The sequence below is a fragment of the Bartonella sp. TT29SHDZB genome (assembly GCF_042193395.1).
Classification (GTDB): Bacteria; Pseudomonadota; Alphaproteobacteria; order Rhizobiales; family Rhizobiaceae; genus Bartonella.
The window spans coordinates 50,793-108,463 of record NZ_JBHILQ010000006.1 but is presented as its reverse complement, the minus strand read 5'-3'; the positions used below and the strand labels follow the sequence as shown (position 1 = coordinate 108,463).

Here is a 57,671-nt window from a genome sequence, read left to right as displayed (position 1 = left end):
AAATGGTATGGGATCGGAGGGTGATTTTTATCAGCGTAAAATAGCAGCGGTTAAGACAGCAGTTTCTTTGCATAAGGAGCATTTTAATGATCCTTTTGAAATTATGCGTCGCTTAGGAGGCCGTGAAATTGCAGCTATGGTTGGTGCTATTTTAGCAGCAAGAATGGAAAAAATACCAGTCATTTTAGATGGTTTTGTGGCAACTGCAGCAGCAGCGATCCTTTATAAAATGCATCCAAAAGCTCTTGATCATACCCTTGTTGGACATGTTTCTTCTGAGAAAGCCCATCGTAAACTCTTAAAAAAAATCGGTAAAGAACCACTTCTAGATTTTGGAATGCGTCTTGGTGAAGGGACAGGAGCAGCTATGGCTGCTGGTATCGTCAAAGCCGCTGTTTTAACACATGCACAAATGGCAGTTCTGGAACAAGAAAGTTTGAACGCCTAAAAGATAATGAGATAGATATAAAAAAACCTTAAGAGTTTTGCTCATTTATCTTTTCATGTAATTTGATATAATTCAGCGGAAGTTCCGTTGTATATTTAATCTGTTCCATTGCGAAAGAAGATGAGACATCACGGATATCAATTTTAGAAATTAATTTTTTATAAAAAAGATCATAAGCTTCAATATTGGGAACAACAACACGCAATAAATAGTCAATATCTCCACTCATTCGGTAAAATTCAATGACTTCACGGAATTCTTGTACAATTTTTGAAAAACGCTTAAACCATTCATGACTATGGGTATTTGTGCGAATAGAAACAAAAACAGTGACATGCGCATTTACTTTTTCTGGAGAAAGAACGGCAACGCGACGCTGAATAACACCATCTTCTTCAAGTTTTTGAATTCTACGCCAGCAAGGCGTGGTCGAAAGTCCAACTTTTTTAGCAATATCAGCGACAGAAAGTGTTGCGTTTTCTTGCAAAAGATGTAAAATTTTTCGGTCAAGACGGTCCATAATTTATTCTCAATATTTTTAATTTATAAAAATTTACGCACTAAACAACGCAAATATACAATAAGCTCATCATTAAACCATGGATTTTTCTGTAACCAAGAAGTATTTCGCCATGATGGATGAGGCAAAGGCATAACATTATAGCCTCGAGGTTGAGGAATGGAAAGGATATTTCTCCAATCACCAACAGTTGCAGAAACGGTTTTATGTTTTAATTCTGTAATGTGCCACTTTTGCGCATAACGGCCAATAGCAAGAACAAGCTTTATTTGAGGCATAGCTTGAAATATCTTTTCATGCCATATTTCTCGACATTCACGTCTTGGTGGTAAATCAGCTTTATTTTTGTCATAACCTGGAAAACAAAATCCCATAGGAACAATAGCAAAGAGAGATTTATTATAAAATTCTTCTTCCGTAACACCCAGCCAATTACGCAATCTTTCACCAGAACGATCATTAAAAGGGATAGAAGTTTCATGAACACGCAATCCTGGTGCTTGTCCTGCAATTGCAATCAAAGCCGTATTGGATAAATAAACGACGGGATTTGGTTCATGAGGAAGAGGAGGAAAATAATGGGGTTGTTGGATACAAACACGACAGGAATAGATCTTTTGTTCAAGTTTGATAATTGGGCTACATTGTTTCATTGGTAAATAAAATTAAAGAGTATTTTTCTTATTCTGTGCGCGGATTCGCTTTGCGCCATTCTTTTGGTCGTTGAAAACTTGATGCCCATATTCCTTTCTTTTTCCTTCTAGCTTCTTGCTCTTCTTTGGGGTATTCATAATAACTTACAGCCCAACCATTATGTACAAGCGTTGCGTTAATATTGCCAACTTGTTTTGTTTTACATGTTGCAAGGATACGGCGATATTTATCTGTTTTATGCCAGAGACATGTAACTGTTTGATTTTTTAGTAGTTGTTCTAAATATTTTTTTGCTTCAATTCCACAAGGGTAGCGTGCCTCCTTTTTTCCACAAAATTGGTGAAGTTCAGGAGCATCAATTCCAGCCAGTCGAATCTTAATTGAAGAAATCATGATGGTATCGCCATCAATGATTAATGCATTTCCTTCCACAGAGCTTTGAGAAGAAATTTTTTCTTTTTGAGATAACGATTGAGTCTGCTTAAAATAAGTTGACATAATCATAAGAATACTAGCAGAAACAAAAATACTGAAACCGATAACTTTTAGATTAAAGCCTCTTAGATTAAAATGAGAAAAAAAATTTTTCATGAAATAAAAAACTGCTATTTTTTATTATAACGCATTTTATTCAGTATTGCTTATAATCTTTTCAAGAAATTTTTATTCATATCACGAAACACCATCTCGTTTTAACGACAAAATTTTTGTTAAATACCACGACAATCAAATACTCATGCAGGATATATGTAAGCAACTTAAACAATAAATCAACTTATCCAAATCGGGACAAAACATACAAATTTAAGGTCATATAAATTTCAAAATAAACTTTTAAAGAAATAGAAAAACGACCCTCAGACAATAACCCCGAAGGCAATACTTCCACATTTCTCTTGGACTATAAAACTTATCAATTCAATGATAAATTCATTTATTTAATTTTTGTTTCTTTAAATTCAACGTGCTTTTTTACAACTGGATCATATTTACGCTTGCTCATTTTATCTGTCATGGTACGGCTGTTTTTCTTTGTAACATAGAAAAAACCAGTATCTGCAGTTGATAAAAGCTTGATCTTAATGGTTGCTGCTTTAGCCATAATGTAAGAACCTTATTTATACTGAAAAAATATTATCTTGCTATCAAAACCTATTTCTGAAGTCATCAGATTTTCCAGCAACAGTACGGATGTTCTCGAAAAAGTCAAGAGCTGATTAATTTTCTCATAAGTTGGACAAACACCAAAATGACATATAAACCGAAAAAAACAGCCATGGCTATTGAAAAACCGAAGGGTTTAAAGATATCCATGGATTTTCCGATAAAGGTCGGTCCGATGAGCATACCAATTCCATAACAAAAAATAAAAGCAGAATTAGCAGCTGCAAGTTCTTGCCCCTTGAGACGGGCTCCTAAATGTGCAAGAACAATTGTATAAAGGCTCGCTGATACACCACCTAGAAAAAACAAATCAAGCATCAAAACCCATGGATATTGAAGAATCCATGGTACTATAAAAGTTCCTATAAACCTAGAATAGCGCAACTCATCAGTGGGTAGCGTCGATCTTTGGCGTAGTCGCTTATAATGCTGATAGGAATTAAGAGGAAAATATTCCCAAGTGCAAGGGTTGCCATAAAATGTGCTGCTTCATTCTCATTATAACCAATGGATAAACTAAAGGGTATTATAAGAGTTAATACGCCCATTTGAATGGCCCCGTAAACAAGGACCGCCATCATTGCACTTGGAACGTGAAAAAGATAACGAAAAAATGGCATATATTGATTTTTTTGAAATTCTGGACTTAGTTTCCAAGCGGCAAGAATTGGGATAGTAGCAAGTATAATAAGGCTATATCCAACAGCAAAAGGAATAAATCCTTGTGTTCCCACTTTTGCTAGCAGCGTTAGACCTATTATAACCCCTAATCCTAAGACAATAGCATAAATAGAAAGGATCAAACCGCGTTTTTTGGGGGGAGCATAACTGTTGATCCAAAACTCTGACAGGATAAACATAACTGTCATGCTGAAATGTAATATAAACTTTAAAATAAACCAAACCCATATGGAATCAAAAAAATAGAATCCTAAAAAACTTAAAGATCCTATCGCCATCATAAGTAATATTGTTTGAGCGATGCCTAAGCATAAGGCAATTCGAGACGTAAAAATAGCTGCAATAATTATGCCTATTCCACCAACTGTTCCACTATAGCCGATCGTACTGTTGGAAAGTCCTTTTTCTGCCATAAGAAAAGAGACAAGTTGTGTTCCCATTCCCAATGCTGTTCCAACAGTGCCAATGGTTGCAATAGCTGCAATAATGGCACGCAAAGAATTATTTTGAGAGTCAAAAGCTTTTTTTCATGAGAATGACTTAAGATACTTTTGTTTATTCGAATAATAAAAAGGTGTGCTGAAATGAAAAAAGCCCAAGCTTCCTTTTGCAGATTTTCTCACCTCTTGAGTATAAAAACTCTGCAATATTTTTATACAATTACTATAGATATAAAATAAAATATATGTATTATTATATAATAAAGAAAGAAAATTATATACATAAAATAATATAAACACTACCTATTATAGGTATTTTATTATCTTAAAGGTATTATTATATTATTGTTTATATTCTGTTTAATAGTAAAACAAGAATTTTATTTTTTATTAATATTTTCTTCTTCCATAAAAAGGATGCTTTTGTTTTTTTAATTTGTTTTTATGGTAGGATGTCGGTGAAAATTTTATTGGACGAGGTTTTGTTAAGAGCTCAAAGCATAAAGCACCAGCAAAAGGTTGTACCGTTATAAGTTTTACTTCTACAACATCACTGAGCTGATAGCCTTTATGGCTACGCTGTCCTACAAGAACATGTTGTGCTTCATCAAAATGATAATAATCATTTTTAAGCGTAGAAATATGGACAAAACCATCTGTATTGAGTTTATCAAGTGAGATAAAAAGGCCTGCTTTTGTAACTCCGGAGATGCGACCTGTAAAAATACGTCCAATTTTATTTGTTAAATAGTGAGCAACAAGTCGATCAATCGTTTCTCTTTCAGCCATCATTGCACGGCGCTCGTATAAAGAAATTTGCGTAGCAATTTCTGCAAGATTTTGTTCTTGTGTATCTGTTAATTGATCATTTCCTAATTTGAGAGCTTTAATGAGTGCTCGATGAATAATAAGATCAGCATAACGACGGATTGGTGATGTAAAATGTGTATAATTCTGCAGATTTAAACCAAAATGGCCGCTATTTTTAGGATTGTATTCTGCTTGAGATTGTGAACGCAAAATAACTTGATTGACGAGTTCTTGTTGTTGAGTATGAGCAACCTTTTCTAAAATTCTATTCAGACGTGCTGATGTCAGTTCTGCACTTCGGGCGAGTGATATCCCTAAACTTTGAAGAAAATTCCGTAATATTTCTTGTTTGGCAAGAGAGGGTTTATCATGAATACGATAGATGAAAGGTTGATGATGTTCTTTTAATGTTTCAGAAGCTGCAATATTGGCTTGTATCATAAACTCTTCAATTAAACGATGTGCTTCTAGATGTTCTTCACTCACAACATCTTTTATGCATCCATTTTGATCAAGAATAATCTTTTTTTCTGTTATTTCTAATTCTAGTGGTTGGCGACGATTTCGCGCAGCTTTAAGGCATGCATAGGCTTCCCATAAGGGGTGTAAGATATTCTCAAGCAGGAGCGCACTTTTTTCATTGAGATGTTCTTTTTTTGCTAATTGCATTTCTTGATAAGAGAGTTTGGCTCTCACCCGCATCATAATACGATGAAAACTATGTTTTCGTTTATTACCGTTTGCATCAAAAACCATACGAACGGCTAAAGCCGGTCGTTCTTTTCCTTCACGCAGAGAGCACAAATCATGAGAAAGGCGTTCAGGCAACATTGGCACAACGGTATCGGGAAAATAAACAGAATTTCCACGTTTCAATGCTTCTTTATCTAAAGCGCTTCCTGTTTTGATATAGTAAGAAACATCTGCAATGGCCACAATAATAATCCAACCATCATTATTTTCTGGGTCTTTATCCTTGGTTGCATAAACTGCATCATCATGGTCTTTTGCATCTGGTGGATCAATTGTAATAAATGGTAATTGTCGCCAATCTTCACGATTATCCATATTGGCAGCTTTGATATGTTTAACTTGCTCAAGAACATTTTCAGGAAAAATATAAGGAATTCCTTTCGAAAGAAGCGCTATCATTGAGAGTGTTTTCTCACTCTTAATATGCCCTAAAACATTCTTTATTTTTGCGCTCTTTAATCCGTAACCAGTATTTTTTTTAATTTCGACTTCAACGAGATCACCAATTTGAATCTTCATTTCTGGAGACATTTCAACAATGAGCTCATTGGTTTTGCGGTCTATAGGATCAAGGCGCCATTGATTATTTTCAAATTTTTGTACAACAGCAAATGCGCTTTTGGGAGATACATCAATTTTACGAATAATTCGTCCCGTATAAGGGGGGCTTGAGCTTTCAGAATTTTTATTTCGAAAAACTTTTACAAGAATATGATCTCCAACACCAATGCTACTTCCTTTTATGTGATGAAAAGAGTGTATTTCAATATTGGGCTTTGGAGAATCTTCCCATTCAAGAGGTTGTGCAATAAAACTTCCATCTTTATCACGTCCGCTAATTTTGACTAAAGCAACAGGGGGTAATTTTCCTTTGTTTATTTTCTTTTTGTGCTGTTTAGATATAAGATTTTGATCTTTTAACTCACGTAATATATCTCTCAGCCAAACCCGAGAATCGCCTTTTAAGTTAAAGGCTTTGGCGATTTCTCGTTTACTTGAGTGGTTAGGATTCTCATTTATAAAGGAAAGGATTTCTTCCTTATTGGGAAAATTTTTTCCCTTGAATGAAGAGAGAGATTTTATGTTTTTTTCACCTTTAGCCAAAATTTATGTCTCTTTTATTTTTGCTTTTGTTTTAGAAGAAGCTCTTTTTGAAGTTGTTTTTTTACTCGATGCTTTAGCCGATATAAGTTCTAGTGCCTCTGGAAATGTTACACTAATGGGATCTTTATCTTTTGGCAATGTTGCATTAATTTTACCCCAATTGACATAGGGACCATAACGCCCGTTGCGCACGGTAATGGTTCCTCCTTCCGGATGCTCTCCTAATGTTGCCAATGCTTCAGGTGTTGTTCTGCTTTGCTTGGTTTTGTTTTCTTGTTGTTCTGCCAATACTGTAACAGCGCGATTGATACCAATATCAAAAACTTCATCTGCATGAAGAAGGCGCGCAGATTTTCCGTTATGACTAAGATAGGGACCATATCGTCCAATTGTAGCCGTGATTGTTTTTCCAGTTTCAGGATGAATGCCAATTTCACGGGGAAGAGATAGTAAAGCCAAGGCTTTATCAAAAGTTACATTTTCTGCCTGCCATTCTTTTGGTAGTCCTGCACGCTTAACTTCTTTGCTTTCACCAAGTTGAATATAGGGACCAAACCGGCCATTGCGAAGAGAGATGTCTTTTCCTGTTACAGGGTCAATACCAAGTATAACAGGTTCATCATTGCGCACAAATTCATTCTCTTTTCCAGTATCTGTACCAAGTTGGTGTGTGTATTTACATTCGGGATAATTAGAACAGCCAACAAAAGCGCCATAACGGCTGAGTTTTAATGATAATTGACCATTTTTACAAAGAGGACATGAACGCACATCACTTCCATCTTCGCGTTCAGGAAAGGCGAGAGGTGCTAATGTTACATTTAAAACATCAAGGACATTGGTTATACGGAGTTCTTGGATATTGCTAATAGATGCATTAAATCCATCCCAAAAATCTCTTAAGACGTCTTTCCAAGAAAGTTTGCCGTCAGAGATAAGATCCAGCTTTTCTTCAAGATCTGCTGTGAAACCATATTCTACATAGCGATTAAAGAAATTTTCAAGAAAGGCCGTAACAATACGTCCTTTAGCATCAGGAATAAGTTTCCGTTTATCAATGACAATATATCCACGGTCACATAATGTCGCTAATGTGGAGGCATAAGTTGAAGGACGACCAATTCCTAACTCCTCAAGCTTTTTAATTAATGAAGCTTCAGAATAACGAGAAGGGGGCTCTGTGGTATGTTGTACAGATTCAACTTTTTCTTTTGTAAGTGCTTCACCAGTATTTATTTGTGGTAAACGTGTTGTTTCATTTTCTTCATTATTTTCTTCGTCTCGTTGATCCGTGTAGACGGAAATAAAGCCATCAAAACGAACAACAGATCCTGTTGCCCGTAGATTTGCACGCTCTTCTCCTTGCTGTGCTTCAATTTCAACAGTTGTACGTTCAATTTCAGCAGAGCGCATTTGGCTGGCAATGGCACGCTTCCATATCAGCTCATAGAGCTTTGCTTGATCGCTATCGAGAAAATTACGGACTTGACTAGGATTGCGTTGAAAATCTGTTGGGCGGATCGCTTCATGTGCTTCCTGTGCATTTTTTGCCTTTGTTGAATAAAAACGTGGCTTTTCAGGAATATAGTCTTTTCCGAAAGTTTCATGAATAACTTTTCTTGCTGAATCAATAGCCTCAGGTGCTATCTGCACACCATCGGTACGCATATAAGTAATAAGCCCTGCCGTTTCACCATTAATTTCAATGCCTTCATAAAGCTTTTGGGCAATTTGCATAGTGCGAGAAGCTGAAAAACCTAGTTTTGAAGAAGCTGCTTGTTGTAGTGTAGAGGTTGTAAATGGAGGAAAAGGATTTCTTTTTGTAGGTTTTGCTTCAACACTGAGTGTATGATATTGCGCTTTCTCCAACATAAAGCGAATTTGATCTGCTTGTTCTTGAGATTGAATATCAAGCTTGCCAATCTTCCTTTGATTAAACATCGTCAATCTTGCTTGGAAACTATCATTTCGGATGGTTTTTAACTGTGTTGTAATAGACCAATAATCTTCTTTGATAAAATGTTCTATTTCTGATTCCCGGTCACAAATAATACGCAAAGCAACCGATTGAACGCGACCAGCCGAACGTGCACCAGGGAGTTTACGCCATAAAACAGGTGAAAGTGTAAAACCAACGAGATAATCGAGAGCACGACGTGCAAGATAAGCATCGACAAGGGATGTATCAATATCACGTGGATTATTCATAGCATCAAGCACAGACTTTTTGGTGATGGCATTGAAGACAACTCTTTTAATAGGTTTATCTTTTAAAACTTTTTTTTGACGGAGAACATCCAGAATATGCCATGAAATAGCTTCCCCTTCACGATCAGGGTCTGTTGCTAATATAAGGCTATCAGCTTCTTTAACGGCTTTTGCTATTTCATTTAAACGTTTAGCGGCAGCAGAATCTATATCCCATTTCATAGAAAAATCTTGATCCGGTAAAACAGAACCATCTTTTGCAGGCAAATCACGAACATGTCCAAATGATGCGACAACTTTGTATTGAGATCCAAGATATTTATTAATTGTTTTTGCTTTTGCTGGAGATTCAACGATAACGATATTCATAATTTTACCCAAATATTGAAATAAAAATTTTTTTATAAACGCCTTTTACGCGAATAGCTAATGCCAATTGCTTAAGAGCACATAAAAAAATATTAGCCATATAAAAAACATGAATATTGTACAACTTATGATTGTCATTATTAGAGTACACCCTATATAGAATTACACGATTTATTTTCCACTGTTATTACAAAAACATACGGCGAAATACTAAGATAACGTCTATTGAGAGGTAGGAGGGGAAATGCTCAAGGATAGAGGATTATGTTTATAAATCATTTAAAAGTTATCCAATATATTACAGACATGTCAAAGCAAATGAATCAGATGGCGCGTCAGGCGCATAGTCCGCTTTTAGCATTGCTTTTGGATATGGTTGCCAAAGAAGGGCAAAGCATTATTAATAGTGCTGAGGCTCTTGGGGAAGATCAAGATTCGACAATGACACACAACCACCAGAGTGTCGAATAAGCTTTCCAGCAAGCTCGAGTTCTACCAACAAAAGGTAGAGAGTTGGGAGTGAAACACCTGAGTGGATACTGAGTGTGTCTAAGTCGATTGGCGTTGTTGAAAGAGCGGAGAGAACTGCTGCACGTGCTGCATCATCATCTGCTAAAGAGAGGCTGCTGTTTTTTTCATCTGCTAAGTTAAAATTCTCCTTTTCAAGTTGTAAAGAGGATGGTTCCTCAAAAAAATTGAGTTGGGAATTGGGAATCGGTGAAATTAGAGGCGTAAGTGTTTCTATAATGTCAGAAGGATGTGTGGTGAGTAGAGCACCGTCTTTGATAAGATTGTTTGTACCAACAGATCTTGGATCAAGTGGAGAACCGGGAATGGCAAAAATTAACCGTCCCATTTCAGCTGCTTGACGTGCGGTAATTAAGGACCCTGAGCGCAGGGCGGCCTCTACAACCAAGAGACCAAGTGATAGAGCTGCAATAATACGGTTTCTTCTTGGAAAATCGATAGCACGCGGCTTCCAAGAAATGGGCATTTCGCTGATGATGGCTCCACCGTTGGCGATAATATCTTCATGCAACTTTTTATTTTCAGGAGGGTAGATATGATCAATTCCTCCAGCCATGACTGCAACAGTTCCTGTTTTTAAACTTGATTGATGCGCAACGCTATCAATTCCACGAGCGAGCCCAGAAATTGTTACAAAGTCTGCTTCTCCGAGAAAACGTGCAAATTGAGCCGTAAGCTTTTTTCCAGCAGCTGAAGCATTTCGAGAACCTATAATTCCAATAGAAGTTTTTTGAAAAATTGAAACATTACCTTTGATAGCAATAAGCGGCGGAGGGGCTTCTGTAACCTTAAGAAAAGCTGGATAATCTGGTTCTCCCATACCGATAAATCGAGCACCTAATTTTTTAGCTTTTTGTATTTCTTTTTCTGCATCTTCTAAGCTTGCTATTTTAATAGATGCAGAACCACCACCTTTTCTACTAAGCTCTGGCAGTGCTGCCAGAGCATTTTCTGCTGTTTTATAATGATCAATGAGATTGCGAAAACTAACAGCTCCAATATTTTCACTGCGCAATAACCGTAACCAGCTTAGACGTTGATGATCAGTAAGTAGGATTCCTTTATTTATCTCCGCTTTGCGTACCAATCTTACTTTCTTCCCCAATTAATAATCTACCGATATTTGTATAATGTTTTATGAATACAAATATGCTCATCGCAATCAGCATACAACAGAAATAAGAATCGGAAAAATAAAAAACAAATATCGGCGTGATCGTAACAGCAACGAGTGCGGATAATGAAGAATAGCGTGTGAGGAGAAAAATCGCACTCCATACAATAATAAAAATAATTGCTGCGGGCCAGTAGGTCCCTAAGCAAACACCTAGATAGGTAGCAACACCTTTGCCACCTTTAAATTTAAGCCATACGGGAAAAAGATGTCCTAAGAAAGCAAAAAAACCTGCTAGAGAAACAAGGATACTATTGTCTAGCGGATCACTAAAAAACTTTATAACGAAAATAACAACAGCCCCTTTCAATATATCACAAAGAAGTGTCAGAGCAGCAACTTTTTTATTTCCTGTTCGTAAAACATTTGTCGCTCCAATATTGCCGGAACCGATAGTTCTTACATCTCCGAGTTTGGCTAATCTCGTAAAAAGAAGACCAAATGGGATTGAGCCAATGAGATAAGATATGAGGAAAATAAACCATGGAGTGGACTGAAAAAATATTTCTGCTTTATTCATTAAGAATCTCATTAAGTTTGTTGATCAAGTTTAAAAACGTTTTTCCCTTTCACAAAAGTCTGGAGCACGCGTCCTTGAAAACGTGCATTCTCAAAAGGGGTATTTTTTGAACGTGAATAGAGCTTCTCTTTCGAAACAACCCATGGTTCTTCAAGATCAACCACAATAAGGTCTGCATGAGCACCTTTTTTGAGTGTTCCTGCATTGAGTCCAAAGAGCTTTGCAGGTGCCGTTGACAAAAGTTCCGTTATCCGTAGAAGAGATAGGCTCTCATCATGATAAAGGCGTAAAGCTGCGCTCAATAAGGTCTCCATACCAATAGCGCCAACTGCCGCGTCATTAAATGGTAAATGTTTTTTGTCGATACTCTGAGGATCATGAGAAGAGACAATAACATCTATAGTCCCATCCTTTATTGCTTCAATCATTGCTATACGGTCTTCTTCTGTACGCAATGGGGGCATTAAGCGAAAAGAGGTACGATATTGTCCAATGTCATTTTCATTGAAAGATAAATGATTAATAGATACACCCGCTGAAATCTTCTCACTGCGTTTTTTACCTAAACGGAGTGCATCAACAGAGAGTGCTGTTGATATTTGAGCGGCGTGATAACGTGTTTGCGTTAATACTGCTAATCGCAGATCCCTTTCAAGTGGGATAACTTCTGCTTCGCGAGGGATGCCAGAAAGACCAAGCCAACTGGAAAGCAGTCCTTCATTCATCACACCTTGCCCTGTAAGATCTTTATCTTGCGTTTCATGTATCAATGGAACATCAAAATCACGTGCATAAGTCATTGCACGCCGCATAACAGATGAATTTTGAAGTGTTTTTTTTCCTTCACTAAAGGCAACGGCTCCTGCATCTTTGAGCAAACCAAATTCGGTTATTTCTTGTCCGTTAAAACCTTGTGTGATTGAAGCAACGGGATAAATATTGACCGATGATATTTCCTGTGCTGTATGCTTAATAAATTTAACGAGTGCTACATTATCAATAACTGGATGCGTGTTTGGCATCATAAGAAAGGAAGTAATACCACCTGCTGCGGCCGCGTAACTTTCTGATGCAATTGTTTCACAATGTTCATTCCCTAATTCTCCAACAAAAACGCGTGCATCAACAAGACCAGGGAGAATTGCTTTGTTTTGTGCGTTAATAATTTCTGCTTCTTCAGGAGCTCCCTGATTCAGAGCTTCTTTTCCAGCGGCTATAATTCGTCCATTTTTAACAATAACTGTACCAATTTCATCGATTGCGCGCGAAGGATCAATAATACGAGCATTCTGAAAAACAATTGGTTTTATCATTTTTTTTCTCCACTGATCTTTGCGCGTGAATCTAATAAAGCCTCCATGACAGCCATACGCACTGCAATTCCCATTTCTACTTGTGTCTGAATCATACTTTGTGGTCCATCTGCTATATCGGATGCAATCTCTACACCACGGTTTATTGGTCCAGGGTGCAGAATAATAGAATCATTTTTGGCATAGGCTAAATTTTCTTTATGTAAGCCAAAATAATGGAAATATTCACGCGTAGAAGGAATAAAAGAGCCTGTCATCCGTTCATGCTGTAAGCGCAACATCATGATAACGTCAGCATTTTTAAGACCCTCTTTCATCGTGTTAAAAACCTCAACACTCATATGAGCGATTTCTGCGGGCAAGAGTGTTGAGGGAGCAACAGCACGAACACGAGCACCCAAAGCATTGAGACACAGGATATTGGAACGGGCAACACGTGAGTGTAAGATATCTCCGCAAATCGCAACAGTTAATCCTTCAATACGACCTTTTGCCCTTTTAATGGTTAGAGCATCTAATAAAGCTTGGGTTGGATGTTCATGAGCACCATCACCTGCATTAATAACACAACAATCAACTTTTTGTGCTAATAAAGCCGCTGCTCCCGCACTGTTATGGCGAAAAACCAGTATATCTGGCTTCATCGCATTGAGAGTTATAGCTGTATCAAGTAATGTTTCTCCTTTTTTTACAGATGAGTTGCCAATCGCAAGACTCATCACGTGTGCACCTAGCCTTTTACCCGCTAATTCAAAAGAAGATTGTGTTCGCGTAGAGGCTTCAAAAAAGAGATTAATTTGAGTCCGTCCATGCAAAGTAGATTTTATTTTATCAATTTTGTTAGAAAGGATAACATTTGCTTCTGCACGATCAAGCAATGTATTAAGGTCTTGTACACTTAGATCTTTAATAGCTAAAAGATGTTGATGAGGGAAAAGTGGAAAAAAATTATCTTGCATCATAGCATTCTTCTTTATCTCTCTCTAAACAAGTTAAACAAGCATTTGTTTGAATATGATAAATGTTTCTTAACTCTAAAAAGACAAATAGTCTATGATATGAATGATTTGAATGTAGGAATATACCTATGAGTGCTGTATCTGCGCAAAATACTCGTCGAAAAAATACATTTCTTAGCGATACGCTTATGTTTCGTATTGCTTCTACTTTGCCTAAGTTTTTGTTAGCAAGTTTTGAAGAAATAGGGGATTTTGCCGCGAGTCGAGAAGCATGGAAACTTTCTTGCTTAGCGAATCATTATAAGCCTTTACTATGCTATAATGATGAATGGGGGCAACCAACAGAAAGATTAGAGATCCATTCTTCCTATCAAGCTCTTCAACAATATTCTAGACAAGCAGGTTTGGTTACCTCGCTTTGGGAAAATACGAGCTCAGAAAATGGAGTACGCTATCAAGCGCGTGCGATTCGTTTAGCTTTATCTGCTGGTTTAGAAACAGGACATTTGAATGAAGTTATCATAACGAGTGCAGCTATTGCTGTTTTAATTAGTGATATTGAGCTCTTCAAAAAATGGCAAAATGTACTTTTATCACGCCAATATGATTCTTCATCAAAGCCTATTCATCATAAAAAGGCTGCTTCTCTAACTTGTGCATTTGACGATATTGAAAAATACGCTTTCAATTTTCCAAGTGTTAAGAAAATTTCTTTCGATGAAAGTATGGAACGTGATCTATATCGTTTAAATGTTGTAAAAACCAACGTTATTAATCCTACCGCTGACGGATATCTTGTTAGTGCAGATTTAGATGGTCATTTAAGTTGTTTTTTTATTCCACGCATACAAGAAAATGGCGCATTAAATGGATCTATATCGATTCGTCATTTAATTCAGCGTTCTGGAGAACTGTTAACGCCAGAAGGGGTTGTTGATTTTCAAGGCAGTTATGGCTGGCTTTTGGGAAATGCTGGAGAAGGGCTTAAAGTTATTAAAGATATCGAGACAATGATGCGTTTTGATCAATCTGTCATATCGGCAGGTGTTTTGCGAGCGGCTCTTCAATTTGGTATGGATTTTTTCCGGAAAAAAATGCCCAATCAGCCTTTACCACCACTGACAGAACGTATTTTTGCAGATATTGCATTAGATATAGCTGCCTCACAAGCATTGGTTTTGCGTTTAGCAAGAGCATTTGACAATGCAGCAAATGACCGTTCTGAAGCAGCTTTTGCCCGCATTATGACACCTATTATTGCTTATCATGTAAGTCAATTGGTTGTGCCTATTATTGGTGAAATTATTGCACAACTTGGTATTGAAAGTTTTATAGAGAATAATCCATTATCACAAATGTTGCATAATGGGCCTGCGCGGATTGTGAGAAATAGTTTTGCTAATCAGTTGGTAAAGGATGCCATTCTTATTGCTGAAAAAGCTCCGGGATTGTTTCAGAAATTGTTGGAAAAAATTGCTCTTGATATTGGACCAGCAGGACCCCGAGCAATTGAAATTATTAAGTCAGCAGGTGATATGGCATCAGCAAATGAGGGAGCAGGAAGGTTTTTTGTTGAACAGGTAGCCTATGCAGCAGCTGCAGCAGCATTACGTTCTACAGACATAGAACATGTTGCAAATGCCTATATGGAAAGCCGCCTTGGAGGGCAATGGAGATCTTCCTACGGGATGCTTATTGCACGATATAATGCAGGGCATTTGCTCAATGTCCTCTATCCTTCCATGTGATTAAAGTTTTGAATTCTATTGAGAGCACCTTGCAATATAAAAGCGGCGGCTGCCGAATCAATACGGCTTGCTCTTTTAGCACGCGATACATTCATTTCTAAAAGAGACCGTTCCGCCGCAATTGTTGATAAACGTTCGTCCCAAAAAACAAATGGAATTTTTGTATAAGCTTTCATATTGCTCACAAAAGCTCTGGTTGCTTGAACACGAGAGCCACTGCTTCCATTCATGTTAAGAGGTAAGCCAATGATAATAACGCCTACATTTTCACGGTCAAAAATTTTAATAAGTGTGTAAGCATCTTCTGTAAATTTTTTTCGCTGTAGTACAGGACGCGAATTCGAGACAGTCAATCCCATATCAGAAATTGCAATTCCGATCGTTTTTGTCCCTAAATCTAAGCCTGCTATTGTTTGTCCAGGCAAAAGATGTGTCATAACTTCGTTTATATTAATAACAGTCATAAGGATATAATACGTTTTTTAATGTTTCAGATTTAATGGTTATATTCTTTATTCATGTTATCTAATATTCTTGCACTTGCAAGATCAGCCTTGTATAGCCAGAATAAAGATCAATAAAAAACAAAGAAGCAGAAAGGCGTAAAGAGTATGTCTGTTAATCAAGAGACCGTCAAGCGGATCACACATTTAGCGCGGATTGCCCTTCACGATGATGAGATAGAATCTGTGACAAAAAAATTTAATGCTATTTTAGGTTTTGTAGAGCAATTGAATGAAGTTGACGTCAGTGGAGTTGAGCCATTAACATCTGTGATGCCGATGACTCTACGAATGCGTGAAGATAGTGTGACAGATGGCGATAAAGCAGCAGATATTGTAGCCAATGCCCCTGTTACAGAAGAAAATTTTTTTCTTGTCTCAAAAATTGTTGAGTAACTTTTTATATTTTTGAAATTTGAGAACCAATATGACTGATTTAACAACTCTCACAATTGCGCAAGCTCGTGATGCTCTAACAAAGAAAAATCTCAAAGCAACAGAATTAACGGAAGCTTATTTACAAGCAATAGAGTTGGCGAATCCAACTTTGAATGCTTATGTAACAATAACAGCAGAACAGGCAAGAAAAATGGCTGCTGAATCAGATGGACGTTTGGCGAAAGGGCAGGGGAGGCTTTTAGAAGGAATTCCTTTGGGGATTAAAGATCTTTTTGCAACCTATGGTGTTCATACGCAAGCCTGTTCACATATCCTTGATGGTTTTAAACCGCACTATGAATCAACTGTCACGGCTAATTTATGGCAAGATGGTGCAGTGATGTTAGGAAAACTTAATATGGATGAATTTGCTATGGGCTCATCCAACGAAACATCATATTATGGCCCTGTTATTAGCCCATGGAGAAAAAAAGGCTCGGAGGAAAAACTCGTACCCGGTGGTTCTTCGGGAGGATCTGCTGCCGCTGTTGCTGCACAAATTTGTGCTGGTGCAACTGCAACCGATACAGGTGGCTCAATACGTCAACCAGCAGCTTTTACTGGCACTGTAGGAATAAAGCCAACTTATGGACGTTGTTCACGGTGGGGCATTGTTGCATTTGCTTCATCCCTTGATCAAGCTGGACCTATTGCCAGAGATGTTCGTGATTGTGCTATCTTACTGAGATCAATGGCCTCTTTTGATGAAAAAGATTCTACTTCCGTGAATTTACCAGTTCCTGATTATGAAAGTTATCTTGGTCAATCAATCAAAGGAATGAAAATCGGTATTCCAAAAGAATATCATATGGATGGAATGTCTCTAGAAATTATTGAGCTTTGGCAAAAAGGAATAAATTGGTTAAGAGAAGCAGGCGCTGAGATTAAGGATATTTCTTTGCCCCATACAAAATATGCTCTACCTTCTTATTACATTATAGCTCCTGCAGAAGCCTCTTCTAATTTAGCGCGTTATGATGGTGTGCGTTTTGGTTTACGCGTGCCTGGAAAAGACATCATTGAGATGTATGAAAATACGCGTTCTGTTGGTTTTGGTAATGAAGTTAAGCGGCGTATTTTGGTTGGGACTTATGTCCTTTCATCTGGTTATTATGATGCCTGTTATTTAAGAGCTCAAAAAGTAAGAACACTCGTAAAACGTGATTTTGATCAATGTTTTGCTTCAGGCATTGATGCGATTTTGACACCAGCAACACCAACACCTGCTTTTGGTATTGGTGATGAAAAAATAAAAAATGATGCTGTAGCAATGTATCTTAATGATATTTTTACGGTACCAGTTAATATGGCTGGGTTACCAGGAATTTCTGTTCCTGCTGGTCTATCATCAAATGGTTTACCGCTAGGATTGCAATTGATTGGTAAACCTTTTTCTGAAGAAGTGATTTTTCAGATAGCGCACATTATTGAACAAGAAGCAGGAATATTCAGCGCAGAAAAATGGTGGATGTAATAGTCAAAATTCACAAAAAAGAAGTTCTCATTAAGTAGAGAGATGCTTTAAAAAAGAGGATGGGAGAACTCTATTTTCTGAATTTGTAACCTTTATCCACCAAGATAGGCTTCTTTAACACGCGGATCAGAAAGCATAGTTTTGCCTTCACCGTGAAATAAAATATGCCCTACCTCTAAAATATAAGCATAGTCAGCGATGGAAAGTGCAGCAAATGCATTTTGTTCAATAAGAAGAACAGTTTTTCCCATATCATTAATTTTTCGAATAATTGAAAAAATTTCCCGAACAAGAAGTGGTGCTAACCCCAACGAGGGTTCATCTAATATGACCATATCAGGATTGCTCATAAGTGCACGGCCCACAGCAACCATCTGCTGTTCACCACCTGACATTGTTCCTCCCAACTGTTTTGCTCTTTCACGGAGGCGTGGAAAAAGATCAAATATCCATTCAATATCGCGGGAAATTCCCTGCTTATCGTGACGAATATAAGCGCCTAGATGAAGATTCTCTAAAACAGTAAGATGGGGCATGATACGTCGTCCTTCAGGACTTAGAGCAATCCCTAATCGCAAAATCTCTTCTGGTGATTTTTTAATAATAGATTTTCCATTATAGGTAATTTCTCCATAAACAGAGCGATTAAGTCCTGTAATAGAACGTACAATACTGCTTTTTCCCGCACCATTGGCTCCAATTAAAGTAACAATACTGCCCCGCTTTATGGACATAGAAAGATTTTGGACAGCTTTAATGGCGCCATAATGAACGTAAAGATTTTTTATTTTAAGAATATCCATAAACATCTCCGCCAAGATAAGCTTCAATAACTTTAGGGTTATTACGAATTTCATCTGGTGTACCATTGGCAATACAACAGCCATATTCCATAACCAAAATACGTTGGCAAAGCCCCATAACCACTTTCATATCGTGCTCAATAAGAAGAATAGTAAGATCAAAGTCTTTTTGCACTTTTGCTATGAATTTTCTAAGATCTTCACTTTCTTGTGGATTCATGCCAGCAACAGGTTCATCAAGAAGAAGCAATTTGGGCTTTGTAGCTAACGCGCGTGCAATTTCTAGACGCCGTTGCACACCATAAGGCAAAGCTGTTGCCGATTGATTGGCAAGGTGATCAAGTTGTAGCTGTTCAAGGAGCTCCAAGGAATTTTTATAAACTTCCTTCTTTTCTTTCATTGCTTTTGAAAAAAATAGAGCTGAAGAAAACCAAGGATATTTTTGTCGAACATGCGCTCCTACCATAACATTCTGCAAAACCGTTAACCCTGAGAAAAGACGAATATTTTGAAATGTTCTGGCAATATGGCGTCTACAGATGATATAAGGAGACGCTCCAGAGATTTTTTGCTCATCAAAAAGAATGCTGCCGCTTGTAGGAGCATAAAAACCAGAAATCATATTGAAAACTGTTGTTTTTCCAGCACCATTAGGACCAATTAATCCAGTAATACTCCCTCGTTTAATTGCCATATTAACATTATTTACAGCAACTAATCCGCCAAAACGCATTACAACATTATTGAGTGAAAGGATGGTGTCGTTCATAGCTTTCCCTCAGTATTAGAAAGCTTTTTGCGTGTCAAAAAGCTATAAATTCCATTCCATGAGAATTCTCGTTGTCCCATCAATCCTTTTCTCCAAAACAAGATAATTACCAGCAATAAAAGAGAAAAAACAACCATACGAAGTCCTGGGGTTTCTGGAATATGTATAAAACCTAAGTCAAATGGACTTTCAATAATACGAAGCCATTCAAGCATGACTGTAATAATAATACTGCCAATAATGCTCCCTGTAATTGAACCCAGACCACCAGCAACAACAATCATCAAAATATTAAAAGTCAAAAGAAAATTAAACATTTTTGGATCAATGGTTGAAATAAGAGCCGCCATTAATGCGCCACCTATACCTGCAAAAAACGCTCCAACAGTAAAAGAAAAACTACGGTAGAAAAAAGCGTTAATTCCCATAGTTTTCGCAGCTATTTCATCATCACGAATAGCCCGTAATACGTTACCAGTATTGCTTTGCAGTAAGAGAACAATAAAGAGAACTGTAAATGCTAGCCAACCATAGTTCCACCATAATGTTGCATTTTGAGGTATTCCTTTGATTCCCAAAGAGCCATTTGTGAGCGATGTGGCGTTCGTAATGACAATGCGAATAATTTCCGCAAAACCTAATGTTGCAATTCCAAGATAATCGCCACCAAGACGCAATATTGGTAAGGCAATCAATAAACCTACAACAGCAGCACACAAACCACTTACAACAACAGCGATAAAAAAAGGTAACTGTAAATGATATAATGGTTCAGCAATAGGCTCAAGAATCCACATCATTTCTTTTTGTTCAGGGGAAAGAAGTAAAATTGCGCAAACATAAGCACCAATAGCCATAAATCCAGCATGTCCAAGAGAAAACATACCTGTGAAACCGTAAATCAAATTAAGCGAAATTGCCAATATCGCATTAATAGCAATCAGATTGATGATACGAAGCGTATAGTCATTAAAATGGCTATCAGCATAAAATAAAAAACCTATGAGAACTAAAACACTTATACACGATAAAACAGTTGTCGCTGACTTTGCCATTAGATTTTCTCCTGATTTCTTTTACCCATTAATCCTGTGGGCAATATTAATAGAATCAGAATTAATAAAATGAAAGCGAAGGCATCTCGATATCCAGATAGCGCGGGGAAAAATGCGATAATCATAATTTCAATAAACCCTAATAATAATCCTCCCAACATTGCACCTGGTATCGAACCAATACCTCCGATAACAGCAGCGATAAATGCTTTGAGACCAGGAAGAACACCCATATAAGGCTGAATTTGAGGATAACGTAAAGACCACATAATGCCCGCTATGGCGGCAAGAGCTGAGCCTATTCCAAATGTAAACGCAATAACTTTATTGACAGACACACCCATCAAACGTGTTGTTTCAATATCATGGGAGATTGCGCGCATAGCAAGACCCGGTTTTGTTTTATGGATAATCCATAATAGTAATAAAATAAGAATTAATGACACAAAAGGAACGATCAGAGACATGGGAGCAATTCTGATGATAGCATCTGCTCCTGATCCTAGATGCCATAAAAATGGTGTTACAAGAAAATCTGGCTGTTGTACACCTTTCGGAACACCACTAAAGAGTACAGTAGCAAGATTTTCAATAAAAAAAGAAACACCGATTGCACCGATAAGTGCCGAAATACGCGGAGCATGGCGTAGAGGTTTATAGGCAAATTGATCAACTGCCACACCCACAGCACTTGTAATAAAAATGGAAAAACAAAGAGCTAAAAGCCAAATTGGGGTAAAATCTTGTGGGGAAATTTTAAAATAATAAACAAATCCTAACGTAAGAATTAAAAAAGCAGCAATCCAATAAATTGGAGGACGCCTTTTAAACCCTATAAAGACCGAATAATAAATAAGAGCCGCGAGGAACAAAAGAAGAATTGCTGCCCAAGCAGGCATAAAGCTAATTGTGGAAAAGAAAACAAAATATGCTCCCAGCATAAAGATATCACCGTGAGCAAAATTAATGAGTCTCAATATACCATAGACCATAGTGTAACCAATAGCGATAAGCCCATAAAGAGATCCCAATGCCAGTGCATTAAAAAAATACTGGATGAACATTTCAGTGCTCATCTCTCATCCTTCCACATTTGTTAATTTACATAAGATAACAAGAAACCTTTAAGTTTTTGGTTGAGAAAAGATCCTCAACCAATTCTTGTATTTTCATTAGTAAAACTTCTTAAATTAAAAAGCAGGTTTAACTTCTTCTAAATAAACACGTTTTCCATCCTGTATTTTAATGATACCAATAGGAATTTTAGGATTATGATTTTCATCCATGGACATATCACCAAAGGGGGTTGGAAAATCTTTTAATTTGCTAAGCGCGATAGTAATTTTTTCACGATCAGCGCTACCTGCATTTTCAATAGCCTTCATGAACATCATATAACTCGTGTATCCCAAAACAGAATTGATATTTGGCTCTTTGTCAGGGTATGCTTTTTTCCATTCTTTTGTGAATTCTTGCGCAGCTACTGACATATTTGGCATATCCTCACTATAGGGAAGTGTTGTATGTAAGAAACCTTCTGCTGCTTTTCCTGCAATCGTAATGGTTTCTGGATTATCCATAGCATCTCCACCCATAATTTGAAACTTCGCTCCTAATTCTCGTGCTTGTTTCATGATGATAGCACCTTCAGAAAAGTAAGATGGAATGAATAAAATATCAGGTTTTTGTGCAATAATTTGCGTAAGAACAGCTGAAAAGTCTTGATCTCCGGAATTATAATTTAGATTTGAGATAACTTCACCACCTAATTTTTTGAAAGCACGCGTAAAATAACTTGCAAGACCAATGGCATAATCGCTTGAAATATCTTTAAGGATAGCGGCTTTTTTTGCGTGTAAAGTTTGGCTTACATAAGTTGCGATTCCGACTCCTTGATAGGAATCAATAAAGCAAGCGCGAAAGTAATATTTTTTACCCTGTGTAACAAGAGGACTTGTTGAGGACGTTGCAATAGTTGGAGTCTTTGCTTTTTCAGATATTTCACCACCTGCTAACGAGAGCGAAGAACCATAGCTACCAATGATTCCACTCACTTTTTCACTTGCTGTTAAACGCATAACAGCATTAGCCGCTTCTACTTTATCAGACTTATTATCAATAATAACAAGTTCCACTTTACGGCCTAAAATTTCTGGAACTTTTTTATGGGCTAATTCTATACCTCTAATTTCAAGCTGACCTCCAAATGCATTTTGACCACTTAATGGAAGATAAACACCAATCTTAATAGGTTCACTCGCATAAACATTTGCTGTAAATGCCATAAATGCTGCGATTATCGTAAGGACTTTTTTCAATTGCATTGCGCATTTTCCTTAATTGAATTGTCGTTTTTTCACCTTATATTGAACTTCTTCATCATGCAAGTTACACATTAATGAAAATATCATTATGTAAAAAAACTTTTATATGACCTCTTTTGTAGGGCACACCTTGTAAGGTATGTAAAGTGTACAATCAAATAGTTTTATAAATATTCATGTTAATATTCTCTGACATTAACATAGAAGATACGACAATATGGGGAAATCTTATCTTGGGGCTTGCGTGTTGATACAAGAGCAATGTTTACTTAAACCTAGAGAATCAATATCGTACAATTTATAAGCTACAGGATCACGTTATTATGACGAGTAAGGATGCATTAAAGGATTGTTCCCCATCTGAGGAGAGTATAGGTGCTTGTGGGGAGATTATCGAAATCAGTGGTGTCATTAAGTGGTTTGATGGTAGTAAGGGATATGGATTTATTGTACCTGATTTACCTCATTTCCCTGATATATTATTGCATGTTACAGTAATGCGAAGGGATGGTTTTCAAACAGCTTTGGAGGGAGCTAAAGTCATTTGTGCTGTGGAAAAAACTGAACGAGGGTTAAAGTGCGTTCAGGTGAAATCTATAGATTGTTCTTCAGCAATTCATCCATCAGAAATTCCAGCCCGTACCCATGTTGTTGTTACTCCAGAAAGTGGACTAGAACGAGCAATTGTTAAATGGTTTAATCGTGACAAAGGATACGGTTTTCTTAGCCGTGGGCAAGGGACAGAAGATATTTTCATTCATATGGAAACATTGCGCCGTTTTGGTCTAGCAGAGCTTCGTTCGGGTCAAGTTGTTCTTGTACGTTTTGGTAAAGGAGAAAAAGGTTTAATGACAGCAGAGATTTATCCGGATATAGGTATTCCTTTAGCTACGCATTAAATTTCGCGAGTGAAATCAGTATGTTTTCTATATTTTTAAAGGTTATTATTTCATAAATTGCTATAGAAGTAGATTTTTAAAGAAAATATGGCTCTCGTGAATCCATAAACCAAATGAAGAAAATGGCGCATATTACGTTGAAAGAAACTAGAAAATAACAAGGAAGCAATCCTCTTGTTTTTTGACTTTTAAACTCTGGTACTTTTTATTTTAGAAACAAAATTTAAAATTTTTCTGTGGTGGAGACAAGAATGTTAAAGCCTTTTAAAAAGGGGCATATTGTTTTATTGGTGATGCTTTTTATGTTAAATATGCGTGTTGTTGTAGCAAAGGAGCCCATAGAGATTCCTGTGCATCCAATTCCTTTAGAAATACATACAAAGCAAGGTACAGTTTCTTATAAGGTAGAGATTGCTTTTACGCCATCTCAAGCAGAAGCTGGTTTAATGTATCGAACTGATTTTCCACGCGATCGTGCAATGCTCTTTAAGCAGCTAAAAAGTTCTCAATCGGGAGATGAGCAGAAAATTTTTATGTGGATGGCAAATACGCCTTTACCTTTAGACATGATTTTCTTAAACTCTGAGGGAATTATTGTATCAATTATTGAAAATACTTCTCCATTTTCAACAAACATCATTTCATCTGAAGTTCCTGCAGCTTTTGCACTTGAGATTAATGCTGGTGAAGTTTCTGAAAAACAGATACAAAAAGGGCAACGTGTTATTCATCCTGTACTTTGTGGAGAGTGCAATAAAAAATGACAGCTGAAGATATTCATTTTTTTGAATATGATGGTTTGCGATTTGCTTATCGAGAAGAAGGGCAAGGTGCACCTATTTTGTTGATCCATGGTTTTGGATCTTCTGCGCGGGTGAATTGGTATGCAACGGGTTGGTTTCGTATTCTCACTGAAGCAGGATATCGTGTTATTGCTCTTGATAATCGCGGTCACGGAGATTCAGTTAAAAGTTATGATCCTGTCTTTTATACACCTCAAGCTATGGCTGGAGATGCAGTAAAGTTACTACAGCATTTAGAGTTATCTAAAGCCCATGTTATGGGATATTCTATGGGGGCTCGTATTAGTGCTTTTATGGCTCTTTTGCATCCAACGTATGTGAACAGCGTTATTTTTGGTGGTTTAGGTATTGGCATGGTAACAGGAGCGGGAAATTGGGAGCCTGTTGCTGAGGCTCTTTTAGCAGAAGATATTTCTACCATTACCAATACGCGTGGTTTAATGTTCCGTAAATTTGCAGATCAAACGAAAAGCGATAGACGTGCTTTGGCTGCGTGTATTATCACATCAAAACAGGAGCTAACGGCATCTGAAGTTTACAAAATCAAACAACCAGCACTTGTTGCCGTTGGTTCATTAGATGAAATTGGCGGCGCTGCAGAGCCATTGGCAGCCTTGCTGCCTTGTGGTGAAGCTTTATCAATTCCTGGTCGAGATCATATGCTTGCGGTAGGCGATAAAGTTTATAAAAAAGGTGTTATCGATTTTCTTTCTCGTTATCCTATAAAATAAGAATTCTTCATAGCTTTTAGAATTTACAGAAATACCCAATATTTTTATCTCGTATAAATTAAAAAAACTTATTTAAAAATATTTCTTTTATGACATAAGTTTTTATAAAGAATGAAAAGAAAAATAAACTCTTATTAGCTTATTTTGTATATTTTTCAGAGATGTAATTATTCTAAGATTAGATAATTATACTTTAAAGTTTATTAAAAAGAATTATTTTTGAATGATGTAATAAATATTTTTTGCTAAAAAATGTAGTTTTAAATAAAAAAATATTCTTATTTGTATTTTTTATAAAAGGAACAAAATTATAAATTATTGATCAATTTATTCTTACGAATATGCATTCTAAATACAGATTCTAAAATTGGAGATAAAGTAAAATTATTAAAAATATACAGTTTTTTTGCCATTTTTTAATCTATACGGGTATATTTAATAATGATAGACTCTTTTTGTAAACGTTCTTTATGAATGTATAAAGAACGTTGTAAATATATGTAACATTAAGTAAATATTCAGATTATGCTTTTTTACTGACTTTACAGAATCATAAGAGTGTCTTATTTGCGCGACACGCAATTATTTTAATCGTTTCAAAAAACAGGAGAGCATAGTGAATGCTGATGAAATAAAAAAACTTGATAATTATTTTAAAAATATATTCCAAAACTCAGCATTGCAAGTCAGAGTACGGCCTAAAAAGAGTGATTCTTGTGAGGTTTATATGGGAGATGAGTTTTTAGGCATTATCTATCGAGATGAAGATGAAAATGAGCTATCCTATAATTTTTCAATGGCTATATTAGATATTGATTTAGAAAATTGATTCGTTATTTATCATTGAATAAAGTCTTTTTTATCCCATAAGATTTATATAAGTTTTAACGCTTTAAAGCTTGTATGGTTATTTCGTGCAATAATAAGATGGTCATGGATAATAATGCCTAATGCATTTGCTGCGTCTTTTAATCTATATGTCATTGTTATATCTGCATCAGAGGGGGTGGAATCGCCAGAAGGGTGATTGTGGACTAAGATAAGTCCTGATGCGGATAACTCTAAAGCTCGAGAAATAACTTCACGAGGATAAACAGGGGTATGATCAATGGTTCCAGTTTGTTGCACCTCATCAGCAAGCAAGCCGTTTTTCTTATCAAGAAATAAAATACGAAATTGTTCACGGGTTTCGTGAGCCATAACGGCTTTACAATAAGCTAACACTTTATCCCATGATGAAAAAATATCGCGTTTAAACAATTGCGCACGAGCAAGACGCCCAGCAACATCTGAAATAATTTTTAAATCGATTGCAGTTGCGGGACCACATCCTTGAACTTCTTGAAGTCGGTGAATATCAGCTCCTAACACATCAGCTAATGAACCAAAACGCGCTATCAAATTTTTAGCTATGGGTTTTGTGTTTGCGCGGGGGATTGTGCGAAAAAGTAATAATTCAAGATATTCATAATCTTCAATTGCATTTCCTTTTGACTTTAAATAACGTTTCCGAAGACGCTCACGATGTCCTTGATAATGTTTATGGAGCTGTGCATTTTTCTTAGGCTCTTCATTTTTTCTTTCTGATATTGGGGTGAGTGGAGAACTCGATGTTAATGCAAAGTGATTACTTTGAGTATCTTCCTTTTGATTTAATTTTTTAGTCATAAAGTCTCTACAGTGCGTTAGGTATGCGAATTTGGAATATAAAAAATATTTTTAGGAGATTGTGTAAATATTTCATACCCTTCATTTGTAACGCCGATCGTATGTTCATATTGTGCGGTCAGAGAGCGATCACGGGTAACGGCAGTCCAACCATCAGATAAAATCTTAACTTGTGGTTTACCAAGGTTAATCATAGGCTCAATTGTAAACATCATACCTTGTTTTAATTCGACTCCTTCTCCAGGGTTTCCATAATGGAGGATATTGGGAGCATCATGAAAAAGCTGGCCGATACCATGTCCGCAAAAGTCTCTCACAATTGAACAGCGTTCAGATTCTGCATACTGTTGAATGGCTGCACCAATATCGCCCGTCGTTGCTCCAGGCTTAACGACAGCGATACCTTTCATAAGACTTTCATAGGTTATTTTTAGTAAGCGTTCTGCGGCACGTCTAATTTTTCCAACAGGATACATTCGACTTGAATCTCCATGCCAACCATCAAGGATAAAGGTTACATCAACATTTACAATATCACCTTCTTGCAAAGGTCTTTTATTGGGAATGCCATGGCAGACAACGTGATTGATAGATGTACAGCATGAATGGCTGTATCCATGATAATTGAGATCAGCAGGAAGTGCTCCTCGCTTAGCACCAAAAATAAATACAAAATCATCTATTTCTTGCGTAGTAACGCCCGGCTTAATAATATCCGTAAGCGCATCAAGGCATTCTGCAGCAATACGACCAACTTCACGCATTTTAGCAAAAGCATAATCATCGAAAATGCGGATTTTTCCATTAAATTTTAAAGGGATTTTATTATATTCGATATACTCAGTCATTGTTTCTTCTATTTTCTATTTGTACTCTCTGAATCGGAAAAATGCCTTCTACACTTACATGACACTTTACAGCATAACATTCTACCCCTGATTTTAATGCTAAATCAAACTTACGTCCATAGAGTGGATCAAGATCATGACAGATTGTAAAAGCGGCGCAATCTTCTCTTTGAATAATATAAAGCATCGCAGCTCGTTTTCCTTGTTGTACGACTCCTATGAGTTCTTCAAGATGACGTGCACCACGTTTTGTCACGGTATCAGGAAATTCTGCTAATCCTTTTTGACGAATAAAATGAACATTTTTAACTTCTAGGTAACAATCAGGAAGAATGTTATCACGTAAAAGAAAGTCAATTCGTGATTGTATCCCATAGCGTTGTTCTTTTAAGATTGTTTTATACCCACTTAATTCTGGTAGTAATCCATTTTGAATTGCTTCTAGTGCAAGTTTATTGGGTACAGCGGTATTAATGCCAACCAAAGTATTATCGGCTTCAACAATTTCTAATTGATAGGCATATTTTCGTTTGATGTTGTTATGATAAGAAAGCCAAATATTAGAGTTGGAAGCTGTTAATCCAAGCATTGATCCTGTATTAGGTACAGACACGGTGAGGACATGCTGATCATCTTGTTGAACATCCGCAAGGAAACGTTTATAACGACGGATAAGCTTTGCAGGAAAAAGTTTGGGAATAAAGTGCATATCCCTTTTTTAGGATTTATGATTTCATAATTCAACTGAGATTATGATTTATAGTGGCTGTTCCTATTAAAAAAGATAAAATTGATGTAAAAAACACTACGATATCTTATATAAATTGTTATAAATTCCATCGTTCACTTTAATGGCTTTTAAAATTTATTATTAGGTTTAGAAGCGATTATTTTTGAATAAAAAGATAACATTGTCTATAATTTATTATTAAACAAGCATTAGGGTATTGTGAAAAAGGTTTCGTAAAAATAGTGGAGAGGGAGATAGTTTAAGTGAAACTAGGTAAAATTGATGGCTGGAACGAATAGGAATCGTGAAAATTTAACAAATGGTCCCATTATTATTTTAGTTGAACCGCAGCTTCCTGAAAACATTGGTATGGTCGCAAGGGCAATGGCGAATTTTGGGCTTTCTAAGCTTCGATTAGTTAATCCTCGAGAAATGTTTCCAAATGAAAAAGCTAGAGCTGCTGCAAGTAAAGCTGATCATGTCATTAACAACGCTGTGATTTTTAACACATTGCGTGATTCAATTGCAGATTTACACTATGTTTTTGCCACAACAGCACGTGAAAGATGTGGTTTCAAAACTGTAAAAAGTGCTGTCGAAGCAGCAAGCGTATTACGTCAGCGTGAAAGTATCGGACATAAAACAGGTATTGTCTTTGGAAGAGAGAGATGGGGACTAGAAAATGATGAAATCAGCCTTGTTGATGAAATTATTACTTTTCCAGTTAATCCTGCTTTTGCGTCACTTAATATTGCGCAAGCGGTTCTTTTAATGTCTTACGAATGGATGAAAACAGGTCTAGAAAATGTCAGCGATACGGCATTTCGTGCCGCAGAGATGGAACCTGCAAATAAAACAATATTTCATGGTTTTTTATCTCAGTTAGAAGAGGCTTTGAATATCCGTGGGTATTTTAGACCCCCAGAACGCAAAGAAGTAATGCTTGCAAATTTGCGCTCTGTTTTTACGCGCGCTAACTTTAGTGAACCTGAGGTTCGTTTATTGCGAGGCATTATATCTTCTTTAGATCATTTTTCGCCACAATATCCACGGGGGAGTAGAGCACCTGAAGAACGTGATCGTAAAAAAATTAAAAACAAGTGTGAAAACTAATGGATGAACGGCCTGTTCTTTTTTTTGATAGTGGTATTGGTGGTTTAACTGTTTTAAGGGAAGTGCGTGTCCTTATCCCTGAAAAGCAATTTATTTACGTGGCTGATGATGCGGGATTCCCTTATGGCAATTGGGAAGAAAATGTTTTGAAAGACCATATTTTGAAGATTTTTACAAATCTTTTGACACGCTACAATCCAGCTTTATGTGTGATTGCTTGCAACACTGTTTCTACACTGATGATAGCAGATTTACGACAGAATTTTCCTCATGTCCCTTTTGTAGGAACGGTTCCTGCAATTAAATCAGCTGCAGAACAAACAAAATCTGGTTTTATTTCCGTATTAGCGACTCCAGGAACAGTTAAACGTGCTTATACAAATGAATTAATTAACTCTTTTGCTGGACAGTGTCATGTTCAGCTTGTGGGAAGTAAAAAGCTGGCTGGATTTGCTGAAGATTATTTACGGGGAAAATCTATCGATGCGGAAGAGATAAAGAAAGAAATCTTGCCATGTTTTGTAGAAAAAAATGGCAAATATACTGATATTATTGTTTTAGCCTGCACACATTATCCTTTTTTGATTAACTTCTTTCGTGAACAAGCTTTATGGTCCGTTAAATGGATTAATCCAGCAAAAGCTATCGCTAAACATACCAGATCATTATTACCATTGTCGGAAAAAATACATCAGCAATCTGTAAAGAAATATCAAGATTTTGTGTTGCTAACATCAAAAAATGTCACTTCTTCAACGGAGCGCTTGTTAAAAGGATTTGGCTTAAAAATCATGAAAAGAGTTGACTTTGGGATACAAGATCAATAAAGCTATTTCAGCTTTTTCTTTCAAGAAAATGGCATTAATTGACGTGTCCCGTGGATAACTTCGCATATTGATATGTTAAGGTATTCTGTCAGTCTTTAGTGTTTAAAGGCAGAGGAGGGCGCGTTTCCTTGGGGTCTTAAGATCTCGTGTTTTATTTTAAAGGAAATGCGATGAGTAAACGCGAAACAACAAAGTATAAAATTGACCGTCGTATGGGAGAAAATATTTGGGGTCGTCCAAAATCTCCCGTCAATCGTCGTGATTATGGTCCAGGTCAACATGGACAGCGTCGTAAAGGAAAACTTTCTGACTATGGGGTGCAGTTGCGCGCTAAACAAAAGCTGAAAGGGTTTTATGGAGATATTTCAGAAAAACAATTTCATAAAACTTATGAAGAAGCTGCTCGTCGACGGGGTGATACTGGTGAAAATCTTATTGGTCTGTTAGAGTCACGTTTGGATGCTGTTGTCTATCGTGCAAAATTTGTACCTACGATTTTCGCTTCTCGCCAATTTATCAATCACGGTCATGTTAACGTAAATGGGCGGCGCACAAATATTCAATCTTATCGTTGTAAGCCCGGTGATGTTATTGAGGTTCGGGAAAAATCAAAACAACTTGTTTTAGTTTTAGAATCTGTACAATTGGCAGAACGTGATGTCCCTGATTATATTGAAGCAGATCATAAACAGATGAAAGCAACCTTTACACGTATTCCTGCTTTTGCAGATGTTCCTTATGCTGTGCAAATGGAACCTAATTTGGTTGTTGAATTTTATTCTCGATAATTTTTTTATGAGAAAAATTGTTTCTCTCTTCATATGGTTATAACTTAAAATATTGTATTTTTTATAATCTTTGGAGTTAACAAGTATTTTTTGTGAATGGTTCTATATTAAGTTTATTGCTATGTTTTATAGCGATAAACTTATATAGTTCCATTTCTTTTTTATGTATCTAATTTTTATAAATTCAAAAAACATAACTGTAAGTTTACTTTATATTTGTTTCTGTCTTTGCAAAACGAGCTATTACTTGTGCAGGATATGGTATTATGAATGATGTTTCAGTTGAATATCAGACAATAGAGGAAAACAAAGAGAGAGATGATCTTTTGGAAAGAGAAGGAGATGATTGTCATCCAATATTTCGGGTTGCTCCTTCAAGCGTAGAATTTAATAAATTGCGCAAACGGCTTTTGCGTCATATGCGGCAGGCTTTGGATGATTTTTCTATGCTCTCTACGGGAAAAAAATGGCTTGTCGCTTTATCGGGCGGAAAAGACTCTTATGGTTTATTAGCGCTTCTTTTAGATTTAAAGTGGCGTGGTCTTTTATCCGTTGAAATTCTTGCCTGTAATCTTGATCAAGGGCAACCAGGATTTCCTAAGCATATTCTGCCAGACTTTTTAAGTTCTTATAAAGTTCCATATCGTATTGAATATCAGGATACTTATTCCATTGTTACAGATAAATTGGCAGAGTCGCAGACATATTGTTCACTTTGTTCTCGATTACGACGTGGTAATCTCTATCGTATTGCCCGTGAAGAGGGATGTTCTGCATTAGTTTTAGGTCATCATCGTGATGATGTTTTGGAAACGTTTTTCATGAATTTGTTTCATGGTGGACGATTAGCCGCTATGCCTGGTAAACTTAAAAATGATGAAGGTGATCTTTTTGTATTACGTCCTCTTGTCTATGCTGCTGAAGAAGATATGGAAAAATTTTCTCAAGCAATGAAATTCCCAATTATTCCTTGTAATCTTTGCGGTAGTCAAGATGGCTTACAACGTAATGCAATGAAAGAAATGCTGAAAAACATTGAAAGACAAATGCCAGGACGTAAAGATACGATGATTCGCGCTTTAACAAATGTACGCCCAAGTCATTTGCTTGATAAGAAATTCTTTGACTTTAAAGCGTGTTAATAAAAATTAGATACTCTAAAAATAAGTTCAAAGATTTTAAAATAAGACGCTTTCTTAAAGAGACATCTCTCAAAGAGCACCCAAGCCCACTTCATGATGGCATCTGTGAAGGCGATACCATGAAATCCATAAAGCCCTCCATCTTTACGTTTATTAAGGAGTAAGCCAGCATCATCAACACACTTTGCCAGCTCGTGGGTCACTACACCCTTGGCACTTAAGACGATTCATAAAAACCATTTTTAGTTCTTTCTTTAATAATTTTTATCCACACATTCATCCCGCTTGTAACGTACAAACGAATGATTTTGATTGATTCAATGTAAACAGGTCTGAAATGAGAGAATCTTACGATATTCGGGACTCTCATTCAACATGCAAAAAAGCAAATTATTCTTATAAATCAATATATTGATTTATAAGAATAATCGGGAATTGCATTGCTTGAGAAAAATTTTCCATATCTTCCTCAGCAGCATAGACAATACGATAATTTATTGTTTTGCAATTTAGCTATAAAATATTTTAGTTCAAATTCTCTTATATTACATCTATAAACATTCCCTTGCATATAACAAGTGGAATTCTTGTGTGTAGAAAACACAATTGAAAAAAGCCTTCTTTCACGAACCAATGACTATCGAAATATTAAAAACGGAAAAATAGTGTGACTATCCGGTTTATTCTTTAATTAAAGATGAAGAGAGCCGTATGAATGTTATCTTATCCTGTTGTACCATAAAACACTATCATTTAGAGTAGTATACTAAGAGAATATATAAATTTTATTACACTTTTAGAATGTATAGCGAATATTCAGGGTAAGGACTTCCGGTAAATTCTCATGAAGTGAGTCACATAAGTGATCGGGCTTTATTGTGAGAAGTCACTTTTTTATAAACCGACTCTGATAGGAGTCTTCGTCATTTAGAACCTAGAAGGGGTTAAGTTTTTAAACGGCGATACCATAAAGGTCATAAGCATCCGATTGTTCGATTTTAACGGTGACAAATTCACCCACACGCAGTGGACGTCGTGATGATATATGGACAACACCATCTATTTCTGGAGCATCGTATTGACTACGCCCTTTAGCAATTTTTCCTTGACTTTCATCGATAAGCACTTGGAGTCTTTTTCCAATTTTTTTCTTTAAAAGATGCGTAGAAATTTGTTGTTGTTTTGCCATAAAACGATGCCAGCGGTTTTCTTTTACGTCTTCAGGAATATTTTCTAATCCCAAATTATTTGCAACGGCTCCTTTTACTTCTTCATATTTAAAGCACCCAGCTCGTTCAATTTTTGCTTCTTCTAGCCATTCTAGGAGTATATTAAAATCTTCATTCGTTTCACCAGGAAAACCAACAATAAACGTTGATCGCAAAGTAAGATCTGGACATATTTTCCGCCATTTTTCAATTCTTCTGTTTGTTTTTTCCATAAGTGCGGGACGCTTCATATGACGCAAAACAATTGGTGATGCATGCTGAAAAGGTATATCCAGATAAGGGAGAATTTTTTTTGCAGCCATAAGCTCGATAACTTCATCAACATGGGGATAAGGATAAACGTAATGCATACGTACCCAAATTCCCATATCGCCCAGTTCGCGACAAAGGTCAAAAAATTTCGTTTTGATTGTGCGATCTTTCCAAGAATTCTCGAGATATTTAAGATCAATGCCATAAGCACTCGTATCTTGTGAAATAACCAAAAGTTCTTTTACACCTGCTTGTACAAGTTTTTCAGCTTCGCGAAGAACATCGCTGATGGGGCGTGAAGTGAGATCACCACGCAGTGTAGGGATGATACAAAAACTACACCGGTTAGAGCATCCTTCAGAAATCTTTAAGTAGGCGTAATGGCGAGGTGTTAAACGAATACCTTGGGGAGGAACTAAATCAAGAAAAGGATCATGAACGGGAGGAATTGCCGTATGAACAGCTTCTATAACAGTTTCATAAGCTTGTGGTCCTGTAATGGCCAATACATTAGGGTATGCTTGGCGAATAACATCAGGATCAGCACCAAGACACCCTGTTACAATAACTTTTCCATTTTTTTTGAGAGCTTCATCAATATTAGCGAGTGATTCTTTTCTAGCAGAGTCAAGAAAACCACAGGTATTCACAATAACGACATCAGCCCCTTGATGTTGACGTGAAATTTCATACCCTTCAGAGCGAAGGCTTGTAATAATTCGCTCAGAATCAACAAGTGCTTTTGGGCATCCGAGGGAGACAAAACTAATACGAGGTGCGACCATGATGATCCTACAATTACTATCAATGATTGAGTTACGCTTTTACTAACTTAAAAATAATGTTCTTTATTTTTATACCTATGCAATACAATCTGTTACAAAGTTATTTGATTTTTTTCTACAAAATTTTATGTGTTTTTATGCATGCATACAATTTTTTCCTATTATATCGTAAAACTCTGTCATTGAGGAGGAGGATATAAGGCTGCTTCCTTCAAAGCATTCAAGTTCTTTTACAAAGTACGTGGTGAATATTTTAAAGCTTACTTGTCAAGCTTGGTGTAAGTGAAGGACATGGAGGGAAGGGAAAGTAGAAACCCGCTTGATAAGGATCTGGATTGTTTATAAACCGAATTGGGGACTTCTTTGGCTGTGGAGAAGAAGTCAATTGCATGTGGCACAATAAAAAAATACTCAACAGCTTCTTATTGCGATATCTATCGCGTACTATAAGGTTTATTTTTTAATATTTGCGAATAAGTCCGGTAAGTTTGCCTTGTATTTCTACACGGTCGGATTCGTATGTCCGTACTTCATAATGAGGATTTGCGGCTTCTAATGCAATAGAAGCTCCTTTGCGTCGATAACGTTTTAATGTGGCTTCTTTTTTATCAATAAACGCAACAATGATTTCACCTGTTATTGCTGTATTTTGACGTTTCACAATGATCGTATCTTTATCAAGGATACCAGCCTCCATCATAGAATCATCTTTCACTTCTAATGCGTAGTGCTCACCTGTATTAACCATATCGAGTGGGAGAGAAAGGCTGTTTATTTGTTGCAGTATAGCAGAGGCGGGTACGCTCGCAGAAATACGTCCCATAATAGGAATGGTGATATTTTTTTTTTCTTCTTCATCAAAGTGACTCAAACTTTTTGATATTTCTCTTTTATTTTTTTCTATCATACTGGGAGAAATTTTACGTGCTAAAGAAAGACTAAATGTTATTTTCTCGGGAAGCCGAATCACCTCCATTGCACGAGCCCGATTGGGCAAACGACGTATAAAACCTCGTTGTTCTAAGGCTATAATAAGCTTATGAATACCAGACTTTGAAGAAAGTTCTAATGCATTTTTCATTTCTTCAAAAGAAGGAGGAACACCAGTTTCTTTTATATGGTTATGAATAAACAAGAGTAATTCATATTGTTTACATGTTAGCATTCAACATTCCAATCAAAATAATAAAAAATGTGTAAAGTAAAAAAAATATATATAACACTTTTACAATTTTTATCGCCAAATCAAAATTATTTTCTTTGTTTTTGATCTTATCGTTTAATAAATCAATATGTTTATTTATAGATATATTTAAATTATTATTTATATACTGTATATCTACATTAATATTAAATAATGTATAAATATACTTTATAGTTCTGACTGAATTATCCAACAATAAATTTTGTGATTAGTATTATCCTTTTCTTCTAAAAATATATCTACGTATTTTGTAATTTTTTATATAAAAAAGTTAACTAGAAGGCATTATATATATTCAAAACACTTAAAATCATTTTGCATACTGCATATTATTTCTGCTTTTTTATTCTTAGTAAAATTATCTACAGCTCTAATAGTGAGTACAATTTATAGTCATTCGGGATATTTTCAATGAGACTAAATTTTTGCTTCATATCTACTTTATTTTATAGGATAAATTGGCTTTCGTTATATATTCATTATGCATGAATAAAAATCATACTCTCAAAGTGCCATTGTTGCTTATTGTTCCATTTTCAAGTCTAACGTGTTAACCGCTATATACTATTTTCATGAATCCTAATGTTGCGATAATTTTTGGTTATTGAAAAGAGACATAAAAGGCATTTTTATTTTTTTATAGTTTTATTCTCTCACTTTTATCGGTCAAGAAAATGCTTTTTATTGTTTCAATATAAAAAAGATTTGAAATAAGAGAAGCTTACAGTATTTGAGACGTCTCACTCAAGTGAGAAAATGATAAATTATTATAAATCAATATATATCTTATAAAGCTGTATTCATATTTGAAATATTGAACACTAAAATATAAAGATATAAAATAATATTATAGTAAAAAGTATTTTTCCTTCTCTATCCATTATGCTCAACACCCCATGTGAAGGGAAGAGGGGTATTTCTCATAATTTTAACGCTTCGAATCTATGCAATATTTTGCAGTGAAATTTTTCCTTTATTGAAACTTCAAAAAGAAGATTAAAGAGTACTTATACAATGATGAAGTAAAGGGGCGAAAACGAAAAATTATTGATAACTGAAGAAAATAATAATATTTTTCTTCAAAAGGTGTTGACCAAATGAAAAGTCAACCGTATGTTCCCTTCACTTTCTGCAAATTAGATAGTGTGCAAACTAGATAGCTTGTATGAGAGCGCGTAGCTCAGCTGGTAGAGCAACTGACTTTTAATCAGTAGGTCCAGGGTTCGAATCCCTGCGCGCTCACCAACTTTAAATTAGTATCAATAGGCTATCAAAAATTTAAAAATCTTTCTTGTTTTGATTCTTTTTAAAGTTTTTTATTGATTCTATAGCCTGTCATTTTCTATCAGCTGTTTTGGAATAAAGCGATGCTATGCTGTCTTCTGTCCAACAGAAAAGAGCATTAAGCTTACGATAGGGTTGTATCTGCGTTAGCAGCACATGTGGTTTCTAATTTTCTTAATCAGAGGGTGTTTTTTAATATCCACTGCATTACATGATTCGAAAAACAGTTGCTAAAATCACCACTTATTCACACTTATATTATGAAAGAACTTTTCTATAAGATATTGATTTATTTAATTTTTAATCTTTTTAACATCAACTATAGTACATTTATTTCTTATGAAAATCATAAAAAGGTTAACAATGTGTTAATTTCTTGATAAAAGGGGCAATTCAAGAGTGGTATATGCGCGAGGGGAATCATTTAAAAGCGTAAACTCTTCCGTTGCGTACAAAAAAACGTGACGTGGTTTTTACAGTAGTGCTTAACAGAAATAAGTGGACTGAATAGATGCCTTCAAATAGAAAAAAGAAATTTACTTTTATGATTAAACCAACACTTCAATTATTTTCTATGATAGTCATTTCTCAGACATTGGTGTCTTGTTGCGCAAGCCAAACTATGCAGTTTTCAATAAAAGATTCTTATCATAATAAACCAATTAACGTAAACACTTCTGTATTACCTCAACAAGTATCTAATAAGAAGAATCAATCGGAAGAAAAAAAGCGTGGGCGAGCGATTGTTGGTAAACCTTATCAAATAAAAGGAAAGTGGTATTATCCTCAAAATGATCCGACTTATAAACGTGTTGGCGAAGCCTCATGGTATGGTTCAGACTTTCATGGGCGTTTAACTGCCAATGGTGAAATTTATGACATGAATCTTTTGACTGCCGCTCATCCTACAATGCCTTTACCTAGCTATGCTCGTGTTACTAATTTGAAAAATGGGTCTTCAATCATTGTTAGAGTGAATGATCGTGGACCTTTTATGAAAGACAGAATCATTGATTTATCAAGGCAAGCTGCAACAATACTTGGTTATGTCGATAGGGGGGTCGCAGATGTTAAAGTAGAATATATTGCTGAAGCACCTGTTGGCTATTATGATGGTGCATATTTAATGGCCTCTTATACTCCTGGAAATGCTGCCCCATATTCATTAGCATCGGAAAATGTTGCGAAAAAAAGAGAAACTGTTTTATTAAAAGAGCAGCGCAATACAGGAAACAAAAAAGAATTAGCTAAAACAGCTACTGTTGAACAGGAACAACGCAATAAAACTGTTGCAGTGAAATTGCCAGAAGTTGGTCCTATCATGGTTGATAAGCCGGTACCATTCGATCAAGTTGCTTCTATAAATAAACTAAACAAGAAGACAAAAGCAAATTGGCTACAACTGTTTTAAGAAAAAATGCATTGGTTTTTAATCAATATAATTTTCAAATAAAAAATGATAAAAAGTTGCGGATTTATTGTAAAGCTTTCATCTTAAAGCGAACAGCTATACAATTTAATTTGGGAAGAATAAAAAGCTTAAAAAGTTAAAGAATATTTCCTTTTGATTCGGTTTTACAGCTTTCTAAAACACCTACAGCAATATTTTATGATAGAGATTATGCACGGTCTCATACTTTTGTGTATCACGTTCTTTAAATGGGGTTAAAGTGCCCCATGTAAAGTAGAGCGCTTCAAAAAAAATACACTTGCATTGCCCATTCAAGCACTTATTTTAAGGAGATATATCCTCAATACTCTTAAGTTTATTTTACAACAATGCCCATGAATGGTGTCATTATAAAACCTTTAGGTATCACTATCTTTACACTTATGAAGATATAAACAGACACCAACATACACTTTTCCCCCAATGTTTTACGATAATCCTTAACATTTGAGAGGTTTATAAGAAATATTTTACTCTCTTCTTTAATAATTTTTACGCATATACCAACCTTGCTTATGACGCGTAAGCAAGCGATTTTTAATGAATTCAATATGAGAGGAGGGGATGAGAGAATCTTATAGTATTTTGAGTTAGCTTCAATTTTAAAATGATAATTTATCAAAACAAATCAAAACACTATCAATAAAAATAGGAAAAAATCTTTTGTCTCTCATACTTTAAAATGTTAAACTGAACCTACATGGAAGATAAAAAGCGTGTCATATTATTTTTTCTAACGCTAAATGAAAATAAAATCTTTTTGTGAGTTGTAAATAATTTCTTAATTTGCAGAAATCAAAAAGTTTTTTCCTATATAGTAGGTTCTTTAAGCTGATCTTTAGATGGGAGGAGCGGCTATGTATACAGCATTAAGGATCTTATTGATATTATGGGGAGTATTGGCATTTAATACGTGGGGGAGAGCGCAAGATTTTCAAACTCCCGCATCCCAATTGTTATTACTCGATGATGATACAGAGACAGTACTCTATGAAAAACAAAGTGCTATTCCTTTTTTTCCTGCTTCATTAGTAAAATTGATGACAGCAGAAGTTGTATTTCATCAATTAAAAAAAGGATTATTAACAAGTACGCAGAAATTTAAGGTCAGTGAAAATGCTTGGCGCAAGGGTGGAGCACCTTCTGGTACAACCACTATGTTTGCAAAAATAAAAACAGAAATCAGTGTTTCTGATCTGTTGCGTGGTTTAATTATTGTCAATGGAAATGATTCTGCTATTATTCTTGCTGAAGGCATATCGGGAGATGAAGCTCATTTCGCAAAGTTGATGAATCAGCGCGCTAAAATGATTGGATTATCTCAGAGTCATTTTGTTAATGCAACAGGGCTTCCCGAAGAGGGACAATTTGTAACAGTGCATGATATGATTATATTAGCACGTTACATTACTCAGGAATATCCAGATTATTATGCTCTTTATCGTGAACCTCATTTTACGTGGAATAATATTTTTCAACGTAACAAAAACCCTCTTATTTCTAAGGAAATTGGTGTAGAAGGATTTGGTTTTGGCTACAGTAAAAAAGAAGGTTTTTCAATGGTTGCCACCATTTCTAAAAATCATCGACGTCTTTTTTTAGCAATCAATGGTTTGCAAGATGGAAAAAAATATACAAAAGAAATAGAACGCATTCTTCAATGGGGAATGACGGCATTTGATCTCAAAACGATTTTCACAAAAGAAGAAACGGTTGCTCGTGCTTCTGTTTATGGTGGTAAGCAAAATTTTGTTCCACTCATTGTTAAAACACCAATAAGTTTTATGCTTTCAAATGAAAAAAAAGTAAATGTTAAAGCAAAAATTAAATATCATGGTCCATTGAAAGCTCCCATCATTTCTGGGCAATCAGTTGGCGTTATTCAAATTTTAGAAGATAAAAAGGTTCTTCTGGAAAAACCAGTTTTTGCCGGAATGAATGTTCAGGAAGGAAGCTTCTTTGCAAAAGTGAAAAATGCATTCTATGAAATAACAATTGGATGGTTACGGAAATATTTATAGTTACGCGCTAATAAGGTTAAGGTCATACGTGTCAGGTTATTTTATTACATTCGAAGGAGGGGAGGGAGTAGGAAAAACAGTACAGATTTCTTTGCTTGCTGAGTATCTCTCTCACAAAGGTTATGATGTTGTTACAACACGAGAACCAGGAGGAACGGCAGGAGCAGAAGCAATCCGACATATTTTATTGTCAGGGAAGATACAACAGTATGGACCATTGATTGAAGCTGTTTTGTTTACAGCGGCACGCGCTGACCATTTTCATGAAGTTATCGCACCTTCTTTGCAAAAAGGTAAAATCGTTTTATGTGACCGCTTTATTGATTCTACACGCGTTTATCAAGGACTCAATAATAGAGTCAGTTCTTCTGTTCTTTCTATTTTAGAGTATGTTGCGCTCAATGATATCATGCCTCATTTAACATTTTTATTAGATATGCCAGCAATATGGGGTATGAAGCGTGCAAATTTGCGAAGAAAAAAAACAGAAGAAATTGATTATTTTGAAAAAGATCAGTTGAAAATTCAAGAACAAAGGCGTCAAGCTTTTCTTCAACTGGCCAAACAGGAACCCCATAGATTTCGAATCATTGATGCCTCTGGCTCAGTGGAAGCTATTGCTCATCAAATAAAAAATATTTGTCATCAGGTATTGTTGGATCAGCTTTCATGAGTAACGTAAATATCTTACACCAATATGATGATATTGATACAATTTTATCACCATCCCAGAACAATGTTATCTTTGGTCATGAGGATATTCGTCATTTTTTGACACAAATGCTTAAAGAAGAGCGTTTGCATCATGCATTATTATTTGAAGGAGAATATGGGATTGGAAAGGCTACATTAGCCTTTCATCTTGCTTGGAATATTTTAAGTTTTCAACAGAGTTCTTTCTTGAAACCCGATCCTTATTCTACCTCATGGCGCCAAATTACACAAGGAAGTCACCCTGGTCTTTTGTATATTTCACGTCGATTTGATGTAAAAACGCAAAAGTTTAAAACAGGAATACTCGTTGATGATATCCGTGATATTATGCATTTTTTAAGCCGAACATCGCAAGACAATGGATGGCGTATTGTTATTATTGATTCTGCAGATGATATGAATAGAAATGCAGCAAATGCAATTCTCAAAATACTTGAAGAACCCCCTACAAAAACGTTATTTATTATTATCGCGCACTCTTCAGGAAAATTGCTTCCAACAATCCATTCACGATGTCAAAAAATTTCTTTTCGTCCGTTGAATAACGATGAAATGAAAAAAGTCATTACACATATTTTCGCCCATCAGGATTTACCTGATGAGAAAACTATGAAAACGATTATTAAAAAATCCAAAGGCAGTCCTCGAAAAGCTGCTTTACTTATTTGCCACGGCGGTCTTGAAATTATTAAAACGATAGATGCTCTCTTAGAAAAACCTGTTTGTGATGCAACGATTGTACACACTCTTGCACAAACATTTTCATCTGCTTCTTCCATATTCCAATTTCAACAATTTTGTAATGAAATTCTTGATAAAATTCAAAAAAAAGCTATCATGCTCATTGAAAAAGGAGATTTATTTCTCTCAAAAAAATATGCGCAAAAGTGGCAAGAGATTCATCAAGAAATAGAGGAAGTGCAAGTGTTTAATCTCGATAAGAAGCAGTTTGTGATTAACGTGCTTTTTAGAGTTCATAAGATCATTCACGAGGATTAGTTTTTCCGTGACAATGTGATGAACAGACGTTATGTCATTGTATCTTTTATTTATGGCGTTTTACAATGAGTATGACATGCGTGACACATATTACATAACAACTCCTATTTTTTATCCTAATGGTGCTCCACATATTGGGCATGCCTATAGTGCCATTGCTAGTGATGTTTTAGCCCGCTTTCAACGATTAAACGGAAAAAATGTATTTTTTCTTTCTGGTACCGATGAGCATGGTCTAAAGATGCAACAAACGGCAGCAGCATTGGGCATGACACCTCAACAACTTGCAGATCGTAATAGTGCTGTGTTTCAAAAAATGCTTGCAGTATTAAATTGTTCTAACGATGATTTTATCCGTACGACAGAAGAGCGCCATTATCAAGCTTGTCAAGAAATTTGGAAAAAGATGGAGACAAATGGCGATATTTATCTCGACCGTTATACGGGTTGGTATTCGGTTCGCCAAGAAGCGTATTATGAAGAGAAAGATACAGAAGTTGGAGCAGACAACATCCGTCGCGAGAAGGAATTAGGCTCTCCAGTTGAATGGAATGAAGAAGAAAGTTATTTTTTTAGACTTTCTCGTTATGAAAAGGCTCTTCTTGAATATTATGAAAAATATCCTGATTTTATTTTGCCACTTGAGCGGCGTAATGAAATTATAAGTTTTATCAAATCGGGATTAAAAGATATCTCTATTTCACGCACAAGTTTTAATTGGGGCATTGCTGTTCCTGATAATCCAAAGCACGTAATGTATGTCTGGGTTGATGCGCTTACGAATTATTTATCAGCAATTGGTTTTTTCAATGAAAATTCAACAAAACGTGATTTTTGGCCTGCTAATACGCATATTATTGGTAAGGATATTATTCGTTTTCATGCAGTCTATTGGCCGGCATTTTTAATGTCTGCTGGGATTGACTTGCCTCAGAATATTTTTGCCCATGGTTTTTTACTTAATCGTGGTGCAAAAATGTCAAAATCTGTTGGAAATGTCGTTGATCCTTTTGAAATGGTTGATCATTATGGTCTTGATCAGGTCCGTTATTTTCTTCTCCGTGAAGTACCATTTGGACAAGATGGTAGTTATAGCCATGAAAGTCTTGTGAACCGTATTAATGCTGATCTTGCTAATGATCTTGGTAATTTAGCACAGCGTTCTTTATCTATGATTGCCAAAAATTGTGATGCAAAAGTTCCGCTACCAGCTTCATTTTTAGTTCAAGATAAACAGCTTTTAGAACAATCTCTTCAAGTGCTTGAAACTATACATCAAGCAATGTCTTCTTATAGTATGCATTTAGCACTTTCAGCTATTTTTTCAATTGTAGCAGATGCCAATCGCTATTTTGCCAATGAACAACCTTGGAGTTTACGTAAGAATGATCCAGAGCGATTTTCTACAGTTCTTTATATAACTGTAGAAATCTTGCGGCGAATAGGAATAATGCTTTTGCCTTTCATACCCCAATCGGCAGCAAAACTTCTTGATAGCCTTGCGATTGCTGAAGATGATCGGTTGTTGTATCATATAAGCCATTCAAAAATTCAAGAAGGACTTGATCTTCCACCACCAGAACCGATTTTTCCTCGTTATATCTTGAAGAAAGAAGAAGATATTCATCATGTTGATTGATACGCATTGTCATCTTGATTTTGAAGATTTTTCACAGGATTTGGATAATGTTATCCAGCGAGCTTTAGATGCTGACGTTAAACGTATGATAACAATTTCAACCCATGTTCATAAATTAGATAAGCTGTTAGCCATTGCGCAAAATTATGATCAAGTCTTTTGTTCTGTTGGTACACACCCCAATCATGCGCATGAAGAGCAAAATATTACAGCCAAAGAGCTTATACAGCTTTCGAATCACCCTAAAATTGTTGCATTTGGGGAGGGGGGACTTGATTATCATTATGATTATTCTACACCAGAAGAGCAAAAGAAAGTTTTTCAAGAACATATCATTGCTGCTCGAGAAACACAGATTCCTCTTGTTATCCATTCACGCAATGCAGATGATGATATGGAGAAAATATTACGTGAACAGATAAAAGAAGGAGCTTTTCCCTTTATCCTTCATTGTTATTCGTCTGGAATGCAACTTGCTCGTGCAGGAATTGAACTTGGTGGTTATATTTCTTTTTCAGGTATTCTTACTTTTAAAAACGCACTTGAAATCCGTGAAATAGCAAAAATTGTACCCCATGAGCATTTGTTAGTGGAAACAGATGCTCCATTCTTAGCACCTAGTCCCCATCGGGGCAAAACAAATGAACCATCTTTTGTATGCTATACGGCAGCTGTTTTGGCTGAAACAATTGGCTTAAGTATTGAAGAAACAGCCCAAATAACAACCCGTAACGCTTTTCGTTTATTTAGCAAAATGAAATAAGGCAAAAGATATGTGTGATCAATACCGATTTACAATATTAGGTTGTGGTCCTTCTCCAGGAGTGCCCCGCCCCAATGGTGATTGGGGAACATGTGATCCGAATAACCCTAAAAATAAACGCTACAGAAGTTCTTTATTAGTTGAACGTATTAAACCATCAGGAGACAAAACAACGATCGTTATTGATACGGGTCCAGATTTTCGCTCACAAATGATCGATGCGCATGTGAACCATCTTGATGCTGCTCTTTACACGCATTCTCATGCTGACCATATCCACGGTATTGATGATTTACGCAGCTATGCACTTGCACAAAAATGTTTAATAGATATCTATGCCGACAGATTTACACTAGAACATCTCAAAAACGCTTTCGGATATTGTTTTCAAACACCAAAAGATTCATCTTATTCTCCCATTTTAAAAGAGCATCTTATCAATGAAGATAGCCAATTTATTATTCAAGGGCAGGGGGGAGCAATAAGCATCAATACACATTTACAACACCACGGAAACATTCACTCCTTAGGTTTTCGGATTGGGAATGTTGCCTATTGTACAGATGTTAGTGAATTTCCTGAAAAAACTTTATCCAAATTAATGGATTTGGATGTTCTCATCATTGAAGCTCTTCAATTTAAATCCCATCCGAGTCATTTTTCTGTTGATCAAGCATTACAGTGGATAGAATATTTAAAGCCAAAACAAGCGATACTCACACATATGGACAGATCACTGGATTACAATAAGGTTATAAATTACGTCCCATCCTATGTAAAACCTGCATATCAAGGTCTAACTTTTGAAACAGATGCATAAGCTTATTATGCGCAATATTTTAAGTTAAATAAAATACTTTTAAATTTATCCTTTATTTTATTTCATTTTTGACATATTTAGTGTTTTTTATGTCAAAAATGAGGCTTTTATGTATAAGAATTTTAAGCGGGGTGTATGTATTGTGGTTTTAGCGGTTTCCTTGACAGCATGTGGGGGGCGTTTAGAAAAAAATATTGCAACGACAACATTACATGACGGATCAATGAGTTGTGCCGATATTCAACGGGAGTTTTTTGCTAATAAACGTCAGATTAATGATACAATTGCAGAGCGTTCTAAAGCAAGAAATAAAAACGTGGCTTTAGCAGCGGCAAGTGTTGTATTTGTACCTGCTTTGTTTTTTATGGATACTAAATCCAGTGAAAGTAATGAAATTTCGGCTTTAAACAATCGTAATGCTGTTTTGAGTGATCTTGCACGTATGAAACGTTGTAAAATAATGCAATAATTTTCCTTATTTTATTATACGTAATTTCGTTATCACTATTTTTGGTCTTTAAGGAATATTCCTTAAAGACCAATTTTATTTTAAAAGTAAAAAGTAAATTGTATCATATTATCGCATAATATATATTATGGAACTTTTTTAGAAAGAGTAGAAGTTTGGCAATTGAAGTGAATATCTTTTACTTATTACTTAAAAAACTTTTTGATGACTTTTTAAGATTGAAAAATCTTTTTCGAAAATTTTAATCATAATGGTTTTTTATTTTTTACTTTTTTTAAAAAAATCATCATAATTTGTAAGATAATAAAAGCTAAAAATAATATTCCATGAAATAATGGTACAAAAGGCTGATAAATAAAATCGGAATAATATATTGCTATTGTTTCAATCAATGCGGCAACACACCATAAAATAATGCCCCATAGTGAATACATCCAAAGACCAATTAAAGCAATAGGATAGAGAATAGCCAATATAGCTGATGCAAATTGCCACTGCCAAGGCATAAGGTCAAAACGCCATAAAATACCTGGAAAGACCCCCACAAGGCGTATCCAATAAAAAATACCTAGGACTAAGCAAATAAGTGCCAAAAACCGTAAGTAACAGTTATAGATTAAATTGATTTTTGAAATCTGTTTGTGAGAATTATTTTTCACAATAATAACTCTTGTTCAACAGGTTGGAAGTAAGAATCTACCATTTCATCTGTCACATTTGAAAGTTTATCTGGCTGCCATTGAGGTCTTTTATCTTTATCGATTAACATAGCACGTATACCTTCATAAAAATCATGTGAATGAATCATATGATGCGCTATGCGGTTTTCAATTTTCATACAATTTTCCAACGTTTGAGATGAATTTTGTTTCATTTGTTTCCAGATAACTTTTAAACTTGTCGGAGAACGTGACTGCAAAATATCATAACATTCTTTAGCAAATAAAACATCTTCATTGCTTTTTTTATGTAGCAACTCAAGACATTCTTCTAAGCTGTGGGCACTAAAACAACTGTTAATAATATAACGTATTTCATGACTCGTTTCATAGTCTTTTGTAATTGCTTGCTCGTTTAAAGCTAAAGTGGGGTCTCCTTGCTCAATAACAGCTTTTCTAATCATATCGAATTCAATTTCAGGAACGGCATGTGTTGCTAATCCTAAATTTAAACAATCTCCCCACTTTATGCGTGCGCCCGTTAATGCAAGATAGATGCCAAAATGATTGGGAAGAGATGGTAAGAAAAAACTTGCACCTACATCTGGGAAAAAGCCAATCGCACCTTCTGGCATAGCAAAAACTGTATTTTCTGTAACAATTCGATGCAAACCATAGAGAGAAATACCTACCCCTCCTCCCATCCAAATACCGTTTAAGAAAGAAATGTAGGGCTTTGAAAAATGTTTGATATAAGCATTCAAGCTATATTCCTCCCTAAAGTATTGACAAGCAGAGGCACTTTTCCCCATATGATAGATTTCTACAACATCTCCACCAGCACAAAAAGCACGTCCCTCCCCTTCAATTAAGACACAAGAAACATTATCATCTGTTTCCCATGTTCTGAGAGCTTTTTTTAAAGCTGAAACCATTCGTTGATTAAGAGCGTTTAATGCTGAAGGACGCGTGAGCTTTATAATACCAGCACATCCTTCTTTCGTAAAAGAAATATCATCACCTGCTCCAAAGTCAATTTGCATCTTACACCCTTTTAAAAACAACTATTTTATTGTTTTTTTATATTTTTTGCCCCAAGTTGAGGAAATATTTGCATGATTGCGCCAATACAATATATATAAATTCCTGTTACCGAGATTCCTATTTTAACCCAATCTGGAGCTTCTAGTTGATAAAAGAAGGCAGAAACACCAAAAACACACCATAAGAGAAAAATGGGAAAATTAACTCTACGTAAACGAAGAACTCTTACTGGATGGATAAAATAAATTGGTAAAAAAGATATAATCGCCGATAAAACAATAATGATAAAAGTAATCCACTCTCCTGGTCTGACGACAAAAAGCGTAAAAACCATCATATTCCAAACAACAGGAAATCCTTTAAAAAAGTTTTCTTTGGTTTTCATACTAGTATCTGCATAATAAATAGCAGATGAAATAACAATAATTGCACTCAATGAAAATGATAACCCTACCCCCATGAAACCACTTTGATAGAGTGCAAAGGCAGGAATTAAGACATAAGTCACGTAATCAATAATATTATCTAACAGCTCTCCAGACCATGTTGGAAGAACGTATTTAACATCAAGTTTGCGTGCAATTGGTCCATCTATACCATCAACGAGAAGGGCAAGCCCAAGCCAACAGAACATAGCTGTCCATTCTTTTTGAGAGGCTGATATAAGAGAAAGAAATGCTAAAAATGATCCCGAAGCTGTTAGTAAATGAACGGAAAAGGCCTTTGCTTGTGGCATTGTTACTTTTTTATGGCGTAATAATTTAGCATTTGTTTTGATTTTCTTTGTTAGTTTACGTTTCAAGGTTTTCTTATCCTCATTTTTAAAGTCTTCATCCATCTATTAATACGCCATTTTTTACCGATGATATGATCCGGCATAAAAAATCATAAAAAGGTTACTTTTTTATATCGCATTATTTATTACATACTATAATAATAGAAGAGCTTCATATAATAAAAAGAGAGTGATCATTTGGAAATATTAAAATATTTTATCAATGGAGAAAGGTTCAAACAGTTGTGATCTTTGAAAAGAACGAGCATAAAGATATTGCTGTTATTGGTGCAGGTCCTGTCGGAATGTTAGCTGCGCTGAGTCTTGCACATGAGGGGCTTTCTGTTTTTCTTGTTGGGCCCCCTGCTCATACAGATGAGTTACGAACAACTGCTCTTATGATGCCTGCAATACGCATGCTTCAAAAACTCAATATTTGGGATAATCTTCAAAAACATGCAGCTGCTTTATCGTCCATGAGAATTATAGATATAACTTCTAGAATTGTGCATGCTCCTACGGTGCATTTTTCTTCTGCTGAAATTGGTGAAAAAGCTTTTGGCTATAATATACCTAACGTAAAATTAAACAGTGCTTTAGTCGATGCTGTTACACATACGCCTAATATTACAAGATTTGTTTCTGCAGCCAAATCTGTTCATCATACAAAAAACCATGTATTTATTACTCTTTCTGATTGTAGAGTCATTCAAGCACCACTTGTTATTGCAGCTGATGGACGTCACTCTCTTACACGTGCCGCAGCAGGAATAAGTGTCAAACAGTGGAATTATCCACAAAAAGCACTTGTTCTCAACTTTTCTCATGAGTTTTCTCATCAAAATACATCAACTGAATTTCATACAGAACACGGTCCATTTACACAAGTTCCACTACCAGGACGAAGATCTAGTCTTGTATGGGTTGTTCATCCTTCCCGTGCTGAAGAATTATTGAATATAGAACCAAAAAAAATTGCAAAAATGATTGAAGACAAAATGCAATCAATGCTTGGAAAGCTAAGCTTAGAAACATCAATTCAAGCATGGCCGCTTTTCGGACTTCTTTCTCATCATTTTGCTGCTAACCGAACAATTTTAGTCGGTGAAGCCGCTCATGTTTTTCCCCCTATTGGAGCACAGGGATTGAATTTAGGATTCCGTGATGTCCAAACTTTAATTGATATTTTACCCAATAAAATATCCAATTCTAACTCTGAAATGATTGTTGCACATTATAACAAATGCCGCAAACCAGATATATTAATCCGAAGTGGAGCTGTTCATACACTGAACTCTGCTCTACTTTCTCATATGTTGCCTGTTCATATCATACGAAGCATTGGGCTTGGTTTGTTACATAGTTTCCCGCCATTACGTAATTTATTTATGCGCGAAGGAATGTATCCCGGTTATGGATTCAAGGAAATTATGCAAATATTTCCAACAAAATCATCTAAACAACTCTACTAAGCAATAATGGATAATAACGTAAAGTAAATAATAATAAGTGTATAAGTTATCAATAAGCAAAGAAATAATTATTTTGAATAATGCGTTTTGAAAGTAAATTTATTCAGTAAAAATACAATACTCTACCATACATTTTCTGATATAAATATTTAAGAATGTTTTAGAATTTGATCTTATGTATAACAAAAAGGAATTGTTTAGTTTTTTAAGAATTAATATAATTCAGAGTATCTTTAACATTTTTTGTAAAAAATTATACTAGACTGTTCATTCTATTAATTTATGTGCTTGTTTTAAAGTAAGATCTGGAACCTAAACCCGTTTCACAATACTGTTAGTGGTATAAACGGAAAGCTATTAAGCACTATCATTTTTACGCTTATGAAAAAACAAGCTGGCGCCATTATTATATTTATCATCCTTTAATGTTTAGACACCCCTTATATTGGGGAGTCTTTCTAAGAGGCATTATTTATTCCTTTTATCATACACCAGCTCCTTTTATGATGTACGAATGATTTTAATTAATTTAAAATAAACAGATTTGAAATGAAAGAATTATACGATATTTTGAATGCTTATTTAATATATAAAACAATGAGAAACCATTATAAATCTATGTGTTATCAATGATAAAAATAAACGATATAATCATCTCTATGGTTTTATATTGCATTTTGAATCATATCTATTACTGATATTAAGAATAATTTGTTATTTATAATAAGAATATCTATAATTAATATTACTATACATCATTTTTTTATTAAAAACTATTATATATATTTAGTATATTGATATGAGATAAGATAAAACTGAATTATAGTTTCAAGCTTAAATTATAAAGATATCTTGCAAATCACATCTGTTAAATTTTTTACTATAAATCAAATAATAAAAAACAGTTTTATTTAATCAATAGATTTTAAAAGATTTTTATTATTAAGTATAATATTAAAAATAAAATCATCTTGGGAACCTGTTGGTAACACAGAGGTTAATGAAGTGTTGTTTTAACAAATGGTAACAAGATGACACTCAATAAATTTTTGAAATTAAGTACTTTTTTTATAATGATTGTATGTGTCTCGCTGATAATCAGTACTTCAATAAGTGAAGTTTTTCACCTTCCTTATTGTCAAACCTTTACCTATAGCCCTACTCAAAATGTCACTAAAATAGGTCAGAATTCATTTACTGCTTCACAAGTTAAAAATTGTCTTATGCAAAATGGTTTTGAGAATATTAAACGATTGCGTTTAGATGACAATGGCATTTGGCGTGCTTTAGTAAAATTAAAAAAGTCCCATTTTTTTGTATCCCTTGACTATTCAGGAACAGTTAGCATTCAAAATGAAGGAGAAAAATATGATTGATTTTAAAATTTACAGCAACATTTCTTTTTATAACTGTAAGAAAAAAAAATTAAAAAAGTGTTGCCATTCTATTAAAGAATTTGCTTTCATTGGCGGTTTAAATGGGAGCATATCAGGAGCTATCGCGGCAACTCTTGCAGCTTATGGTTATATTGCTCTTCCAGGATTTGGTCCAGTTATCGCAATGGGTATAGGAGTAGCCCTTTCTACCGGAATAATAATAGGAGCACTGATAGGATCAGGAATGGGAGGGAGTGTCGGTATATGCTGTATTTTATGGGAAATTTATATGAATCATAATAATTCTTTCTCTTATAAATTTCATAATGAATAGAAATTCTCGTCATTTTTTCTATGAAAACATTTAAATCATCAACAAATTATATGTTCTTTTTTGATGAAGCGATTATCATAGTATAAATGAAATAACATCTAACTTATTAAAACTATTTACTTAATTCTTTATTAAACATCAAAAAAGTAGCTTTTTAAAGCATCTCTTGAAGAAATGTAAGCGAGATATAATTATCAGTCTATGGAAGCTACATTTTTTATAGATCAAAAAATAAAAGTTATGTTCAGAAATATATATAAACATACTTTAAATTATTTGCTCTTTCTAAAAACTAATATTTCTATTTAAATTATTTTTTTAAAGTTTAATTTAAGACATTTATATAAATATATTATTAATTATAGATAATAATATATTTAAAGATAAGTATAAAGGTATTTTATGAAAAAAATATTATTATCATTATTATTTTTTATGGCATTTTTAATTCATAAAAATTCTGCATTAGCACTATCAACACAAGTAAATATTTATAAATTAGAAGACAACAATTTCAAAAAGGCTATTGGTAGCATTAAAATTGAAGAAATCACATACGGTTTGATTTTTATCCCTAATTTATCTAATTTATCAGAAGGGATGCATGGTTTTCATGTACATGTAAATCCTTCATGTGATACAAAAGATGGCATAATTGGTGGAAGCGCAGGTGGACATTATGATCCGGAACATACCGGAAAACATTTAGGACCTTATAATGTCAATGGTCATCTTGGTGATTTACCAGCACTTTATGTTGATAAGCAGGGATATGCCATAATGAGCGTTCTTGCTCCACGATTAAAAAAAATCTCTGAAATTAAAGGGCGCTCTTTAGTCATTCATTTAGGAGCTGATAATCAATCAGATAAACCATTACCGCTTGGCGGAGGGGGGGCACGTTTGGCGTGCGGTATTATTGAATAATAAATAGAATATTGTGGTAAACTATGACAATATACACTCCCTTGATCACAAGATATGATAGAAATTTATTTTTAAAATCTATTTCAAAAAATTAAATAAACTATGTGAACATTTTATAGAATTGATGTTTTTTTTGAATATTTTAACAAAGAACTAACAATAATCAGAACGAACAGCAGTCGAAAATGAGGAAATAGTAGAATAAATTCTTTGTAAAAAAACTTCAATATGAGGAAGCGATATTTTCAATGATTAATGTTAAACAAGAAACAACAAAGTTTAAATTTACTCTCTACAATATAAAATGTGTAATAAATTATAACCATTAAATCTAGTATCTAATGGGATAACATCTCTCGCACAAAATAAAAAGCCCCCAACAGGGAATTTTCACGCTCCCCTCCTCCCCCCCTCTCGTGAGAGTGCACACAAATAATTTTGATTGATTCAACATCAATATAAGATGGTTTAATTCAAAATGATTTAATGCTACGATATTCAAACTTCTCATTAAGTAAAAAGACTAATTATCATTATAAATCAATATATTAACTAAATATAATCATCAAATAAAACAGTGAGAGTAATTTTTTATCACTCTGAGAAAGGGCTTTTAAACAATAGAGTCTTTTTAAAAATATCCCCCACCGTTTGCACATGATCCCAATCTAGAGGACGCATCTCACCAGTTTGATAAAATTGACGAATGAGCTTAATATAATCAAGAAAATCTTTGTTTTCCTCCACTAATCTATTAGCGGTATCCCAATCAATATCATTACGTTCTTTAGCTGGAATTATGATCTCACTCTCAGAAGAGTTTTCCTTATCAAGCCTTATAAATCCAATTCCATGCAAACTTGAAAGCATTCGGAGCTCTTTTAATGTATCAACACCTTCAATTTCACTAGCTACTAAATAACTCAAATTAGCCCATGAAGAATTGCTTACTGTTTGAAAAAATGCTTTTCGTAAATTTGAACGATTGATGAGAATTTTTACTTCAAAAGACCAAAGCTTTGTCTTTTTATCAAAATATTGCAAAACACAGTCTTTGATTTCACGATTCCATTCCTTGCTTAAATCTTGCATCCCTACGAGATCTGGATAAAGCCATTTATTTCCGCCTGCACCATGTTTATTACGAGAACATTTCTCATTAATGCGCTTGCTATAAACAGCAAGCTCTGACCATAAAAATTTAGATAATAATGGATAAAGATCATGCTCTTTAACAGAGCCATCTTCTACCCTACTATTTACATTGTCTTCTACGGCATCAATTTCAGCACTATCTGTTTGTTTTGTAAAATAATACTGTCGCGGTCGCCCTTCAGTGGTTTTAATTTCTGGATAACGCTTTTGTAATTGAGGGCGCTTCGATCCTATTTCAGCAACAATTTGCTGAATAAGAGCTGCATCACTATTAAGGGGAGTAATTATTGCCGTTGAATGCTTTTGTTTTTGACGACATTTTTCTGGGTAATTTTCAAATATCCATTGAGCAATTTCTCGAGCTGTAAATTTTTTTGTCGGGTTTTTCTTTAAAAAATTAAAAACAGTGTTTGTTAAATTCAAAGTCATATGAAAAACTCCCCCCTTTCATCCTCTGGATATTTCATTATATTCATGATTTTAAATGAAAGAACAATAAACTATTTAAGTTTTTTAAAAAAAGCATATTTATAAAATTACCCAATAAAATTAAAATATTTTTTTGAAGTTGTGACTATAAACTCAAAGAACTTTTCACATAAGGAAAGTAAGATTGTACTTTTATAAAAAATTGGAAATGTGCTACAAATCCCTATAAAAAAGTATAATCTTGTGTAACTTTTCTATACATTTTTTCTTTTATTTTAATGTCGTTAGAAAAAATAATAATTTTTTGATTTAAGAATTAGCTCATATTCTTAAATTAATGGTGCAACAGGGAACAAAATTAAAAATAATATTCAAACATTTGATTGTTTCTCGCATCGGCCAGTTAAAAGACTTATGTGTTTTTTTAAGCAAAAAGTTAAGAGCTCTCAAGTATAGATTCTGAAATGGTAAACTCTGCACACAAACCTTCAAAACTACTATTTGCTTTAATAGCATCATGGGGAATAAGAACATAATACCATTTTTTACCGCCATAAACCGCCGCATAGCGCGTTGCATGACAACACCATTGAACTGCAGCTTCTCTCTTTTTTAAAACAATAGGATTTTTCATTTCAGAGGCTTTTTTAGGCTCACAAAGATATTTAGCATCCTTCGTTTCTACAACAAAATCAGGTTCATAGGCTGATCCTTTATCATATTCTAACTTGAAAAAACCTCGAGCGGGTTTCATCCATTTCAATACTTGTGCATCATCCTCTAATATTTGAGCAAATCGTAATTCCCCTTCTACTGAATCAAACTTTTGCAAAGGATAACAGCATTTTCTAAAGCCGCTGAATACAAGTTTTTTAATATCGCTTTTAATGGTAGGAATATTACGAAAATCAAGAGGAGATGTTCCTTGCGGTAAAACATAATGGATAGGTGTTAAAGTTGTAAAACCTCGTGTAACTTTAATCTCATAATCTTTTTGTGTTTCCCATTGATGTTCTCTTAATTGCGCAACAATAAAAGTATTAATCTTATGCTGATAGTGAATTAATACGTTCTCAACAGCTACATCATTGGGTAAATAAGATCGGAAATGCTCTACCATCTGACAAGCCAATTTTCGTAATAATGGCGTATGGCTCTCATAATCGATAAAATCATTATCAATTAAACCACGAATGATGTAATTTTCAAGATGAGGCTCTTTAATATATTTATCCTTAGAAGTGAGAAAAATGCTTTTATGGGTACGCAATTCTCGAATTAAAAGTTCTTTACTAACAGGTTGCAAATTTAAACTTTCTAGATTTTCCAAATCAAAATCAGAAAAACCATAAGTAACCTCACGCGAAGGTATGAGTACAATATTGGGAATATCTATGATCAGTTCTGGTAATTGTTTTGTCAGATTTGTAACCACTTTTGACACAAGAGACTTTTGTGATGAATGCGTAATGTTCATGATTTTATTGCTAATTTTTTCTTGTATCGATGCAGAACAAAGCATTTGAGAACTCGGTAAATTATCATTCTCTTTAATAATATCCCACGCAATAGCAGCAATTTCTTGTTCTTCAGACGTTAATGTGGGTGAATCCGTATTACATAACATAACACCGTGTAAATCAGATGTTCCATTTATATCGGAATGACGTGTTACTATCGTTTTTATAAATAAAGCTTCTGCTCGACTTGGAACTGTCACTATATCCGACTTTTCAGAGGATATATCACCCCCTGTTCCAATCTCAATATGCTTTTTTATAATTGAATTTGGATCGTTCGCACGATCAATAATATCTTGAAAACGATCATGCGCAATGATTGTTAAACGATCAATAGATTCTATGCCTGTTCTATGCCCATAAGGCAAACGTAATCCACGCCCAATTGTTTGTTCTGTTAAAATTTCTGAAGCCGATGCACGCAACGGTACAATAGTATAAAGATTGCTAACATCCCATCCTTCCTTTAATTTATTAACGTGAATAACAATTTCTGTTGGCTCATGAGGATTCTCAATCACAATGAGTTTTTGAATATTTTGATCTTCCTCTATATTTGACTGTTTTGTATGAATCTCTATAACTTTTCCCTTATAAGCTCCTGCAAAAAAATCATCTGATTCCAATAAATCACGCAATTTCTGTGCATGATTTGTATCTTGAGCGACAACTAAAATAAAAGGCTTAACAAACTTTTTGTTATAATCTTTGGCATAGGCAATTAAATCTGCTTTCACGTTTTCATGAGCATGAATTGCATCTTGTAACTTAATATGTTCTAATTGTTCAGATGTATAATTTTGAGGTTGAAAGTCTTTACGTGTAGCAACAGCAGGCTCTTTTACAAAACCATTTCTCATAGCCTCTGCAAGTGAATAACTGTAAACAACATTTTTAAAATCTACAAGTTTTGCACCTATTGTTTTCGGTGTCGCTGTAAGCTCTATTCCTAAAACAGGTTTTAACTCATTAATTGCTGCCGCACCAGCAGAAGCTCGATAACGATGTGCTTCATCCATTAACAAAACTAAATCAGGAAGATTTGCGAGATAATCAAAATAACTTTCACCAATCGTTTCTTGTAAGCGTTTAATTCGCGGAATACTAGATTTTAGTGCGCCTTTTTTATTATCCGTTGTATTAATTTTAGAAATATTAAAAATATTGATAAAGGCCGTATCCCGATTTTCAAACAAACGTTTTTGTCCGTGAAAGTGGTGTTCATCAGCGCGAATACCTTTACCACTTTCATAATCTTCACCTGTAATAATAATGGGTCTATTTGCAATGAATTCACTTATTCCACTGAAAACATACTTCGGACTTTGAGGACTAAAATCCTGTTTTAATTTTTCATAAATAGTCAAGTTTGGAGCTAAAACAAAAAAATGTCGGCTACGACCTGTTAAATAAAGATAGCTAATAAAAGCTCCCATAAGTCGCGTTTTTCCAACTCCCGTTGCTAAGGCAAAACAAAAAGAGGGAAAGCTTCGTTCAAAATCTTGTACAGAAGGATAGAGACTTTTTATCATTTCTAATTCTGCAATTAAATCTGTATTTTTAGAAAGTTCTATATTTTCTAAAATTTTCACCAAAATATTTAATGATTCACGTTGAGGATCACGCAACGATAAGCGAGCTGAAATCCTTTTTGCAACAGTGTTCATGGGAAACTCCGCTTTTTATATATTATTCAAATAGATCTAACTCTTGTTGCGCAATGTCTTTATCTTTTTCGCTTTCTTTTACCACAATCATTGGTTCAAGATTGGCTACGTTTAAACTGTAATCATCCCTTCCCCATTCGCATTTTTCCAATACTGCACGGGGGATTTTTGTGAGTGTAAGATTCTCAAATGACGCTGTTTTTGTATCAAAGGCTGTACAACAAATCAGCAAAGTACGATGAGACCCCACCTCTTCGCTCATGATACGGAGTTGTTCATAGGTCATGGCGCTCGTTGTGACATAAATATAATCTGTTTCCGTTGAATATCCCTGCATCCAATAATGATTTTCATCCGGTGCATAGGTAAATCCCAT

The 57,671-nt window shown here is 35.1% G+C and carries 52 protein-coding genes, 1 tRNA gene and 2 pseudogenes (1 of these 55 only partly in view); 26 read left to right on the top strand and 29 right to left on the bottom strand.

Annotated features, from left to right (window positions below):
* Positions 1 to 448 carry the final stretch of a nicotinate-nucleotide--dimethylbenzimidazole phosphoribosyltransferase gene (gene cobT / locus ACFIJJ_RS04805; RefSeq protein ID WP_375623125.1) on the top strand. Its footprint begins 560 nt before the window's first position, so the window shows 448 of its 1,008 coding nt (coding positions 561-1,008); its start codon lies beyond the left edge, outside the window; the stop codon is at positions 446 to 448.
* A 28-nt stretch (positions 449 to 476) separates the two neighbouring features.
* On the opposite strand, the gene ACFIJJ_RS04800 is transcribed toward cobT, so the two are convergent.
* The 8 genes from ACFIJJ_RS04800 to topA all read right to left on the bottom strand — a co-directional run bounded on the left by ACFIJJ_RS04800 (position 477) and on the right by topA (position 9,151).
* On the bottom strand, positions 477 to 968 hold the full coding sequence (locus tag ACFIJJ_RS04800; protein ID WP_375623127.1) for an Lrp/AsnC family transcriptional regulator: 492 nt from the start codon (positions 966 to 968) through the stop codon (positions 477 to 479).
* Between the two features lie 23 nt (positions 969 to 991).
* Positions 992 to 1,621: a uracil-DNA glycosylase family protein gene (locus ACFIJJ_RS04795; protein ID WP_375623129.1), complete on the bottom strand. Its 630-nt coding sequence runs from the start codon at positions 1,619 to 1,621 to the stop codon at positions 992 to 994.
* A gap of 28 nt (positions 1,622 to 1,649) precedes the next feature.
* Positions 1,650 to 2,213, bottom strand: a complete 564-nt coding sequence (locus ACFIJJ_RS04790; RefSeq protein WP_375623131.1) for a thermonuclease family protein — start codon at positions 2,211 to 2,213, stop codon at positions 1,650 to 1,652.
* 343 nt (positions 2,214 to 2,556) lie between these two features.
* The gene (gene rpmG / locus ACFIJJ_RS04785) at positions 2,557 to 2,724 is read right to left on the bottom strand and encodes a 50S ribosomal protein L33 (RefSeq protein WP_004864083.1); all 168 of its coding nucleotides are present in this window, start codon (positions 2,722 to 2,724) and stop codon (positions 2,557 to 2,559) included.
* Positions 2,725 to 2,828: 104 nt separating this feature from the next.
* Complete coding sequence (locus tag ACFIJJ_RS04780; RefSeq protein ID WP_375623134.1) at positions 2,829 to 3,104, bottom strand: hypothetical protein; 276 nt, start codon at positions 3,102 to 3,104, stop codon at positions 2,829 to 2,831.
* A 44-nt stretch (positions 3,105 to 3,148) separates the two neighbouring features.
* A complete protein-coding gene (locus ACFIJJ_RS04775) occupies positions 3,149 to 3,964 on the bottom strand; it encodes an MFS transporter (protein ID WP_375646118.1) in 816 nt (271 codons plus the stop codon).
* 333 nt (positions 3,965 to 4,297) lie between these two features.
* Positions 4,298 to 6,574 (bottom strand): ribonuclease R, encoded by a 2,277-nt coding sequence (gene rnr / locus ACFIJJ_RS04770; RefSeq protein WP_375646116.1) that lies wholly within the window; start codon positions 6,572 to 6,574, stop codon positions 4,298 to 4,300.
* 3 nt (positions 6,575 to 6,577) lie between these two features.
* Entirely contained in the window at positions 6,578 to 9,151 is a 2,574-nt protein-coding gene (gene topA / locus ACFIJJ_RS04765) for a type I DNA topoisomerase (protein ID WP_375646113.1), read from the bottom strand.
* 264 nt (positions 9,152 to 9,415) lie between these two features.
* Here topA and ACFIJJ_RS04760 point away from each other — a divergent pair, with 264 nt between their 5' ends.
* Positions 9,416 to 9,622 carry a hypothetical protein gene (locus ACFIJJ_RS04760; protein WP_005773510.1) on the top strand — a complete coding sequence of 69 codons (207 nt, stop codon included), beginning with the start codon at positions 9,416 to 9,418 and terminating at the stop codon, positions 9,620 to 9,622.
* Here the strand turns inward: ACFIJJ_RS04760 and dprA are convergent.
* From dprA to ACFIJJ_RS04740, 4 genes are read right to left on the bottom strand one after another with little or no spacing between them, the layout of a single operon-like run.
* Positions 9,552 to 10,784: a DNA-processing protein DprA gene (gene dprA, locus ACFIJJ_RS04755; protein ID WP_375646110.1), complete on the bottom strand. Its 1,233-nt coding sequence runs from the start codon at positions 10,782 to 10,784 to the stop codon at positions 9,552 to 9,554. The genes ACFIJJ_RS04760 and dprA overlap by 71 nt on opposite strands.
* Positions 10,741 to 11,373: a glycerol-3-phosphate 1-O-acyltransferase PlsY gene (gene plsY / locus ACFIJJ_RS04750; RefSeq protein WP_375623145.1), complete on the bottom strand. Its 633-nt coding sequence runs from the start codon at positions 11,371 to 11,373 to the stop codon at positions 10,741 to 10,743. Before plsY ends, dprA begins: the two co-directional genes overlap by 44 nt.
* An 11-nt stretch (positions 11,374 to 11,384) precedes the next feature.
* The gene (locus ACFIJJ_RS04745) at positions 11,385 to 12,686 is read right to left on the bottom strand and encodes a dihydroorotase (protein ID WP_375623147.1); all 1,302 of its coding nucleotides are present in this window, start codon (positions 12,684 to 12,686) and stop codon (positions 11,385 to 11,387) included.
* Positions 12,683 to 13,648, bottom strand: a complete 966-nt coding sequence (locus ACFIJJ_RS04740; RefSeq protein WP_375623149.1) for an aspartate carbamoyltransferase catalytic subunit — start codon at positions 13,646 to 13,648, stop codon at positions 12,683 to 12,685. The genes ACFIJJ_RS04745 and ACFIJJ_RS04740 overlap by 4 nt, the downstream gene beginning before the upstream one ends.
* Positions 13,649 to 13,773: 125 nt before the next feature.
* Between ACFIJJ_RS04740 and ACFIJJ_RS04735 the strand changes: the two genes are divergently transcribed.
* Positions 13,774 to 15,393 (top strand): acyl-CoA dehydrogenase family protein, encoded by a 1,620-nt coding sequence (locus tag ACFIJJ_RS04735; protein ID WP_375623151.1) that lies wholly within the window; start codon positions 13,774 to 13,776, stop codon positions 15,391 to 15,393.
* On the opposite strand, the gene ruvX is transcribed toward ACFIJJ_RS04735, so the two are convergent.
* The gene (gene ruvX / locus ACFIJJ_RS04730) at positions 15,378 to 15,857 is read right to left on the bottom strand and encodes a Holliday junction resolvase RuvX (protein WP_375646106.1); all 480 of its coding nucleotides are present in this window, start codon (positions 15,855 to 15,857) and stop codon (positions 15,378 to 15,380) included. The two genes, ACFIJJ_RS04735 and ruvX, sit on opposite strands and share 16 nt — an antisense overlap.
* 147 nt (positions 15,858 to 16,004) lie before the next feature.
* On the opposite strand from ruvX, the gene gatC reads away from it, so the two are divergent.
* Both gatC and gatA read left to right on the top strand, forming a co-directional pair.
* Positions 16,005 to 16,292, top strand: coding sequence for an Asp-tRNA(Asn)/Glu-tRNA(Gln) amidotransferase subunit GatC (gene gatC, locus ACFIJJ_RS04725; protein WP_375646104.1), 288 nt, complete (start codon positions 16,005 to 16,007; stop codon positions 16,290 to 16,292).
* A 31-nt stretch (positions 16,293 to 16,323) separates the two neighbouring features.
* Positions 16,324 to 17,808: an Asp-tRNA(Asn)/Glu-tRNA(Gln) amidotransferase subunit GatA gene (gene gatA / locus ACFIJJ_RS04720; protein WP_375623156.1), complete on the top strand. Its 1,485-nt coding sequence runs from the start codon at positions 16,324 to 16,326 to the stop codon at positions 17,806 to 17,808.
* Positions 17,809 to 17,900: 92 nt separating this feature from the next.
* Here gatA and ACFIJJ_RS04715 read toward each other — a convergent pair whose 3' ends face one another.
* The 5 genes from ACFIJJ_RS04715 to ACFIJJ_RS04695 form a co-directional block, all read right to left on the bottom strand.
* Positions 17,901 to 18,611 carry an ABC transporter ATP-binding protein gene (locus ACFIJJ_RS04715; protein ID WP_375623160.1) on the bottom strand — a complete coding sequence of 237 codons (711 nt, stop codon included), beginning with the start codon at positions 18,609 to 18,611 and terminating at the stop codon, positions 17,901 to 17,903.
* Positions 18,598 to 19,380: an ABC transporter ATP-binding protein gene (locus ACFIJJ_RS04710; RefSeq protein ID WP_375623162.1), complete on the bottom strand. Its 783-nt coding sequence runs from the start codon at positions 19,378 to 19,380 to the stop codon at positions 18,598 to 18,600. The genes ACFIJJ_RS04715 and ACFIJJ_RS04710 overlap by 14 nt, the downstream gene beginning before the upstream one ends.
* Positions 19,377 to 20,435: a branched-chain amino acid ABC transporter permease gene (locus ACFIJJ_RS04705; RefSeq protein WP_375613416.1), complete on the bottom strand. Its 1,059-nt coding sequence runs from the start codon at positions 20,433 to 20,435 to the stop codon at positions 19,377 to 19,379. The genes ACFIJJ_RS04710 and ACFIJJ_RS04705 overlap by 4 nt, the downstream gene beginning before the upstream one ends.
* Positions 20,435 to 21,511: a branched-chain amino acid ABC transporter permease gene (locus ACFIJJ_RS04700; protein WP_375623165.1), complete on the bottom strand. Its 1,077-nt coding sequence runs from the start codon at positions 21,509 to 21,511 to the stop codon at positions 20,435 to 20,437. Before ACFIJJ_RS04700 ends, ACFIJJ_RS04705 begins: the two co-directional genes overlap by 1 nt.
* A 114-nt stretch (positions 21,512 to 21,625) precedes the next feature.
* Positions 21,626 to 22,759, bottom strand: a complete 1,134-nt coding sequence (locus tag ACFIJJ_RS04695) for an ABC transporter substrate-binding protein (RefSeq protein ID WP_375623167.1) — start codon at positions 22,757 to 22,759, stop codon at positions 21,626 to 21,628.
* Positions 22,760 to 23,082: 323 nt separating this feature from the next.
* On the opposite strand from ACFIJJ_RS04695, the gene ACFIJJ_RS04690 reads away from it, so the two are divergent.
* The 4 genes from ACFIJJ_RS04690 to ACFIJJ_RS04675 all read left to right on the top strand — a co-directional run bounded on the left by ACFIJJ_RS04690 (position 23,083) and on the right by ACFIJJ_RS04675 (position 26,021).
* Entirely contained in the window at positions 23,083 to 23,658 is a 576-nt protein-coding gene (locus ACFIJJ_RS04690) for a cold-shock protein (protein WP_375623169.1), read from the top strand.
* Positions 23,659 to 23,909: 251 nt separating this feature from the next.
* Positions 23,910 to 24,422 (top strand): DUF192 domain-containing protein, encoded by a 513-nt coding sequence (locus ACFIJJ_RS04685; protein ID WP_375646102.1) that lies wholly within the window; start codon positions 23,910 to 23,912, stop codon positions 24,420 to 24,422.
* Complete coding sequence (locus ACFIJJ_RS04680; RefSeq protein WP_375623173.1) at positions 24,419 to 25,192, top strand: alpha/beta fold hydrolase; 774 nt, start codon at positions 24,419 to 24,421, stop codon at positions 25,190 to 25,192. Before ACFIJJ_RS04685 ends, ACFIJJ_RS04680 begins: the two co-directional genes overlap by 4 nt.
* A 616-nt stretch (positions 25,193 to 25,808) precedes the next feature.
* The gene (locus ACFIJJ_RS04675; protein WP_375646100.1) at positions 25,809 to 26,021 is read left to right on the top strand and encodes a DUF3126 family protein; all 213 of its coding nucleotides are present in this window, start codon (positions 25,809 to 25,811) and stop codon (positions 26,019 to 26,021) included.
* A 44-nt stretch (positions 26,022 to 26,065) separates the two neighbouring features.
* Here ACFIJJ_RS04675 and radC read toward each other — a convergent pair whose 3' ends face one another.
* Genes radC through sfsA form a run of 3 tightly spaced genes read right to left on the bottom strand, consistent with a single transcriptional unit; the run spans position 26,066 to position 28,417 of the window.
* Positions 26,066 to 26,860 (bottom strand): DNA repair protein RadC, encoded by a 795-nt coding sequence (gene radC, locus ACFIJJ_RS04670; protein WP_375623177.1) that lies wholly within the window; start codon positions 26,858 to 26,860, stop codon positions 26,066 to 26,068.
* 17 nt (positions 26,861 to 26,877) lie between these two features.
* Positions 26,878 to 27,708, bottom strand: a complete 831-nt coding sequence (gene map / locus ACFIJJ_RS04665) for a type I methionyl aminopeptidase (protein ID WP_375623179.1) — start codon at positions 27,706 to 27,708, stop codon at positions 26,878 to 26,880.
* Complete coding sequence (gene sfsA / locus ACFIJJ_RS04660) at positions 27,701 to 28,417, bottom strand: DNA/RNA nuclease SfsA (protein ID WP_375623181.1); 717 nt, start codon at positions 28,415 to 28,417, stop codon at positions 27,701 to 27,703. Before sfsA ends, map begins: the two co-directional genes overlap by 8 nt.
* A 303-nt stretch (positions 28,418 to 28,720) precedes the next feature.
* Here sfsA and ACFIJJ_RS04655 point away from each other — a divergent pair.
* From ACFIJJ_RS04655 to ttcA, 4 genes and pseudogenes are all read left to right on the top strand, one after another.
* Positions 28,721 to 29,558 (top strand): annotated as a pseudogene (locus ACFIJJ_RS04655) (RNA methyltransferase).
* Positions 29,551 to 30,378, top strand: coding sequence for a glutamate racemase (gene murI / locus ACFIJJ_RS04650; RefSeq protein ID WP_375623183.1), 828 nt, complete (start codon positions 29,551 to 29,553; stop codon positions 30,376 to 30,378). The pseudogene ACFIJJ_RS04655 and the gene murI overlap by 8 nt, the downstream one beginning before the upstream one ends.
* Positions 30,379 to 30,548: 170 nt before the next feature.
* On the top strand, positions 30,549 to 31,166 hold the full coding sequence (gene rpsD / locus ACFIJJ_RS04645) for a 30S ribosomal protein S4 (protein ID WP_273722651.1): 618 nt from the start codon (positions 30,549 to 30,551) through the stop codon (positions 31,164 to 31,166).
* Between the two features lie 266 nt (positions 31,167 to 31,432).
* Positions 31,433 to 32,308: a tRNA 2-thiocytidine(32) synthetase TtcA gene (gene ttcA, locus ACFIJJ_RS04640; protein WP_375623186.1), complete on the top strand. Its 876-nt coding sequence runs from the start codon at positions 31,433 to 31,435 to the stop codon at positions 32,306 to 32,308.
* Between the two features lie 952 nt (positions 32,309 to 33,260).
* Here the strand turns inward: ttcA and rimO are convergent.
* Together rimO and lexA are read right to left on the bottom strand one after the other, a co-directional pair.
* A complete protein-coding gene (rimO, locus tag ACFIJJ_RS04635; RefSeq protein WP_375646098.1) occupies positions 33,261 to 34,574 on the bottom strand; it encodes a 30S ribosomal protein S12 methylthiotransferase RimO in 1,314 nt (437 codons plus the stop codon).
* 460 nt (positions 34,575 to 35,034) lie between these two features.
* A complete protein-coding gene (gene lexA / locus ACFIJJ_RS04630; RefSeq protein WP_375623192.1) occupies positions 35,035 to 35,739 on the bottom strand; it encodes a transcriptional repressor LexA in 705 nt (234 codons plus the stop codon).
* Between the two features lie 1,208 nt (positions 35,740 to 36,947).
* Between lexA and ACFIJJ_RS04625 the strand changes: the two genes are divergently transcribed.
* The 9 genes from ACFIJJ_RS04625 (at position 36,948) to ACFIJJ_RS04585 (ending at position 45,937) form a co-directional block, all read left to right on the top strand.
* Positions 36,948 to 37,023 (top strand) — tRNA-Lys (locus tag ACFIJJ_RS04625).
* Positions 37,024 to 37,573: 550 nt separating this feature from the next.
* Complete coding sequence (locus tag ACFIJJ_RS04620; protein WP_375623194.1) at positions 37,574 to 38,473, top strand: septal ring lytic transglycosylase RlpA family protein; 900 nt, start codon at positions 37,574 to 37,576, stop codon at positions 38,471 to 38,473.
* Between the two features lie 896 nt (positions 38,474 to 39,369).
* Complete coding sequence (locus tag ACFIJJ_RS04615) at positions 39,370 to 40,533, top strand: D-alanyl-D-alanine carboxypeptidase family protein (protein ID WP_375623196.1); 1,164 nt, start codon at positions 39,370 to 39,372, stop codon at positions 40,531 to 40,533.
* Between the two features lie 28 nt (positions 40,534 to 40,561).
* Complete coding sequence (tmk, locus tag ACFIJJ_RS04610) at positions 40,562 to 41,206, top strand: dTMP kinase (RefSeq protein WP_375646096.1); 645 nt, start codon at positions 40,562 to 40,564, stop codon at positions 41,204 to 41,206.
* Positions 41,203 to 42,246, top strand: a complete 1,044-nt coding sequence (locus ACFIJJ_RS04605) for a DNA polymerase III subunit delta' (RefSeq protein WP_375646094.1) — start codon at positions 41,203 to 41,205, stop codon at positions 42,244 to 42,246. Before tmk ends, ACFIJJ_RS04605 begins: the two co-directional genes overlap by 4 nt.
* 76 nt (positions 42,247 to 42,322) lie before the next feature.
* Complete coding sequence (gene metG, locus ACFIJJ_RS04600; protein WP_375623202.1) at positions 42,323 to 43,885, top strand: methionine--tRNA ligase; 1,563 nt, start codon at positions 42,323 to 42,325, stop codon at positions 43,883 to 43,885.
* Positions 43,875 to 44,648, top strand: a complete 774-nt coding sequence (locus tag ACFIJJ_RS04595) for a TatD family hydrolase (RefSeq protein WP_375623205.1) — start codon at positions 43,875 to 43,877, stop codon at positions 44,646 to 44,648. Before metG ends, ACFIJJ_RS04595 begins: the two co-directional genes overlap by 11 nt.
* A gap of 10 nt (positions 44,649 to 44,658) precedes the next feature.
* The gene (locus tag ACFIJJ_RS04590) at positions 44,659 to 45,468 is read left to right on the top strand and encodes an MBL fold metallo-hydrolase (RefSeq protein WP_375623207.1); all 810 of its coding nucleotides are present in this window, start codon (positions 44,659 to 44,661) and stop codon (positions 45,466 to 45,468) included.
* A gap of 109 nt (positions 45,469 to 45,577) precedes the next feature.
* A complete protein-coding gene (locus ACFIJJ_RS04585; RefSeq protein ID WP_375613428.1) occupies positions 45,578 to 45,937 on the top strand; it encodes a hypothetical protein in 360 nt (119 codons plus the stop codon).
* Between the two features lie 245 nt (positions 45,938 to 46,182).
* Here ACFIJJ_RS04585 and ACFIJJ_RS04580 read toward each other — a convergent pair whose 3' ends face one another.
* Genes ACFIJJ_RS04580 through pcsA form a run of 3 tightly spaced genes read right to left on the bottom strand, consistent with a single transcriptional unit; the run spans position 46,183 to position 48,478 of the window.
* On the bottom strand, positions 46,183 to 46,596 hold the full coding sequence (locus ACFIJJ_RS04580; RefSeq protein WP_375623209.1) for a DUF6163 family protein: 414 nt from the start codon (positions 46,594 to 46,596) through the stop codon (positions 46,183 to 46,185).
* On the bottom strand, positions 46,593 to 47,639 hold the full coding sequence (locus ACFIJJ_RS04575) for an enoyl-CoA hydratase/isomerase family protein (protein WP_375646091.1): 1,047 nt from the start codon (positions 47,637 to 47,639) through the stop codon (positions 46,593 to 46,595). The genes ACFIJJ_RS04580 and ACFIJJ_RS04575 overlap by 4 nt, the downstream gene beginning before the upstream one ends.
* Positions 47,640 to 47,665: 26 nt before the next feature.
* On the bottom strand, positions 47,666 to 48,478 hold the full coding sequence (pcsA, locus tag ACFIJJ_RS04570; protein WP_375623213.1) for a phosphatidylcholine synthase: 813 nt from the start codon (positions 48,476 to 48,478) through the stop codon (positions 47,666 to 47,668).
* A gap of 182 nt (positions 48,479 to 48,660) precedes the next feature.
* Between pcsA and ACFIJJ_RS04565 the strand changes: the two genes are divergently transcribed.
* From ACFIJJ_RS04565 to sodC, 4 genes are all read left to right on the top strand, one after another.
* Positions 48,661 to 49,887: a UbiH/UbiF family hydroxylase gene (locus ACFIJJ_RS04565; RefSeq protein WP_375623215.1), complete on the top strand. Its 1,227-nt coding sequence runs from the start codon at positions 48,661 to 48,663 to the stop codon at positions 49,885 to 49,887.
* A gap of 1,031 nt (positions 49,888 to 50,918) precedes the next feature.
* A complete protein-coding gene (locus ACFIJJ_RS04560; RefSeq protein ID WP_375623217.1) occupies positions 50,919 to 51,263 on the top strand; it encodes a hypothetical protein in 345 nt (114 codons plus the stop codon).
* On the top strand, positions 51,241 to 51,597 hold the full coding sequence (locus ACFIJJ_RS04555; protein ID WP_375646089.1) for a hypothetical protein: 357 nt from the start codon (positions 51,241 to 51,243) through the stop codon (positions 51,595 to 51,597). The genes ACFIJJ_RS04560 and ACFIJJ_RS04555 overlap by 23 nt, the downstream gene beginning before the upstream one ends.
* 402 nt (positions 51,598 to 51,999) lie before the next feature.
* Positions 52,000 to 52,524, top strand: a complete 525-nt coding sequence (gene sodC / locus ACFIJJ_RS04550) for a superoxide dismutase [Cu-Zn] SodC (RefSeq protein ID WP_375646087.1) — start codon at positions 52,000 to 52,002, stop codon at positions 52,522 to 52,524.
* Between the two features lie 594 nt (positions 52,525 to 53,118).
* Here sodC and ACFIJJ_RS04545 read toward each other — a convergent pair.
* The 3 genes and pseudogenes from ACFIJJ_RS04545 to ACFIJJ_RS04535 all read right to left on the bottom strand — a co-directional run.
* On the bottom strand, positions 53,119 to 54,108 hold the full coding sequence (locus ACFIJJ_RS04545; RefSeq protein ID WP_375646084.1) for a COG2958 family protein: 990 nt from the start codon (positions 54,106 to 54,108) through the stop codon (positions 53,119 to 53,121).
* Between the two features lie 436 nt (positions 54,109 to 54,544).
* A complete protein-coding gene (locus ACFIJJ_RS04540) occupies positions 54,545 to 57,295 on the bottom strand; it encodes a DEAD/DEAH box helicase (RefSeq protein WP_375646082.1) in 2,751 nt (916 codons plus the stop codon).
* Between the two features lie 22 nt (positions 57,296 to 57,317).
* Positions 57,318 to 57,671: pseudogene (locus ACFIJJ_RS04535) on the bottom strand (site-specific DNA-methyltransferase); the annotation flags it as partial.

Coding starts and splice junctions, on each gene's coding strand:
- ACFIJJ_RS04780 (WP_375623134.1), bottom strand. CDS start 3,104: ATGCTTGATTTGTTTTTTCTAGGTGGTGTATCAGCGAGCCTTTATACA.
- ACFIJJ_RS04605 (WP_375646094.1), top strand. CDS start 41,203: ATGAGTAACGTAAATATCTTACACCAATATGATGATATTGATACAATT.
- ACFIJJ_RS04560 (WP_375623217.1), top strand. CDS start 50,919: ATGACACTCAATAAATTTTTGAAATTAAGTACTTTTTTTATAATGATT.
- ACFIJJ_RS04540 (WP_375646082.1), bottom strand. CDS start 57,295: ATGAACACTGTTGCAAAAAGGATTTCAGCTCGCTTATCGTTGCGTGAT.
- lexA (WP_375623192.1), bottom strand. CDS start 35,739: ATGCTAACATGTAAACAATATGAATTACTCTTGTTTATTCATAACCAT.
- ttcA (WP_375623186.1), top strand. CDS start 31,433: ATGAATGATGTTTCAGTTGAATATCAGACAATAGAGGAAAACAAAGAG.
- metG (WP_375623202.1), top strand. CDS start 42,323: ATGCGTGACACATATTACATAACAACTCCTATTTTTTATCCTAATGGT.
- ACFIJJ_RS04695 (WP_375623167.1), bottom strand. CDS start 22,759: ATGCAATTGAAAAAAGTCCTTACGATAATCGCAGCATTTATGGCATTT.
- sfsA (WP_375623181.1), bottom strand. CDS start 28,417: ATGCACTTTATTCCCAAACTTTTTCCTGCAAAGCTTATCCGTCGTTAT.
- ACFIJJ_RS04620 (WP_375623194.1), top strand. CDS start 37,574: ATGCCTTCAAATAGAAAAAAGAAATTTACTTTTATGATTAAACCAACA.
- ACFIJJ_RS04795 (WP_375623129.1), bottom strand. CDS start 1,621: ATGAAACAATGTAGCCCAATTATCAAACTTGAACAAAAGATCTATTCC.
- ACFIJJ_RS04740 (WP_375623149.1), bottom strand. CDS start 13,648: ATGATGCAAGATAATTTTTTTCCACTTTTCCCTCATCAACATCTTTTA.
- ACFIJJ_RS04545 (WP_375646084.1), bottom strand. CDS start 54,108: ATGACTTTGAATTTAACAAACACTGTTTTTAATTTTTTAAAGAAAAAC.
- ACFIJJ_RS04700 (WP_375623165.1), bottom strand. CDS start 21,511: ATGAGCACTGAAATGTTCATCCAGTATTTTTTTAATGCACTGGCATTG.
- ACFIJJ_RS04690 (WP_375623169.1), top strand. CDS start 23,083: ATGACGAGTAAGGATGCATTAAAGGATTGTTCCCCATCTGAGGAGAGT.
- gatA (WP_375623156.1), top strand. CDS start 16,324: ATGACTGATTTAACAACTCTCACAATTGCGCAAGCTCGTGATGCTCTA.
- ACFIJJ_RS04760 (WP_005773510.1), top strand. CDS start 9,416: ATGTTTATAAATCATTTAAAAGTTATCCAATATATTACAGACATGTCA.
- sodC (WP_375646087.1), top strand. CDS start 52,000: ATGAAAAAAATATTATTATCATTATTATTTTTTATGGCATTTTTAATT.
- murI (WP_375623183.1), top strand. CDS start 29,551: ATGGATGAACGGCCTGTTCTTTTTTTTGATAGTGGTATTGGTGGTTTA.
- topA (WP_375646113.1), bottom strand. CDS start 9,151: ATGAATATCGTTATCGTTGAATCTCCAGCAAAAGCAAAAACAATTAAT.
- ACFIJJ_RS04800 (WP_375623127.1), bottom strand. CDS start 968: ATGGACCGTCTTGACCGAAAAATTTTACATCTTTTGCAAGAAAACGCA.
- ACFIJJ_RS04735 (WP_375623151.1), top strand. CDS start 13,774: ATGAGTGCTGTATCTGCGCAAAATACTCGTCGAAAAAATACATTTCTT.
- ruvX (WP_375646106.1), bottom strand. CDS start 15,857: ATGACTGTTATTAATATAAACGAAGTTATGACACATCTTTTGCCTGGA.
- ACFIJJ_RS04680 (WP_375623173.1), top strand. CDS start 24,419: ATGACAGCTGAAGATATTCATTTTTTTGAATATGATGGTTTGCGATTT.
- ACFIJJ_RS04585 (WP_375613428.1), top strand. CDS start 45,578: ATGTATAAGAATTTTAAGCGGGGTGTATGTATTGTGGTTTTAGCGGTT.
- ACFIJJ_RS04615 (WP_375623196.1), top strand. CDS start 39,370: ATGTATACAGCATTAAGGATCTTATTGATATTATGGGGAGTATTGGCA.
- ACFIJJ_RS04790 (WP_375623131.1), bottom strand. CDS start 2,213: ATGAAAAATTTTTTTTCTCATTTTAATCTAAGAGGCTTTAATCTAAAA.
- rpsD (WP_273722651.1), top strand. CDS start 30,549: ATGAGTAAACGCGAAACAACAAAGTATAAAATTGACCGTCGTATGGGA.
- rpmG (WP_004864083.1), bottom strand. CDS start 2,724: ATGGCTAAAGCAGCAACCATTAAGATCAAGCTTTTATCAACTGCAGAT.
- rimO (WP_375646098.1), bottom strand. CDS start 34,574: ATGGTCGCACCTCGTATTAGTTTTGTCTCCCTCGGATGCCCAAAAGCA.
- pcsA (WP_375623213.1), bottom strand. CDS start 48,478: ATGGATGAAGACTTTAAAAATGAGGATAAGAAAACCTTGAAACGTAAA.
- gatC (WP_375646104.1), top strand. CDS start 16,005: ATGTCTGTTAATCAAGAGACCGTCAAGCGGATCACACATTTAGCGCGG.
- ACFIJJ_RS04595 (WP_375623205.1), top strand. CDS start 43,875: ATGTTGATTGATACGCATTGTCATCTTGATTTTGAAGATTTTTCACAG.
- radC (WP_375623177.1), bottom strand. CDS start 26,860: ATGACTAAAAAATTAAATCAAAAGGAAGATACTCAAAGTAATCACTTT.
- ACFIJJ_RS04555 (WP_375646089.1), top strand. CDS start 51,241: ATGAAGGAGAAAAATATGATTGATTTTAAAATTTACAGCAACATTTCT.
- ACFIJJ_RS04575 (WP_375646091.1), bottom strand. CDS start 47,639: ATGCAAATTGACTTTGGAGCAGGTGATGATATTTCTTTTACGAAAGAA.
- ACFIJJ_RS04715 (WP_375623160.1), bottom strand. CDS start 18,611: ATGGATATTCTTAAAATAAAAAATCTTTACGTTCATTATGGCGCCATT.
- ACFIJJ_RS04705 (WP_375613416.1), bottom strand. CDS start 20,435: ATGGCAAAGTCAGCGACAACTGTTTTATCGTGTATAAGTGTTTTAGTT.
- map (WP_375623179.1), bottom strand. CDS start 27,708: ATGACTGAGTATATCGAATATAATAAAATCCCTTTAAAATTTAATGGA.
- ACFIJJ_RS04685 (WP_375646102.1), top strand. CDS start 23,910: ATGTTAAAGCCTTTTAAAAAGGGGCATATTGTTTTATTGGTGATGCTT.
- ACFIJJ_RS04710 (WP_375623162.1), bottom strand. CDS start 19,380: ATGAACGACACCATCCTTTCACTCAATAATGTTGTAATGCGTTTTGGC.
- plsY (WP_375623145.1), bottom strand. CDS start 11,373: ATGAATAAAGCAGAAATATTTTTTCAGTCCACTCCATGGTTTATTTTC.
- ACFIJJ_RS04590 (WP_375623207.1), top strand. CDS start 44,659: ATGTGTGATCAATACCGATTTACAATATTAGGTTGTGGTCCTTCTCCA.
- ACFIJJ_RS04745 (WP_375623147.1), bottom strand. CDS start 12,686: ATGATAAAACCAATTGTTTTTCAGAATGCTCGTATTATTGATCCTTCG.